This is a genomic window from Mesorhizobium sp. WSM4822, assembly GCF_055811155.1.
Map to the genome: position 1 here is coordinate 57,000 of NZ_JBVVQM010000007.1, position 54,313 is coordinate 111,312.

A 54,313-nucleotide genomic window follows, 5' to 3' on the forward strand; every position below is an offset into this window, starting at 1 on the left:
CACGGTCGAGGAGCGCTTTGGCGGCCTCTACCGCGCCTTCCAGTATGGCGCGCCGCCGCATGGCGGCATGGCCGCCGGTGTCGACCGCGTCGTCATGCTGCTGCTCGGCGCCAAGAACCTGCGTGAGATCACCATGTTCCCGATGAACCAGCAGGCCTACGATCTGTTGATGAACGCACCGTCGGAAGCGAGCCCGCAGCAGCTTCGCGACCTGGCGCTGCGCGTTGCCGTGCCCAAGAAGGACTGACGGCGGCCTTGCAACTGCCCTTTCTCCCCGTCTCTATACGGGGAGAAATGTCCGGCAGGACAATGAGGGGCAGCGCGGATGCGGGCGATTGGCGAACGGCCGTTGCAGCTGACGCCTTCCGACAGGCAATCGGTTCGGCATGAATTGCAATTTGTAGGCGTCGGCGCTGCCCCTCATCCGCCTGCCGGCACCTTCTCCCCGTATAGTGACGGGGAGAAGGGAACTACTTCGATCAGTCTTCGTTGGCCTTGACGGTGACGCCGAGCGTCTTCGGTAGGTCGAGCGGGTTGGACATGGCGCCCGCCATGATCAGTGCGAACGGCACGGATGCCGGCGGCTCGGCCGAGATTTCGAGGCTCTTCGGATCATCGAGGAATTTGCTGACCGCGGCCGTAACCTGCGCCGTCAGTTCCGGATTGTTGAGCTGCGCCATGCCGAACGGCACGATCGCCTTGGCCTGGTTGGCGATGTCCTTGCCGGACATGCCTTGCTGCTTGCCGACATAGTCCAGAACCTTGTTGGTCAGCGAATCGTCGTCGAAGCGGATCGAGGCGCTGTTGAACGAAAGCTGCTGCAATAGGCCGAGCATGGCCATGCCTTGCGCCGAATTGTCGGCGCCTTCAGGCTGTGCCGCCATCTTCTTCTGCATTTCCTGCAGCGACTTGATAAAGTCCAGCGTGTAGCCGCCGAGATTGAAGGTCATGCCGAGCGTGCCGGCATTCTCGACCGAGATGTCGTATTTCGACAGTTCCATCTTGCCGTCCGTGGGCTGCCAGGTGCCGGCCATTTCGAGATTGCCCGCGATGTTCTGGTAGCCGAGCGCGTTGATGACTTCCTTGGACTTGGGATCGTCCACCAGCGTCAGGTCGGCATTGAATTTTTCCGTGGTTGCGGTGAATTCCATCGCCTTGCCGTCCGCCGGCGGCGTGATTTCGATGGCAAGCCCGTCCATCGAGAAGGCGGTCTTGTCGGCGACCTTGACGGTCATGTTCGAGAGTTCGGCTGACTTGTACATCATCAGCGAGCCCAGCGGGCCGGTGGCGCCGTCGGCCGGAACTGTCATGTCATGGATGACGAAGGGGCTGAGGTCGAGGGTAACGCCGTCCTTGCTGTGTGTGAAGGCAGCCGTCGATACGGTGGCGATGTCATAGCCGCCATTTGCCTCGGTCACGCCTTCGAGTTTGACGTCGCCGATGGGAAGCGCTTCCTTCTCCGCCGCCGGTTTGATGGCAACGCCCTGCAGCACCATGCTGGTGTTGTCGCCGGTCACGCCGGTCCAGGTGATGTCGACACCTTGTGCGACAAGCGCTGCCTTCAGCCGGTCGGCCACTGCCGTATCCTGTGCGAGGGCCGCATTCAGCGGCAGCGTGAGCAAGAAGGTCGAAAAAGCCAGTGTCTTGAGAGTTGAGCGTTTGATTGTCATCGCAAGGTCCCTGAGAGTGTCCTGAAATTGTTTTTTCAATTATTTGCGCCATCACCATTCCGTGACGAACTGGACCGGAAAAAGGCGTGTCCCGGCACATTGGTCAAAAATCGCGGTGAAAGGCAAACCCGATCCCACCGTCTTTGCGCAAACCGGTGAATTTGTCATGAAGAGCCGATAGCCGGATATCGTCGCGCTTGGCCATAGAACCCGCATGTAACAGGCTGATGTTGGCAGACATCTCCCGGGGTGCGGTTTCATGTTGCAGAAAGGCCGGTATCTCCGTCGGGCTCTTGCCGCGAATCACCCGCTCGGCTAGTCCGAGCCCATGGGAAAAAGGCTTTTGCCGCCTGAAAATGGCGGTGGCGATCATATCGAGCCGGTCGATCTGAAGAAGGCGCTGGAAGAGCGCTATCTGGCCTATGCGCTGTCGACCATCATGCACCGGGCACTGCCCGATGTGCGCGACGGACTGAAGCCGGTCCATCGCCGCATCATGCACGCCATGCGCCTGCTGCGGCTCAACCCCGACCAGGGCTTTGCCAAATGCGCCCGCATCGTCGGCGAGGTGATGGGCAAGTTCCACCCGCATGGGGACCAGTCGATCTATGACGCGCTGGTGCGGTTGGCGCAGGATTTTTCGATGCGCTATCCCTTGGTCGACGGGCAGGGCAATTTCGGCAACATCGACGGTGATAACGCCGCCGCCATGCGCTACACTGAAGCGCGCATGACCGATGTGGCGACCGAACTCTTGTCCGGCATCACCGAGGATGCCGTCGATTATCGGCCGACCTACAATGAAGAAGACGAGGAGCCGGTGGTTTTGCCCGGCGCCTTTCCGAATCTGCTGGCCAACGGCTCGTCCGGCATCGCGGTGGGCATGGCGACATCGATCCCGCCCCACAACGCCGCCGAGCTTTGCGATGCCGCACTTCACCTGATCGAAAACCGGGACGCGCCGGTGGCGAAGCTGATGGAGTTTGTCCAGGGGCCGGATTTCCCGACCGGCGGCATCATCGTCGACAGCCGCGCCTCGATCCTCGAAGCCTATCAAACCGGCCGCGGTGGCTTTCGCGTGCGCTCGAAGTGGTTCCAGGAGGACCAGGGCAGGGGCACCTGGAGCATCGTCGTCACCGAAATACCCTACGGCGTGCAGAAGGCGCGGCTGATCGAGAAGATCGCCGAACTGCTGATGGCGCGCAAGCTGCCGCTGCTCGAGGACATCAGGGACGAAAGCGCCGAGGACGTCCGCGTCGTGCTGGTGCCGAAGAGCCGTTCGGTCGATCCCGGCATTCTGATGGAATCGCTGTTCAAGCTGACCGAACTCGAAAGCCGCTTCCCGCTCAACATGAATGTGCTGTCGCGCGGCAAGGTGCCCAACGTGCTGTCGCTGAAGGGCGTGCTGCAGGAGTGGCTCGAGCACCGCCGCGAGGTTTTGATCCGCCGCTCGAAACATCGGCTTGGCGAGATCGAAAGACGGCTTGAGATACTTGCCGGCTACCTGATCGCCTACCTCAACATCGACGAGGTGATCAGGATAATCCGCGAGGAGGATGAGCCAAAGCAGGTGATGATGGCCCGCTGGTCGCTCACCGACAACCAGGCCGAGGCCATCCTCAATATGCGCCTGCGCGCGCTGCGCAAGCTCGAAGAATTCGAGATCCGCAAGGAATTCGACGGCCTGAGCGCGGAGAAGAAGCAGATCGAGGCACTGCTTGCTTCAAACGAGAAGCAGTGGGCGACGATCAAATGCGAAGTCACCAATATCCGCGACAAGTTCGGTCCGGAGACCGAACTCGGCAAGCGTCGCACCCAGTTCGCCGACGCGCCCGAGCATGATCTGACCGACATCGCCCACGCCATGATCGAGCGCGAGCCGGTCACCGTCGTCGTGTCGGAAAAGGGCTGGCTGCGGGCGATGAAGGGGCATCTGGCCGATCTCTCGACGCTGACCTTCAAGGAGGGCGACAGCCTCAAGCTCGCCTTCCATGCCCAGACCACCGACAAGGTGCTGGTCTTCACCACCGGCGGCAAATTCTACACCATCGGCGCCGACCGGCTGCCTGGCGGGCGAGGCCATGGCGAGCCGATCCGCATCATCGTCGATATGGACAATGATCAGGACATCGTCACCGCCTTCGTCCACGACCCGAAGCGCAAGCTGCTGCTGGCCTCGCACGACGCCAACGGTTTCATCGTGCCGGAGGAGGAGGTCGTCGCCAACACCCGCAAGGGCAAGCAGGTGATGAACGTCAAGGCGCCGGACGAAGCCAAGCGCTGCATCCCGATCACCGGCGACCATCTCGCCATCGTCGGCGAGAATCGCAAGATGCTGGTGTTCGCGCTCGCCGAGATTCCGGAGATGGGCCGCGGCAAGGGCGTGCGACTGCAGAAATACAAGGATGGCGGCCTTCTCGATCTCAAGCCGTTCACGCTGGAGACCGGCCTCTCCTGGCAGGATTCGGCCGACCGCACCTTCACAAGGTCGCGCGAGGAACTGGCCGAGTGGATCGGTGCCCGCGCGTCGGCCGGACGGATGGTGCCAAAGGGATTCCCGAGGACGGGGAAATTTGGGTAGCGCTGCTAATCTCCCCCCTTGAGGGGGAGATGTCGCCAAAGGCGACAGAGGGGGTCGGCACGACTGGAGGCGACTTCCTTCGCCGGCAGAGAATGCTAGCGCTTCACGCGCGGCGACCCCCTCTGGCCTGCCGGCCATCTCCCCCTCGAGGGGGGAGATCCCCAATGATTTGGACTATCGTCACGATTGCTGCACTATATCAGTGCATAGACAGGAGGGGTGTTTGGGAGAGCCAGGCGTTTGAAGGAAGCAAAAATCCAGAAACCGGAACGGCAGCAACGCCTGTTCGGCCTGTCGACGCCGCTCAGGTCCGCCGTCATCCCGCCGCTGTCGGCGGCGCGCTGGCTGCTGGTGCTGATCGTCGCCGCCGGCGTTTATTTCTTCCACGGCTTCCTGTTTCCGGTGCTGGCGGCGCTCGTCATCGCTTTCGCAAGCTGGCCGCTTTACCGCCGCCTGCTTGTCGCGGTCAGTGGCAACCGCACCATCGCCGCGACCTTAGCCATCCTCTTCATCTTAGCCTTCCTGGTGATCCCGATCGCGCTCGCCGGCACCTATGCGATCAACGAGGTCCGCGAATGGGTCGCCTGGGCGATCGAGACCAACCGTCATGGCGCGGTGACACCGCACTGGATCGCCACCATGCCTGTCGTGGGCGAGTGGCTGAACCAGCAGTGGACGACCAATTTCGGCCATCCCGGCGGCATTGGTGAACTGATCCAGCTGGTCAGCGGCGCTAACATCGGCAGCATCTATCGCGGTGTGCTGGCCGCCGGCGGCAGCGCTTTCGGCTTGCTCCTGACATTGTTGTTCATGATGATCGCGTTGTTCTTCGCCTATCGCGACGGCGAGCATTTTGCCGGCCAGGTCGACCGTCTCGGCGAACGCATCCTGCCGACCAGATGGGAACGGATTTCGCGCGTCGTGCCCGCGACGATCTCGTCGACCGTGACCGGCATGACCGTGATCGCCATCGGCGAAGGCCTGGTGCTGGGCATCGCCTACTGGCTGGCCGGCGTGCCGTCGCCGGTCACGCTTGGCGCCTTGACCGGCGTCATGGCGCTGATCCCTGGCGGTGCGCCACTGTCGTTCACGCTGGTCTCGATCTATCTGGCCGCCAGCGGCTCGCCGATGGCCGGGCTGGCACTGTTCCTCTGGGGTGCGGTCGAACTGTTCATCGTCGACAAGACACTGCGCCCGAAGCTCGTCGGCGGGCCGATAAAACTGCCCTTCCTGCCGACCTTTTTCGGCCTGATCGGCGGCGTCAAGACCATGGGATTTCTCGGCCTGTTTATCGGCCCGGTGCTGATGGCCCTGCTGGTCGCGATCTGGCGCGAATGGCTTCGCGAGGTGGAAATGGCCGATGAAATCGTCCCGGGCTCGCCAGCCGAAATTGAAGCCGGTCCGCAAATCGAGGTCCTGCCGGAACCCGACGTGGCGAAGAAGGCCAGCGCCTGATCTCAACGCGCCTTAGACCGGATGTCGCACCGCAAGGTCGCCACGCCGCTTGCGTCCCTCGTGAAGCTGCCACAGCGAATGCGCGATCAGCGTGACGATCAGGATCGCGCCGCCGATCAGGCTGTTGCGCGTCGGTGTTTCGGCAAAGATCATCCACACCCAGACCGGCGCCAGCACGGTTTCGAGCAGGTAGAACATCGCCACTTCAGGGCCCGAAATGTATTTCGGCCCGGCGGCAAGGCAGAAGAACGCTATCGGCATGACGACGGCGCCGTTGAGGATGATCCACCAGGGCGCCTCCACCTGAAAGCCGGTGTTGGAGACCATGAACGCCGCCAGCCCGAAGGGCAGGACGACGCCGATCAGTGAGGTAAAGCCCATATCCTTGCCGCTGGCGCGCGAGATGGTGATGGCGCAGGCGATCAGAAAGGCCGAACACAACGCCATCAGGTCGCCGAACAGATGTCCGGTGCCGACGGAATCGCCGACGATGATGACGACGCCGCCAATCATCATGGCCAATGCCGCAAAGGTCAGCGGCCGCGGCCGCTCCTTCAGGAACACCCATGAAAGCAGCGCGGCGAACATGGTTGTGAAGGCCAGGATGAACACCAGGTTGGCGGTCGAGGTGTTGTAGACGGCTGTGATGAACGCAATCGCGCCGAGCCCGTAGATCGCGGCAACGATCAGGCCCGACCAGCCAGGTATCAGCTGCGGCGCATCCTTGCTGAACGAGCGCCAGATGGTCCACATGATCAGTGCCGCGGCCAAGGTGCAGCCGGTGCGCAGCAGCAAGATTGTCCACGCCTCGCCGTGGGCGAGCCGGATCAGCGGGATGTCCACGGTCAGCGTCAGCCCGCCAAATGCGGTGAGCAGAAGTCCTTTGGTGTGAGTATCGTGAGACGACATGCAGCGACTTTCACAATGAATTCGGGAGAGGATGGCGGACCGGCGCAATCGCACGCTCTCCGCCAACCAGCGGAAAGACCAGCATCGTCTCGATTGAAAATGTTTAAGCCCGGACTTGGGAAAGAGTAATCAGCGCGCGACCGCTTCGTTGGTGTAGCGCTCCCAGCCCTTCGGGCCGAGATGCTCCTGCGGCATGAAGCGCATCTTATAATTCATCTTGCGCGAGCCGTTGACCCAGTAGCCGAGATAGACATGGGGCAGGCCCATCGCCCTGGCGCGGGCGATGTGGTCGAGGATCATGAACGTGCCGAGCGACCGTTCCTCGAAATCGGGATTGAAGTAGGAATAGACCATCGACAAGCCGTCGGCCATCTTGTCGGTGAGCGCCACCGCGATCAGCTCGCCCTGTCCCTTGCCGGTGATGAACGTGTCTGGTCCACGCCGCCGATACTCGATCACCTTGGTGTCGACATGGGTATCCTCGACCATCATCGCATAGTCGAGCACCGTCATATCGGACATGCCGCCACGGCGGTGGCGGGCATCGAGATAGCTGCGGAACAGGGAATATTGTTCGGTCGAAGGCTCGGCATTGTGCATGTGACCGACGAGGTCGGAATTGTGCTGCAGCACGCGCTTCATGTTGCGGCTGGCGACGAATTCCTGGGCGAGGATGCGTACCGAAACGCAGGCGCGGCAGGTCTCGCAGGCCGGCCTGTAGGCGATGTTCTGCGAACGCCGGAAGCCGCCTTGCGTCAAGAGGTCGTTCATCTCCGCCGCCTTGTCGCCAACCAGGTGCGTGAACACCTTGCGCTCGAACTGGCCGTCCAGATAGGGGCACGGCGACGGCGCGGTCAGAAAGAACTGCGGCGACTGGGTCGGATGCTGCGTCATCGAGCCTTGGAAACACTCCTTCGAATCGCTCTACCTTTGGCGCGGACAGCGAAAAATTCAACAGGATTATGTGGGCGTGGTCGACTCGACGCCTTCACATTTGTGCTCAATCGGTTGCGACTGCTCTTCAGAGGGCCGTTTCAGCGGTCGGTGCGGCTGACGACCGTGCCAAGCAAAAGATCGTGCAAGGTGCGCTTGCGGTCGGAAAACAGCGTTACCAGCAGGACGAGCGGCGACAGGATGACATTGCCGGCCCAGAACAGCACCGAATGGACGACCGCGGTGAGGCCGTCGATCGGCCTCCCGTCGAGCCGGTCGAGGCGGATGCCCACCATCTTCATGCCCGTGGTGGCCTGGTCGGTGCTGCCCAGCGTGTTCCAGATGTAGAGGATGGCCACAGTCGGCAACAGGATACCGAACAGCATCCAGCCAAGCCCGAGGGTCAAAAGCCCGAGGAAGAACACCAGAATGGCAAACGGAATGGTAAGCAGCGCGACGATGACATAGTCGATCACGAAAGCCAGAATGCGCTTCGTGCGCACGCCGTCATAGGCCCTGACATCGTCGAGCCTGCTGGTGATGATTTCGCCGTCGAGAACGCGCGCGTTCATGTCATTTCCTCGTAACAAGGTCCGACATAAGGGTGCGGACCGCTCAGCCATGAAATGGTGAAGGCCTGTGGCGGAATCAAGATCGGGCTTCTTGCGGTGCGCCGGCCTTCAAGGCGCCAGGCGCAATCTGAACCGGTTGAATTTGCGGCGCGGATAGCATTAGCTTGCTGCGGCGCAGCAAAAGCGCACATGGCAGGGGACGGGGCAATATGGACTACGACATGCTGGTCATCGGCAGCGGCCCTTCCGGTCGCCGGGCCGCGGTGCAGTCGGCCAAGCTCGGCAAATCGGTGCTGGTGGTCGATCGCGGCCGGCGTCTGGGCGGTGTCTCGGTGCATACCGGCACCATCCCGTCGAAAACGCTGCGCGAAACGGTGCTCAACCTTTCGGGTTGGCGTGAGCGCGGCTTCTACGGGCGCGGCTACCGGGTCAAGCAGGATATCTCGGTCGGCGATCTGGTCGAGCGCCTGCACAAGACGCTCGACCATGAGGTCGAGGTGCTGCAGCACCAGTTCATGCGCAACACGGTCAAGAGCGCCCGGGCTGCGGTGAAATTCCTTGGCCCCAACAAGGTCAGCCTGACCACCGACACCGGCGATTACAGCGAGGTCGGTTTTGCTAATGCGCTGATCGCGGTCGGCACCAGGCCGCACCGGCCGCGCGATGTGCCTTTCGACAAGACCCGAATCTTCGACAGCGACGAGATGCTGGAACTCGACCGCTTGCCGCGCACGCTGACGGTGATCGGCGCCGGCGTCATCGGGGTCGAATATGCAACGATCTTTTCCGCGCTCGACGTGCCGGTAACCTTGGTCGAGCCGCGGAACTCCATCCTAGATTTCGTCGACCGCGAGATCGTCGACGATTTCATCCACCAGATGCGCGATCGCGGCATGACCATCCGGCTGGGCAGCGCGGTGAAGGAAATCCGCTCCAAGCCGGACGCCGCCGAAGTGGAACTGGCCGATGGCCGCACCATTCGTTCAGAGGTCGTGCTCTACGCCGCCGGCCGCACCGGCAATGTCGGCAACCTGGGCCTGGATGTCGTCGGCATCGATGCCGACTCCAGAGGGCGTATCAAGGTCGACCCGCATACGTTCCAGACCAGCGTGCCCAACATCTACGCCGCCGGCGACGTCATCGGCTTTCCGAGCCTGGCCTCGACTTCGATGGAGCAGGGCAGAGTGGCGGCCTGCCATGCCTTCGGCGTGCCGTTGCCGCCGCCACCGGAGACCTTTCCCTATGGCATCTACGCGGTGCCGGAAATCTCGACGGTCGGCCAGTCCGAGGAACAGGTGCGTGAGAGCGGTGCGGCCTATGAGATCGGCGTGGCGCGTTTTCGCGAAACCTCGCGCGGCCACATCATGGGCGTCAACACCGGTTTCCTGAAACTGTTGTTCTCGGTCGAAACGCGCCGTCTGCTCGGCGCGCACATCATCGGCGAGGGCGCCACCGAGCTCATCCACATCGGCCAGGCGGTGATCAATCTCGGCGGCACCGTCGACTTCTTCGTCAACAACACCTTCAACTATCCGACGCTCGCCGAAGCCTACAAGATCGCCGGACTGGATGCCTGGAACCGGATGGGACGAGGGTAGGCAGGCTGGTCATGCCGGCGAGCCTGTCAGCCTGCCGTCGCCAACGCCGCCGATCCCGACAGCCATTGCCTGACGATTGCCGCGTCGGCGCTGCCGAATTCGTGACCTGATGGGACAATCCGGGCGTCGATCTCGGCGCCATGCTGGCTGAGCAATGTCACCAGAGCAGGGGTGAAGGGCGCATAGGTGAGGTCGGCGGCGCCGGCGATCATCAGCACCCGCGCCTTTGACAGATCCGTCGCCGGCACGTGATCGAGCACCGGCATCGGCCGCAGCAGTGCGGCGCGCTCTATAAGACCCGGATACAGCAGCATCAGGCTCGAAACCAGATTGGCGCCGTTCGAATAGCCGAGGAACGTCGCGCGTGAGAGATCGAGATGGTGGCGTGTGGCCGCGTCGGCGACGAAGCCCGCAAAGGCATCGGTCTCGGTGCGGATGCTGTGCTGTTCGAAGCGCGTCGGCGTGATGCGCGCGAACCAGCGGAAACCATCCTCCTGGACAATGCGGCCACGCACCGCGATCAGCTTGGCCCGCGGTGCGATCTCTCGTGCCAGCGGCACCAATGTCGTCTCGTCGACACCCGATCCATGCAGCAGGAAGAGACATTCGCCGGTTGAATCCACCGGGCTGTAAAGCCGGTAGCTGAAGGCCAGATCACGCCGCAGCGCACCATCTTGTGAGGTCTCTTCGATCATCGCGCATCCTCTTGATTATATGAGGTTTCGCTCAATTTGCCGGCTTCAAAACGCAATATTTTCAAGCTCCGCGAAAGTTGATTGAACCGGGCGCATTACAGTCCGTTTCTCCGCCGATAACATTCCTTCGGGAGGAATCGAAGCGGTGCGCCGGGGGTCGCATTGCCCGGCATGAACAACCAGCTTTGAGGCCTTTTTGTCGATGACCACCCAGATTTCCCCGGACCGCGATGCGCGTGTCCCAGACCGCGAGTCGCGCGTGTCGGAGCGCGATGCGCGTGTCCCGGATCGCACTGAGCGCGACACGCGCATAGACGTGCTCCGTGCTCTCGCTTTGCTGACCATCTATGTCGACCATGTGCCAGGTACCGCCTTCGAGTATCTGACCTACAAGAATTTCGGCTTTTCCGATGCGGCTGAAGTCTTCGTGCTGATCTCCGGCATTTCGGTCGCGCTCGCCTATGGCAGGAAATTCCAACCTGGAAACCGGTTGCTGGCAACCCTGAAGATTTTGCGCCGCGCCGGTGTGCTTTATGCCACCCACATCGTCACCACCATGGTGGTGATGGCCATCTTCTGCGCCGCGGCGGTGTTTGCCAGACGGCCGGAGCTTCTGACGATGATCAACATCGAGCCGTTGATCAAGAATACGCCGCAGGTGCTGATCGGCATCGTGACGCTCGGCCACCAACTCGGCTACAACAACATACTGCCCGTCTATGCGGTGCTGCTCTTGCTGACGCCGGTGTTCCTGCTCATTGTCAGCTATCGGCCGGTCTTGGCACTGGTCGCCTCCGGCGCCCTGTGGCTGGTCGCGGGGGTTTATCAAATTGCTCCGCCCAACTATCCCGAGCCCGGCTTCTGGTTTCTTAACCCGCTGTCGTGGCAGTTCCTTTTCAACATCGGCCTGGCAGGTGCATTGCATGTGCGTCGCGGCGGTACCATCCCGGTCAATCGCTGGCTGGTTGGCGCGGCCTTGGCCTACACCGCTGTGGCACTGGTCTGGGTGCACAGCCCGCTTTGGGGGCATATCTCCTGGTTTGGCCTGCCTCCGGTGCTGACCGGCTTCGACAAGACGTTCCTGTCGCTGCCGAGGCTGCTGCATATATTGGCGGTGAGCTACCTGATCGTGGCCTTCCCGGCGGTCTCGAACCTGTTTCGCACCGGACGCGATCATCCGCTTGCCATATTGGGCAAACGATCGCTGCCGGTTTTCATTGCCGGCACGGTGCTTGCAATGGCGGCGCAAGTGCTGAAGCTGATCAATCCGGGCGGATTTGCCTATGACAGCCTGTTGATATCGGCCGGCATCGTCATGCAGTTCGCGCTCGCCTACTATCTCGAATGGCTATCGGGCCTTGCCTGGTCCGGCAAAAGCAGGCCGGCTCACAACGCCGCACCGCCCGTCCATGCTGCATCCTTCGCGATGCCGGCCATGGCGACAAGAATGGGCCGTTGAGCTCAGGCGGGCGAGGGGCCGGATGAGGCTCGCACCACGAGTTGGACCGGCAGCGATTGCCGGCTGAACGAACCGTCATTTTCAAGGATCGCCTTGACGGCAAGGCGGCCCATCTCGGCGATCGGCTGGACGATCGTGGTCAGCGGCGGCTTGGAAACCGCCCCCTCCGGAACACCGTCGAAGCCGACGACCGAAACATCGCCCGGCACCGCAATGTCGTGCTGCCGCAGCCAGTCCAGCGCATGGAGCGCCATCCTGTCGGACATCGCCAGAATGGCTGTCGGCGTCTCGGCACCGGCGAAAATATGGTCGAGGCCGGCCCAAACGCTCTTCTCGTCATTGACGGTTTCGTAGATAGGCACCCGCGAGACGTCGACGCCGACCCGGGAGAGTTCAGCGAAATAGCCACGCAAGCGGTCGCGCGTAGCGGAGTAGAGGGCCATTTCCACCTGCTCCCTTGTGGTAGGGCCGAAGCCTGCGTCGGCACAGGGCAGGGTAAGCACGGCAAAGCGGCGATGTCCGAGTTCGGTCAGGTGGCGGGCTGCCAGGCCAGCCCCGGCAATGTTGTCGACGCCGATCGCTGCAACGGCGTCGTCGTCGTCCGAATCGAGATCGAGCGCGACAAAAGGGAGTTTGCGTTCACGCGCCAGTTCGACCAGCCTTGAACCGCCATCGACGCAAAAGACGATGAAACCGTCGACCAGCGCACTTTGGATGTTCCAGGCAAGCTGTTCGTTGTTGGCTGCGGAGACCAGCGAAATCCCCGCACCGGTCGCGTCGCAGGCCTGCGAGATGCTGGCCATCATCACCCGGGCAAAGGGGTCGTCGAAGAAATAGGAGAGGGGTTCCGCGGTCGCGACACCGATGGCATTGACCTTGCCGGCGCGCAGCAGCCGGCCCTTGGGATCTGGTCCGCCATATCCCATGGCCTCGGCTGCCGCCTTGACCCGCTCGCGGACCTCCTCGCGCACGATGTCCGGCCGGGCGAACACGTTGGACGCGGTGCCGTGCGACACGCCGGCCGCCTTGGCAATGTCCGCCAGACGGACCGGTCTTGTCTTTGCAGAGGTCAATGGCGCCATCTTCGTCTCCTGAATTCCTTCCATCTAACACTTTCGTTGGATCGGTTCAAATTTTGACTTGATCACAGTCTCGGCAAGGCGTATGTTTGAATCGATCCAAGCAAACGGCGGTTCTCTAAATTGGATCGGTTCAACATATTTAGGGGAGTTGTGCCATGCATCCCGTCAATTTTCTGTTCGAAGATATTTACCGCAACGACTGGAGCATCTCGTCGAACACCACGACGCAGAAGCGCCGTGGCAAAGCCAGCCCATGGGTTCGCGAGTTGCGGTTCCTTGTGGAGCGCAAGCGGAGCTGATCGGGGTCGGTTTTTCGCGCCTGTCGATTGGATCGATTCAAGGACTAAAGGAGCGCACATCATGCATCCCGTCAGCTATCTGTTCGAAGACATCTACCGCAACTATTGGGGCATCGCGCCGGCCTCCAAGAGGCCGGAACGGCATTGGTTGGCGAAGCTGCGGCGACGCAATCGCGAATTGCTCATCAAGCCCGAGCGCCGGCAGGACTAGCAGCCCACGCTTTTACATTTGGCGCGGGCAGGCGTCAGGAACGCATGCGCACCAGCGCCGAGGCGGCGATCGCCAGCCAGCCGGTAATGAGTAGCGTGCCGCCGATCGGCGCCGACAGCGGGAACAGCCGCGACCCGATGAAATCGCGGGCCAGCAGATCGCCGCAGAACAGCAGAAGCCCAACCAGCAGGATCAGGCTGCCGATGCGCAGCATCCGGTTCGCCCCAAGCAATCCGGCGGCGAGGAAGACCGGCGCATGCATCAGCAGGAAGGATGCGGCGGTGCCGACGAAGGCGCCGCCCAGATGCGCCGCCGCGGCCGACAGCGCCACGCCGGCGGCGCCGCACAGGCCGCCGGCCAGGACGAGGATACGGCCGCTGTTGTCGGAAGGTCGTTCGGCCGTGCTCATGTCCATGGCTCCGTGATATCAGGGGATGCCCAATCCCGTCAGGACTTGCCGGCTTTGGCGAGCATGTCCTGCTCGCGGCGCGACTGTGCGAGCCAGTTATACACCGCGCCCCCGGCCATCAAGACGGATGTGCCCAGAAACACCGAGCGCATGCCGAAATGGCCACCGGCAAAGCCGCCCAGCAGGGGGCCGGCGACCTGCCCGACATACTGGGCGGAAATCGACAGCCCGAGCACATTGCCGCCGACCCCATCGGGAACATTGTGGCGGATCACGCTGGTGATGCAGGGCAAGAGCCCGCCCAGCGCCAGGCCCATCAGGAAACGCAGGCCGATGAGTTGCCAGCTTTGCGTGACGAAGGCCTGCGGGATCAGCAGCAGTGCCGAGACGGCAAGCGCGCCGATGATGACGTTCCAGTGGCCGACGCGGTCGGCGAGTTTGCCGAGGCGCGAAGCCGACAGGATGGCGCCAAGGGCCGCCGCCGACATGACGACGCCTGATATCAGCGTGACGCGGCTCTGATCCTCGATGAGTTGCTGCACATAGACGGTGATGATCGGCTCGATCGACATGGTTGCGAAGCTCAACAGCATGCCGGTCGCCAGCATGGCGACGACAGGCCGCTTGTCGGGGATTTGTGCCCAGCCGCCTTTCTGCTTCTGCTTCGACGCGGCGTCTGCTGTTTTCGGCCGGGGATTCTCCTTGATCAGAAACGTGGTCGCCAGGAACGCCAGGAAGATGACGCCGCCGGAGAGGAGAAAGGTGGCGCGGATGCCGATCAGCGGCGGCAGGGCGCCGCCCACCAGTGGGCCGACCAGAGCCCCACCCGTGATGCCGGCCGACAGCAGGCCCAGCGCCCAGCCGGAGCGTTCCTTCGGCGTCTGCATGGCAACGAGGATGGTCGATCCCGAGGAATAGCCACCGGCAAACCCGATCAGCAGCCGCAGCAGCACCAGTTGCCAGACCGTCTGTACCATGCCGGTCAGCGACATGCATATGGCCATGCCGAAGCTGGCGCGAACCAGCATCACCTTGCGGCCGTAGCGGTCGCCGAGACGTCCCCAGAGCGGCGCCACCAGCGCCGCCGCGAAGAACGTCGCGCCATAGGCAATCCCCGACCATTGCACGATCGCCGCGTGGCCCTCGGCGCCGAGCTGCTCGATATAGAGCGGCAGGAACGGCAAAAGCAGCGTCATGGCGACAAGCGTCGAAAACGATCCGGCAACGCACACGAACAGATTGCGCCGCCAGTGGATGTTGTAGGTGCTGTCGGTCGCCGGGGGCGTGTTCTGCTGCTGCATGTCATATGTCCTGTCCCAGCAACTCTTATCGATGCTTGCTGCGGATACCAATTTGGGATACCAAGATGGTGCCCCTGATGGACGCAAGCTTGACCGCTGTCAATGCGACCGTCTCAAACGTGATCGGAAAAGGCGGCCGGCAAGACGATCGCCAGCAACGATCAGAAAATGGAAACGACAATGTCGCAGATGCAGAGCGTCGAAAAACAGCTTCGGCAAATGATCCTGGGCCTCGAGATCGGTCCCGGCGAGAAGCTGACGGAGCGCTGGATCGAGAGCCGCTTCGGCGCGTCGCGAACCCCGGTCAGGGCAGCACTTCTGCGGCTTGAGACCGAGGGCCTGGTCGGCAGGGACGGACGTGGCTGGACGGTGTCGCCGATCAATCTGGCTGAACTCGAGCAGATCGCCGTCTACAGGGAGGCAGTCGAGGTTGCGGCACTTCGCCTGACATGCGGCCTGGCGGACCGGAGCGCCGTCGATGTCATCGAGGCGATGCTCGAGTCCTGCGACAACGACACGCCGCGCGAGGAATGGCATCGCGTCGGCATGGATTTTCACATCGAACTGGCGCGTCTGTCGGGCAATGAATTCCTGTTCCGGGCGGTGCGCGATGCCATGACGCGCCTGTCGCGGGCGCGTTGGCTGGAGGTCCGCGACGAAGCGGCCCTCAGCCGCGCCTGGGCTGAACATCGCGCCATACTGGCGTCGGCACGCCTTGGCGACGCCGATGAAGCCGCGCGCCTGCTGTCAGACCACATCGTCGGCAGCCGCGACCGGCTGGTGAAGTCGCTCGCCAACGATCGGCGCGGTCTTCGCGCCAGAGGCTTTGCCGTCGTTGCTGCTTAAAGGTGGATGAAGGGGCGCAAAGCGGCGTCTGGACGTATGCGCACTTTCGCCTCGCTTCGCAGACGCCGATGGCGTAAGGAGCGGCCATGGAAAACAACCGATTTGAAACACCTGTGACTGTGAAGTCAGTCGCGGCGGGAAGCACTCAGCTCTTGCGCACGGCGCGTGAGGCTTCCGACTACCTCCTCAACAGCTGGCCCGGCAAGCGCAGCCCCAAGCATCGCGCGGCCCTGCAGGCCTGCCATGACGCACTCGCCGGCGACAAACCGGCGATGAACGCCAGGCGCGCCTTCATCGCGGCAGCACGCGAAGTGGACGTGTTCGTCAGCGACAAGGCGCCCGCCTGACACAAGCCGACATTTGGGGCGGCAATCTGGATTGAGGCACGGCCCGCATCTGCGGGCCGTTTGCCGTCACTTTGCCGTTTCGGTTTCGGCTTCAGTCTCGTCTTCGGGCTTCGAACGTTCCCGCGCTGCAACCTTGGCTGCCAGCTTCTCGGCCTTTTTGGCCGCCTTCTGGCGGTCGCGTTCCTTGCGTTCCTGATCGTAGTTTGGTGGTCGCGCCATATCGGCTCCTTTTCACTGCCTTGCGGCTCTGGTCCTGCCTAGGAGCATTAGCCGTCAAACACAACAGCTGAAGCGATAGTGCGTCGATGATGGCCAGGCTTGCAAGATGTGCGTCGCAATGAAGAGGCCAGGTCCATTATTGCGGCGGCCGATACCTATCGCCATCGATTTGCCGGTCAGATGCCGCTTCGGTCAATCACCAGATCGGCGGCACCAAAACGGTCCTTTGCCGTCAGTTGCTGGTGCCAGTAGGGATAGAGCAAGGGCGGCCGGCTGACCGCGTCGAGGCGCTCGCGCTCCTCGCCGGAGAGCATCAGGCTTGCCGCCGCGATGTTGTCCCGGAACTGCGTTTCCGTCCTGCCGCCGATCACCAGCGAACTGACGGCCGGCCGGCCAAGCAGCCAGGCCAGCGCCACCTGCGCTGCCGACACGCCGCGCTGCGCGCCGATCTCGACAAGCACGTCGACGATCCGCCACAGCCGGTCCTCGTCGCGGATGGGCGGTTCGGACCAGCCCGCGAGTTGGCGGGCGGTGGGGCTGTCGCGGCGGTATTTGCCGGACAGCAATCCGCCGGCAAGCGGGCTCCAGACCAGGACGCCCAACCCCTGGTCGACGGAAATCGGCAGCAACTCGTACTCCGCCTCGCGCGCTTCCAGCGTGTAATGGATCTGCTGCGTGACGAAGCGCGGCTGATGATGGCTGTCGCTGATGCCGAGCGCCTTCATCACCTGCCAGCCGGAATAGTTGGAGCAGCCGACATAGCGGATCTTGCCCTGGGCAACCAGCGTGTCGAGCGCGGAGATGGTTTCCTCCAGCGGTGTCACGCCATCCCATTCGTGCAGGAAATAGATGTCGATGACGTCTGTCCTGAGCCGCTTCAGGCTCTTCTCGCATTCTCGGATCAGGTGATGGCGTGACAGGCCTTCATCGTTCGGGCCTTTGCCGATCCGCATCCGTGCCTTGGAGGCGATCAGCACGTCGCCCTTGCGCTTGCCGCCGAGCGCTTCGCCGATGATTTCTTCGGAAATGCCATTCGAATAGACGTTGGCGGTGTCGATGACATTAATGCCGGCGTCGATGCAGAGATCGATCATCCGGCGCGCCTCGTCGAGATCGGTCTTGCCGACAGCCGAAAACGCGCCGGCGCCGCCGAACGTCATGGTCCCCATGGTCAGCGTCGAAACTTTCAGGCCGGAACGGCCGAGGGTGCGGTATTCCATGTCGATCCTCGCGATTGCGTTGAGAAAGGGGGGTGCCCGAATGTGGCCGCTATTTGTAGGACAATTTGCGCGACTTGTCGCCATGCCAGGACGCCGGATCGATCATGCCTGGCGGGATTGGCAGCGGCGGCGATCACGCTCAGGCTGCAATAAAACCGTCATTGCAGGCCTATATTGAAGTCGGCTCAGGGGTTGCCGTTCCGGGCTGTAAGCCGGAGTTTGTGGCGCCGGACCTGAATCGACAGAGCTTGCAAGTGGAGCAGCCGATAATGACCGAGCTAAAACAGAATTCTCCGGCCCGGGATTGGCTTGAAGCCGAACTCGCCGACACGCTCGACGAAGACTATGAGCTCGAAATGTCGGAGCCGGCGCTGTCGATGGAGATCGCCAAGATCTACAAGAACTCGCATCCGCCTTCGATCGATCGCATGCAATATTTTCGCGACCTGATCACCCTGCAGTCCGAATTGATCAAGCTGCAGTCCTGGGTCGCCTACCACAAGAAGAAGCTGGTGGTGATCTTCGAGGGACGCGATTCGGCCGGCAAGGGCGGTGTCATCAAGCGCATCACCCAGCGGCTTAACCCGCGCATCTGCCGTGTCGTGGCACTGCCGGCACCGACCGAGCGCGAAAAGTCGCAATGGTATTTCCAGCGCTATGTCCCGCATCTGCCGGCCGGCGGCGAGATCGTGCTGTTCGACCGCTCATGGTACAACCGCTCGGGCGTCGAGCGGGTGATGGGCTTTGCCCAGCCCGATCAGGTCGAAGAATTCTTCCACGACGTGCCGGAATTCGAGCGCATGCTGGTCCGCTCGGGCATCACTGTGGTCAAATACTGGTTCTCGATCACCGACGAGGAACAGCAGATGCGCTTCCTGATGCGCATCCACGATCCAATGAAGCAGTGGAAACTGTCGCCGATGGATCTGCAGTCGCGTGTGCGCTGGGAGCAGTACACCAAGGCCAAGGAAGAGACCTTCGCCCGCACCAACATCCCGGAAGCGCCCTGGTTCATCGTCGAGGGCAACGACAAGAAGCGTGCGCGGCTGAACTGCATCGACCATCTGCTCAAGCAGCTGCCTTACGAGGAAGTGCCGCACGAGGAGATCACTTTGCCGGAGCGCGTCTTCAACCCCGAATACGAACGCCAGGTACTGCCGCGCGAGCTCTACGTGCCGGAGAAGTATTGATGGATCGCTCCCTTCTCCCCGTCACTATACGGGGAGAAGGTGCCGGCAGGCGGATGAGGGGCGGCGCCTGCGTTGGTTGAGTCAAAAAATTCTCCATGCTGGCAGAAGACTATTCTGCCGTTATATTGCCCTCGATAGCGTTTTCGGCGCCATACTTCGGCTGGCTGGCGTCGCCCCTCATTGCCCTGCCGGGCATTTCTCCCCGTATAGTGACGGGGAGAAAGATCTGTAACTACGCCCGCTTGATGGTGACGTGCGTGGCAAGCGGCGTCGCCACCTGCTCGCTGCAGATATAGCCCAGCTTGAGCATATCGAGGCCGGCGAAAAGGTTCTCGCCCGAGCCGAGCAGCACCGGCGCGATCGCCAGATGCATCTCGTCGATCAGTTTTTCCTGCAGATATTGCCGGATGGTGGCGACGCCGCCGCCGACCCGCACGTCCTTGCCGCCAGCGGTAGCCTTAGCCTGTTCAAGAGCTGAATGGATACCGTCAGTGACGAAGTGGAAAGTCGTGCCGCCCTCCATCATGATCGGTTCCCGCTTGTGATGGGTGAGCACGAAAACCGGCACATGATAGGGCGGGTTGTCGCCCCACCAGCCCTTCCAGCTGTCGTCAGGCCACTCGCCGCGGATTGGCCCGAACATGTTGCGGCCGAGGATCCAGGCGCCGACATTCTCGAAGCTGCGCGCCGCGAACGCCTCGTTGACGTCGGTGGTGCCGCCATCTTGTCCGAGCACCATCTCGCGGAAGGTGCGGGTGTCGACAAACCACTTGTGCAAGGATTCCCCACCGACGCCGAGAGGATTTTGCAGATCCTGATCGGGACCGGCGCCATAGCCGTCGAGCGACAGGGTGAAAGCGTTGACGCGAAGTTTGGACATGCGAGCCTCCTCGATAACAGATTGTGTTTTGCAAGCAGTTGTTTTGTAACAAACCGATTGTGAATTGCAACCGGTATTTTCAAGCTCAAACGAAGCTCAGGCAACGGTCAAGCGGCCCTCGCTATGGATTCCCCGGCCAGGAGCCGGAAATTGGTATGGATGTCGAAGCGGATTGGCCGACATTGCTCGCCGCGATCGGCCGTTGTCGCGAAGAGAAATTACCCCTTCAGCATCTCCGCCACTTCGGGTGCGAAATAGGTCAGGATGCCGTCGCACCCGGCGCGCTTGAAGGCGAGCAGCGATTCCAGCATTGCCTTCTCGCCGTCGATCCAGCCATTGGCGCCTGCCGCCTTGATCATCGAATATTCGCCCGACACCTGGTAGGCGAAGGTCGGCATCTGGAACTCGTCCTTCAGCCGCCGGATGATGTCGAGATAGGGCAGGCCGGGCTTGACCATCAGCATGTCGGCGCCCTCGGCGATGTCCTGTTCGGCCTCTCTCACCGCCTCGTCGGAATTGGCATGGTCGATGTAATAGGTCTTCTTGTCGCCCTTGAGCAGACCGGCGGTGCCCACCGCCTCGCGATAGGGACCGTAGAAGGCCGAGGCGAATTTGGTCGCATAGGACATGATCGCCACATCCTGAAAACCATTGGCGTCGAGCGCGTCGCGGATGGCGCCGATGCGGCCGTCCATCATGTCGGATGGCGCGATGATGTCGGCGCCGGCGGCCGCCTGGATGACGGCAGCGGCGGTCACCTGTTCCACCGTCTCGTCATTGACGATGATGCCGTCGCGCAGGATGCCGTCATGGCCGTGGCTGGTGAATGGGTCGAGCGCGGCGTCGGTGATGATGCCGATCTGCGGCACTGCATCCTTGATCGCACGGGTGGCGCGGTTGATGACATTGTCGGGATCGAGGATATGCGAGCCGGTCTGGTCGCGCAGCGAGATGTCCACATTGGGGAAGGTGGCGAGTGCCGGAATGCCGAGTTTCGCCGCGCGCTCGGCCTCCTTGACGGCGAGATCGATGGACAGGCGGAAGACGCCGGGCATGGCGGCGATCGGCTCGCGGACACCCTTGCCCTCGACGACGAAGATCGGCCAGATCAGGTCGTCGACTGTGAGCCGGTTCTCCTGCACGAGACGGCGCGACCAGTCGGCCTTGCGCATGCGGCGCAGACGGCGGCTGCCGGTGATCTCGTCGACGCCGCGCGCGCCGGCGGGCTTTGCGGGGGTGAATTTGTTCATCGCTAAATACTCTCGTTCGGGCAGGCTTTTACCACGAGCTCCCGCTGCTGACCAATGCGGCACGATTGTGCCAGCGATCCGGTCGAAGTCTATTCGGGTTGCCCATTGCCTGACAGAATCTGTGCCGCGCCTCTGATGGCGACACGGAAAGCCTCGTCGAAATTGACGCCGCGCACCTGCCAGCGGTAGGTCTCGTCGCCCGCCTTGAGCTGCCAATAGGCGATCCAGCCCAGTTCCTTGTCGCTCCAGACGAGACTGCCGGAAAGCGCCTGGTTGGCGCCGGCCTTCTTCGCCAGTGTGTCGAGCTTCGTCATCTCGGCATTGCGAAGCGCCTGATCGTCCAATCCGGTCTGCGACAGCTGCGCTGCCGTGGGAAAAGCCACCTGCATGGCCAGCGATCCGGCTGCATTGCCGAACGATTCGCGCATCGGCATGCCACGGTCGTCATCGGCATCGAGCGCGTAATGCATTGTTCCGCGCTCGGTCGTCAAAAAAACCGCCAGCCGCGGCCGCTCGGTCAGCCACGGCCTGCTGCCGAGCGAGGCCAGCACCGGGTCGATTTCAGCCGGCTTGTACTGGCAGTAGAGATTGTGGGGCCGATCGTACGTGCCCTGGTCGTCATGGTTGGGAATGCCTTGCATGCGGTCGCGGTAGCGAAAGCTGGCGACGAAGCTGCCGGCCTTGTCGCGCGGTGCCGCCATCTCCGGTTTCGCCGGCAGGCGCTGATCGCCGGAAACCCGGACCAGAACCGCGTCGAGACAGCGCTTGAAGCCGGCTTGGCGGTTTTTCTCGTATTTGCCGTTGACGGTGGTCTGCGAACTGTAGAGGTCTTCCAAAGTCGTTGCTCTGACCGGGTGAACAGTCAAGCAGATGCTCAGCCCGATTGCCACCGGCGCAAGGCGCGAAAATCGAGTCATAAACAACCGTCCCGTTCGAAGACCCGCCAGAGCTGCGCTGCAATGAACTCTATGCAGTTTTTTAGTATTGCAGCTCGATTTTTAGCACTGGCTCCTGGTCCGGGCCAGAGCTTGCACCGGTGTGCTCGCCATTGACGCACCCATGCGCCACGCTTTAGCACTTCAGTCCCGGCGGCCGGGGGAGGGATTCTTCACGATGGATTTTGGCGGAGGCGACGAGATCCGCTTCGAACATCTGGGCCGGGCCGGCGTCGTCACCTTGACGCGGCCGCAGGCGCTCAATGCCTTGACGCACCGCATGATCGGAGCGCTCGACGCTGCCCTTTCCGCCTGGGAGGACGATCAGGGCATCGACGTCATCGTCGTCAAGGCAGAGGGCAGGGCCTTTTCGGCCGGCGGCGATATCCTGCATGTCTATGAGACAGGCCGCGCGGGAAAACCGCCGGTCGAGTTCTTCGCCGATGAATATCGCCTCAATGCCCGCATCAACAGTTTTAGGAAACCTTATGTCGCCCTGATTGACGGTATCGTCATGGGTGGCGGCGTCGGTATCTCCTTCCATGGCTCGCACCGGGTGATGACCGAGAATGCCCAATTTGCCATGCCGGAGGTCGGCATCGGCTTTTTTCCGGATGTTGGCGCCAGCCACCTGCTGCCTGATCTCGGCGGCTCCTTCGGCATGTATCTGGCGCTGACCGGCAATCGCATCCGCTATGGCGATGCGCTGTGGTCGGGGCTGGCCACCCACACCATCAAGGCCGAGGACCAGGCTGGCTTTCTCGACCGCCTGGCGCTGACCGGCGATCCGGAATCGGTGCTGCGCGGCTTCTTCGTGCAGGCAAGGCGCGAAACCGACAGGCCGACGCTGGAGGCGATTGTTCGCCATTTTTCGCAACCGTCCCTGAACCGCGTCATCGACAGCCTCGAGCGTGCGGCCGCCGCCGACGAGTTCGCGGCAAAGACACTGGCGACGATCCGCACCCGCTCGCCGACCAGCCTGCGCGTCGCCTGGCGGCAGATCAGCGCCGGACTGACGCTGTCCATGGAAGCCTGCATGAAGATGGAGTTCCGCATCCTCAACCGGATGCTCGCCGGCCATGATTTCTACGAAGGCATCCGCGCCGCCATCATCGACAAGGGCTCGAAGCCGCAATGGCGGCCGGCAAGCCTCGCTGCGGTCAGCGAAGCGGATGTCGACGCCTATTTTGCTCCGCTCGGCGAACGGGAACTCTTGATATGAGCGAGGTGACCTCGAGGCGCGTCGTGCTACAGCCCTCCGGGGTGGAGGTGATCTTCGCCTGGTTCCAGCGCGTCATATCGGGCTACTGCCTGCTGTTCGGCATTCTCTACTGGATCAGGTTGATCGGCTTTTATCCGGGTACGCTGTGGCGGTTCGACCTGATGCCCGTGCACTGGCAGGTCGCGGCGGTGGTGCTCGCCGTGTTCTTTCCCTTTGCCGCTGCCGGCCTGTGGATGCTGGCGTCCTGGGGGCCGGTGATCTGGTTCATTTGCGCGGTGACCGAGACGGTCATGTATGCCGGCTTTCCCGAGCTATTCGGCCACCGCTTGCTGATTGTCGCCTCGCATGCGGCGGTGGCGCTGCTCTACATCGTCTTCCGTGTCGTCATCTACCTGCAGAAGCGCCCGGTCCGCCACTAAGCCGTTGAACCCATTGGCGGCCCCGCTGTCGCCTCGAATGAGCCCCGCAATCGTTGCCGAAATCTTTAGGTTAATTATCCTTGCTCGGGTGACCGTTCGTTAAGCCTCTTCCGAAACCCCTTACCGGTAAGCTCTTGTTAGCCCTAGCGTTTAAGTCGAATTTTATGAGTATTCGATAGTGTCGCGATCAAGGTGAAAAACAAAAAATCACCAGGGCGACAAACGAGAGGCAAAGACAATGATCAATTCGCGTCCGGCGGCGAAGACCGCCAACGTATCCGACGATCGCCGCGAGGCTATCCGTTCCCTGTACATGGAATCGCTGCAGCTTGTTGAGCGGCTGCACCGCCGCCTGCTTGATGTGATCAAGGACGAATTCGACCGCAACGGCCGTTCCGACATCAATGCCATCCAGGCGCTGCTGCTGTTCAACATCGGCAATTCCGAACTGACCGCCGGCGAGTTGCGCTCGCGTGGCTATTATCTCGGCTCGAACGTCTCCTACAATCTGAAGAAGCTGGTCGATCTCGGCTTCATCAATCACCAGCGCTCGCGCATCGACCGCCGTTCGGTCCGTGTCTCGCTGACGCCGAAGGGCAACGAGGTGGCGGAAGTCGTTGCCGGCCTCTACGAGCGTCATGTCGGCTCGATCGAGCAGGTCGGCGGCATCAACACCGACGAGTTCAAGCAGATGAACCGTGCTTTGCAGCGGCTCGACCGCTTCTGGAACGACACCATCGCCTACCGGATGTAAGGCGCCGCATCGGATCCGGCCCGCGCCACAGAAACGCGGCCGAAATATCGACCTTCAGTCAGGGCCGGTGCCGAGAGGCATCGGCCTTTTCTTTTGAGTTTTGTGGAGGCAACGAGTCTGGAAATGCCCAAATCACACATTCAATCTGCGACTCACTGAAAAGCTAATTCCTTTGCCAGCAGGGCTGGGCGGAGGCGCGCCATTGGCTCCTGGGAGGGCGGGATGGCAAAACCACTTGTCACGACTAAAAGGGTATCTCGTCGTCCAAAGACCGATCAATCTTTCCCTTCGGCCCTTCGATCTGCTTCTTTGGGGGTTCGATACGCTTCTGCGGCGACGGCAATTTGAACGGCTCGGGCTCCTCGCCTTTCACTCTGGCGATGATCCCTTTAATTCGGTCCAGAAGCTCGTTGACCGGATTTAGCGTCTTGCCGAGAGCGTCTCCCAGATGTGCTACCTCCAGCCCCGCCAGCATAAGGTTCTGAAATTGGGTTCTGGCACGGTCAACATCGGCAGCTAACGCATTCAATTTATCGAAGAGCGAGTTGCGCTTCTTTTCGTCGATATCTGCTTTGGTCAAAATTTCTCTGATACCGTTGATGAGATGGTGGATGCGTTCCTTGTCCTCGATCGCAAGGCTGACGGAATACGTCTTTATGACCCGCTGCTTTCGAATATGTGTTTGCATCACGTAGCTTTTGACGAAGTACGAAAACAGCCGGTACTGAGCGTAGGCATCGTCGTAGGTGGGAAGCTCCCACGATGAGAAGGCTTCAATCTCAAAACCTCTCGCTGCAGCGAGAACATTGTTAATGTAGTCGATGTGGTAGTGGCGCGTATCCTCGCGGTCTTCAGCGTCGTGCAGCTGTTGAGCTAGCTCGCCGTTGAATCGTTCAACGAGTTGCGTAAACGCAATTTCGTCGTCTTCATCAAGGCCACTTAGGTTCATTGATCCCCCCTGTGCCGCAGAAAATATAGATACAGTGTCGATGGATACAATCGTTCAATAGTGCTCTACGCAAGAATTTGTTCTCTATTCATACCAAACGTCCTTTTCCCCGTTTGGCTGGTCGTTGTTTCGGCTATGGCTTCAGCGGGCAGAATTTTGCGCGAAAATAGGCAAGCGCCTGCTCAGTCTGCCCCGGCTCGTCGGCCGATTGTTTTGGGTTCGCACGTAAGGTCGCGGATCACGACGGTACGCTATGACTTAGCAACCTTAGAGGCCAAGCCCAAGGCGCGTGAAATCGTCTTCACTACATCGTCTTCGGCCGCAATAGTGATTGGAAATCCAGATTTATCGAGCACTTGACTACGCAGTTCGATAACAAGTTTTCCATCGACATTCTTCAGATCGAACAGGTCGGCTTTACCCTCGACCGCGCCTTCAGCGAGGCCATTTAGGTCGATGTTTACATCCCCTTCCCGCACGCGAGCGAAGGCTGGCGCAGCTACCGCTAGCAATATGTCACGGAGCGCCTCAGCTTCGTTGATCTCTTCTGTCGCCGCAGCTTTCCGAAGACAGCGGATCACATCGTCGAATTGCGTTTCGATATACAAAACTCCCACCCCAGCAAAGGCTGCAAGCGCGGCTGCGGCTTCCGCTGGTTTCGCAGAGACAGTACTCGGATCTGCGTGAAAATAGTAATCTTCAATGGTACCCCTTCTGAGGATAAAGCAGCCTTCCTCCTCCAAAAGGGCAAGAAGAGCCGAAGTTCGTTTCCTCAAATCGAACCAAATGCCACCGAGAGCTTTGACAACAGAGTCATTGCGCGACATCAATGAAACGAATGCAGCGCGACGCTTCGCCTCCTTCTCATCCTTCCCTTTGTCCCGCCTCAACCAATAGGTAGTCTGCTCAGCGAGAGGCTGGATCAACGCCCATTCCGAATCCACGGCCTTACAAAAATCGTTGTAAATGGCGCTTCCTAGGTTCGTTGCACCTGAAGCTCCTAGTTCGACAGCACGACTATTAGCTGTTGCGGTGTTCAGAAACAGGTTGATCACATCGACTCCGTCCGCGAACGCATCGGCGTCTGCCATCAGCAACGGGCTTTTCCCTAGAAGTCTCATCAGCTTTATAACAGCCGGAAATTCGCCTTTCCCGATAACTGGCAGCAGCTGGGAGCCACCCGCCTCGACATGGATACCCAGCAAGCTACAAAGGCCGGCAGAAACGATTGTGTCGGAAGGTCCTTCTACAAGAAGCGGGGTGCGAGAGAAGAAGGACAGCTTATGCTCTTGCCCCATTCTGGCTATGAGCTCGGCTACCTTATTGCTCCTTAGTACTTCGGAATCGGGCGTGATCTGAATCGGTTGCTTTTCGACGTCCTCACAGAGAACAATGCTCGACAGGTCCGCAGGGGCCTCTACCCTCAGAAACTCAGTCGAGTGCGTGCAAATGACGATGATCTTTTTGTTGCTTCCGTTCTCTGGTATGCCGGCTACGGATAGCATTTCGCGAAGCAAGAATGCTTGAAGTTGTGGGTGCAGTGACACCTCGGGCTCGTCAATCAAGAGGGCGCCAACCTCTTCATCATAAATCGCCGCCAAAAGCCCGGCCAGATGAACCAGTCCCGACGCTTCCCTGGCTGAGGAGTACGCTTTTTTACCAATGGCTGTGCTTACAAAATTGATCTTCAGGCTACCCCCAGGCCAACCTATCCTAATGTCTCGTCTAAACAGTTTTCTGAGCCGTTCGCCTATTTTGATCAGAATGTCGGGTCGCACAGCGAGAGTTTGAAATCCGCCCTCTAAGGTTTCTATCTGGTGACGACGCAGCGTATCTTCCAAGGTGCCGTGCGTGGCTTGGTCGTATCTTGGGGAGCCACTGCGATGGCCGTCGAAATCGGAACGAAATTGTTCCATCATCCCGATGCGCCCGGCCGATATGAATCGAACCCTCTTGCCGGATACATGCGAGCCCAGCGGACCAGGCATCGCACGCAACAGGTGTGTTTTACCCGAGCCGTTGGGTCCAATGATTGCTGTGAAGCCGTTGTGAAGCGTGACAGAACGCTCGAAGGATTGCTCGCCAACGCCAATGGTAGTTTTAATGATTATCGGAAATTGTACCACAGAAATCCCCCTAACTACTTCGACCATTACACGTCCTAATTTAGTGCTGCAATGCCGCGGGCCGGTGCCGAAAGCACCGGCCTTTTCTTTTCCTGCCCAAAGCCCCGGCGCCCGGTCGGCACGATCCTGCCAGGTTTGCTTTCGCTGCAGCAGTGCCTAATGTCACGGCTTGGGAGGTGCGTGATGGGTGAGGAAAAACGCTGGAAGATTTGCTCGGTTGCCGCAGTGCTTTTGTTGGTCTCGCAAACGGCTTTTGCCGAGGAATGGTGGAAGGATTCTTTCGCCGGGGAAGGCAGCGAGCCCTGTGACAACAATGACTCGATCGTGACGTTAACCGACAACGCAATGGAGATGTGGGAGGTCCGCTGCACGTTGGACAAGGTTCAGAAGATCAACCGCCTGGATGTCGTCATCCTGGACATGACGTGTACGGACGGTGAGAGCACAGACAAAAGACGGGAGCTGCTGCTCAAACTGGAGGACAACAAAGTCCTGCGCTATCCCCAGCATCAAGTGTTGCAACGATGTTCGGAATTGAAGGCAAAGCCAGGTCCGGACGCAAACGTTGAACCCCCACGCTGAGAGATCGTAAGATAGGCAGCGCGTCTCGTGGAGCGGCCGAACCGCCGCCTGCTTGACGCGACCAAGGACGCCGATCGATACCGAAAAAGCACGGGCCTTTTCATTTCGCTGCGTCGCCCGATGCAAATCGCGGGCCAAGGCCACGTTGCCGCCATATTCCAATGGAACCGAGAGTGGCAGTGATGCTGTGGTGAAGACCATGCGTTCACCCGCAACCCGTATCGCGCCTGGCTCTGTCACACCAAGGTGATACGGACCATGGTTGGCTAATTGTTAAGATTGCCAATTTTAGAGTGCGGGCGAGATCGCCCGGTGATCAACGCAGCAAGTGATCGAACTGCTACAAATGTCTGGAACGTCCATGAGAACCAGCCGTCGTTTTTTCCTCTCCGGAGCCTCCGCCCTCGCAGCCGCAGTGGTCGCCGGCGGCGCCAATGCGCAGGATGTGATCGGTGACATCCTGAAATCCTCAGCGCGCGGCAATTGGGACGACCAGTTCGATGCTCGCGCCAGCGAGGGCGGCAAGGTGGCCTCGACGCTGCCGATCTTCAGCCCGCAGACCGTCGCCTTCACGGAGCAGGCGGTCGGGCAATACCAGAACATTGTCGGGCAGGGTGGCTGGGTCGACGTTCCCGCGACCAAGAAACTGCAGCTCGGCGTCGATGATCCCGATGTGGTGCCATTGCGTAAGCGCCTGATGGTTGCGGGCGACCTGTCGCAGAGCGCCGGCATTTCGACGGCCTTCGATTCCTATGTCGACTCGGCGGTCAAGCGTTTCCAGCTGCGCCATGGCCTGCCTGCCGATGGTGCGCTCGGCAAATACACCTATGCGGCGATGAACGTTTCGGCGCAGATCCGGCTCGGCCAGCTGCAGACCAATCTGCAGCGGCTGCGCGAGAAGGCCGGCACGCTGGGCAGCCGTTACGTGCTGGTCGACATTCCGGCAGCGCAGGTCGAAGCGGTCGAGAACGACCGCGTCGTGCTTCGCCACACCGCGATCGTCGGCAAGATCGACCGGCAGACGCCGATCGTCAATTCCAAGATTAACGAGATCATCGTCAATCCATACTGGAACGCGCCCGTCTCGATCGTGCGCAAGGACATCATTCCGCTGATGCGGAAGGATCCCGATTATCTCAAGAACAGCCACATCCGCCTGTTCGCGCCCGATGGCAGCGAAGTCGATCCCATGAATGTGGACTGGTCGACCGACGACGCCGCCAAGTACCGGTTCCGCCAGGATCCCGGCTCGGAAAACGCCATGGCCTCGGTGAAGATCAATTTTCCGAGCCCTGACGGCGTCTACATGCACGACACGCCGCAGCAGAGCCTGTTCGGCAAGATGTTGCGTTTCGATTCCTCGGGCTGCGTGCGCGTGCAGAATGTGCGCGACCTCGTCACCTGGATCCTGCGCGACACGCCCGGCTGGGATCGCCAGCATTTCGAGGCGGCGATCAAGACGGGTGAAAACACGCCGATCCAGGTCACCAATCCGGTGCCGGTCCACTTCCTCTATCTCTCGGCCTGGTCGACCGGTCCGGGCGTGGTGCAGTTCCGCGACGACGTCTACGCGCTTGATGGCAACAACGAACTGCAGATCACGTCCGCGCTGTAAACATTTGATTCCTACCTAAAAAGGCCGCCTCTCAGGGCGGCCTTTTTCATTGATTGGGTGCCGCGGCGTTTTTCACGGGACGGGCGGCTGGACGGATCGGCCGGCTTTGCGCATGGTCGGCGGAAAGCCTGGAACCGGACCATGGAAGTCGCCGTCTTCATTCTGGTCGTGCTCGTCTTCGTGGCGCTTTCCGGCGCTCTGGTTCGCCTGGTACGGGTGCCGTTGCCGGTGCTGCAGATTGCGATCGGTGCCGCGCTTGCGTGGCCGGTGCGTGGCATCCATGTCGAGATCAATCCGGAACTGTTTCTGCTGGTGTTCATTCCGCCGCTGCTGTTCGGCGATGCCTATGGCGCACCGAAGCGTGAACTGATGGCGCTGCGCGGACCGATCCTGGATCTGGCCATAGGGCTGGTCTTCTTCACCATCGTCGGCTTCGGCTACGCCTTGCATTGGCTGGTGCCGAGCATCCCTCTGGTGGTCGCTTTTGCGCTTGCCGCGGTGCTGTCGCCGACCGACGCGGTGGCGGTTTCCTCGATCGTCGACAGGAATGTCGTCCCCGCCCGGCTGATGCACATTCTGGAAGGCGAGTCGCTGCTCAACGATGCGTCGGGGCTGGTCATGTTCCGCTTTGCCGTGGCGGCGGTGCTGACCGGCAGCTTTTCCCTTGCCGCGGCTTCGCTCAGTTTTCTCTATGCCGTGGCGATCGGCATCCTGATCGGCGTGGCGGCGCTGTTCGTTGCCGCCAAGCTGCTGCAATTGCTCAACCGGATCGGCGGCGTGCCGGCCGAAGCGCAGGTGCTGGTGATGGTCCTGCTGCCCTTCATAGCCTATCTCGGCGCCGAGCATGTCGGAGCTTCCGGCATCCTGGCGGCTGTCACCGCCGGCCTGCTCACCGGCGGCTCCGGCGTGTTTCGCTTCCTCGGCGTCTCGGCGCGCATGCAGACGATGTCGCTGTGGACGACGCTTTCCTTCGTTTTCAACGGCGCTCTCTTCATCGTGCTCGGCCTGCAGCTTCCCGACATCATCCGCCATGTGCCGCCGGAACTCATGAGCCTGCACCCGATCATCCAGCCGATCGCGACCGTCATCGCGCTGACGCTGTGCCTGATCGCGTTGCGGTTCCTATGGATTTGGGTGGGCGATATCGCGGCCGGCATCGCCGCGCGTTTGGGCAAGCGCAAGGCGGAGCCGTTCGGGCTGCGCGTGCGGCTCGCCGGTTCGGTGGCCGGCGTGCGTGGCGCCATTACGCTGGCCGGCATCCTGTCACTGCCGCTCGCCATGCCGGACGGCTCGCCGTTTCCGGCGCGCGACCTGGTCATTTTCCTGGCCGCCGGCGTCATCATCTGCTCGCTGGTCATCGCCAGCCTCGCTCTGCCGACGATCGCCAGGGGGCTGGTCGAGCCCGGTGAGGATGCCGGCGCCGCCGAGGAGCGCCTGGCGCGCGTGGGCGCCGCCAAGGCGGCAATCGCGCGCATCGAGAGCATTGCCGGAGCCGCCGATGATGAGGGAGGCGAGGTGCCCGGCGCCAGGCTTGCCGCTGCTGATAACATTGTCGCCGGCTACCGGCGCCGCATCGCCGCCTCGGACGAAGCCGATGAGGCCCGCGCTGAGGCGCGCGAAGCCGGAAGGCTGGAACTCGAATTGAGATCTGCCGGCATCGAAGCCGAGCGCGAGGCCGTGCGCGCCATGTTTCGCAGCGGCGAGATCAACGACCATACGTCGCAGGCGCTGTTTGCCGAAATCACGCTTACCGAGGCACTGCTGAAAGGCCGGAAGGCTCGGAAATAACGACCCGCGGGCCTGGCTGGCGCAATCCGGCCAGCAAATTTCGCGCCGCAAACGTGGCGGGGTGAAAACAACTGTGTTAATGGCGCGGCAAATGCAAGTCGCCCAAAAGTGTGCAGCGGTTTTGGGACAACGACTTGCATAAATCGAAAATTGCCCCCGAACCCCGAGGATTTCAGGCCATGGCAACAGCAGCGGCAGTGTCGAACAAATTCGAATCCTTCTTCGAAACCACGCTAGCCGACGCCGATCCGGAGATTTTCGGCGCCATCCGCAACGAACTCGGCCGCCAGCGCCACGAGATCGAACTGATCGCCTCGGAAAACATTGTTTCCCGCGCCGTGCTTGAGGCGCAGGGCTCGATCATGACCAACAAATATGCCGAGGGCTATCCCGGCAAGCGCTATTATGGCGGCTGCCAGTTCGTCGACGTGGCCGAGGAACTGGCCATCGAGCGCGCCAAGAAGCTGTTCGGCTGCAACTTCGCAAACGTCCAGCCGAATTCCGGCAGCCAGATGAACCAGGCGGTGTTCCTGGCGCTTTTGCAGCCGGGCGACACGTTCATGGGCCTCGACCTCAATTCCGGCGGCCATCTGACCCATGGTTCGCCGGTCAACATGAGCGGTAAATGGTTCAAGGTCGTCTCCTATGGCGTGCGCCAGGACGACCATCTGCTCGACATGGATGCCATCGAGAAGACCGCGCATGAGACCAAGCCGAAGCTGATCCTGGCCGGCGGCACCGCCTATTCGCGCGTCTGGGACTGGAAGCGGTTTCGCGAGATCGCCGATGCGGTCGGCGCCTATCTGATGGTCGACATGGCGCACATCGCCGGCCTGGTCGCCGGCGGCGTGCATCCGTCGCCGCTGCCGCACGCCCATGTCGTGACCACTACGACGCACAAGTCGCTGCGCGGCCCGCGCGGCGGCATGATCCTGTGCAATGACGAGGACATCGCCAAGAAGATGAATTCGGCGGTGTTCCCCGGCCTGCAGGGCGGTCCGCTGATGCATGTCATCGCTGCCAAGGCTGTCGCTTTCGGCGAAGCGCTGAAGCCAAGCTTCAAGGTCTATGCCGAGAGCGTTGCCGCCAACGCCAAGGCGTTGGCCTCCAGCCTCAAGGAGACTGGTCTCGACATCGTCTCCGGCGGCACCGACAACCATCTCATGCTGGTCGACCTCAGGCCCAAGAACGCCACCGGCAAGCGCGCCGAGGCGGCGCTCGGCCGCGCCAACATCACCTGCAACAAGAACGGCATCCCGTTCGACCCGGAAAAGCCTTTCGTCACCTCGGGCGTGCGTCTCGGCACCCCGGCCGGCACCACGCGCGGCTTTGGCCAGGCCGAATTCCGCGAGATCGGCAAGCTGATCGCCGAAGTGCTGGACGGTCTCAAGGTTGCGAATTCCGACGAGGGCAATGCCGCTGTCGAAGCTGCGGTCAAGGCCAAGGTCGTGGCGCTGACCGACCGCTTCCCGCTCTATCCCTATCTCGGCTGACGCGATAGGAAGTCTTACCGCCTGCTGCAACGACAAGCGTCGTTTCAGCAGGCCGGGGCGACCGGCAGGAGCCTTGATGATGCGACCATTTCGTTTCGCCGACCTTGGTGCCGTTGGCGCTCTGGCCGCTTTGATCGCCGCGCCTTTCCCCGGCATCGCCTTGGCGCAAACCGCCTCTGCTCAACCCGCGCCCGCGCAACCCGCACCTCAGGCCGAGTCGGCGGCGCCCGCCCAGGTGGCACCCAAGCTCGAAACTTTCGGCAGATGGTCGACCCTGGCCGACGAGGTAGACACCGGTGAGGATCTGCGCAAGACCTGCGCTGCCTCGACCGCCTTTATCGGCGCGGGCGGCGTGCCCGGTACCTTGACGCTCGTCATCACGAACGGCGATGCACTGCCGCCGGATGCCTACCCGTCCATAACCATCGCCGTCGACAACAAGGGTCTGCCGGCCGGCAAGTCGATTGCCGCCACCTTCGGCGACGACAAGGGCCGTGTCGCCGCCAAACTCCATTCCGATGGCGCCGTCAACGGCCGGCTCAGTTGGACCGTGGACAATCAGGCCAAGATCAGCCTGGCGCTCTTGCGCGCCATGCGCCGGGCATCGGTGCTTGATGTCTCCTTTGGCGACGCGCCTGTTGGAAGCATATCCATGGACGGCTTCACCAAGGCCTATCGCAGTCTCGGCGCATCGTGCGGGTTCCCAACCGCCGACGTCGCCCCCTGACGACATCGGTACGCTGCCCGCTGCTGGTGAGGCTGGCAATCCTGTCTGCACCTCGCTATCTCTGCGGGGGCGAGCGGTCGACACTTTGCCATCGTTGCAAAAAGCTCTAAGCCTTTCGCTTCACCAGATTCGCCAACCAAAGGCTTCTCCATGCGCTGTCCCTATTGCCAGTCGGAAGATACGCAAGTGAAGGACTCGCGCCCCGCCGAGGATGGCGCGGCAATCCGCAGGCGGCGCGTCTGCCCCGATTGCGGCGGTCGCTTCACCACCTTCGAGCGCGTGCAGTTGCGCGACCTCGTCGTGGTCAAGAAATCGGGCCGCAAAGTGCCCTTCGACCGCGACAAGCTGCTGCGTTCGGTGGAGATCGCCGTGCGCAAACGCAATGTCGATCCCGAGCGCATCGACCGCGCGGTGACCGGCATCGTGCGCCAGCTCGAAAGTTCCGGCGAGACTGAGGTTGCTTCGGGAGAAGTCGGCCGGCTGGTCATGGAAGCGCTGAAATCGCTCGACGATGTCGCCTATGTGCGTTTCGCCTCGGTCTACCGCAATTTTCGCGAGGCCAAGGATTTCCACGAACTGCTGGGCGAGCTCAAGGGCGACGAAATCAAGGGTGAAGAGGAAGCCAGCTGAGCATGACTGCAAGCGAACAGGCCGCCCTTGATCGCCGCTTCATGGCGGCGGCACTCAGACTGTCGCGAAAAAATGCCGGGCGCACCGCGACCAACCCGTCCGTCGGCACGCTGATCGTACGCGATGACGGCAACGGTCCGATGATCGTCGGCACCGGCGTCACCGCTGTCGGCGGCCGCCCGCATGCCGAGACCGAGGCCCTGGCCGAGGCCGGCGAGCTCGCGCGCGGCGCCACCGCTTACGTCACGCTGGAACCTTGCGCCCATCACGGCCGCACGCCGCCTTGCGCCAACGCGCTGGTCAATGCCGGTGTCGCGCGCGTCGTCGGTGCGGCCAGCGATCCCGATTCGCGCGTGTCCGGCAAGGGCTACGCGATCCTGCGTGCCGCCGGTGTCGAGGTGGTCGAGAAGGTGTTGGCCGAGCAAGCCGCCGAGCAGATGGCCGGCTATTTGATTCGTTCGTTGAGAAAACGCCCGGAAGTGATTCTCAAGCTTGCGCTTTCCAGCGACGGCAAGATCGGCAGGGAAGGCGGTGGGCAGGTGTCGATCACCGGAGATATCGCGCGCCGCGAAGTGTATCTGATGCGGGCCGAGGCGGATGGCATACTGGTTGGTATCGGCACGGCCCTTGAGGACGATCCGGCCCTGACGGTGCGTTTGCCGGGGCTGGAGAACCGTTCGCCTGCCCGCATCGTGCTCGACCGCCAGATCCGGTTGCCGGAGGCCTCGAAGCTGGTTTCGGGCGTGGACCGGGTGCCGCTCTATGTCGCCGCCTGCCTGGAGGCCGATCCGCTGCGGCGCGCAGCACTCGAACGCGCCGGCGTCCGCTTCATCGGCACGGAAACGCACGAGGGCGGCGTAGCCTTGCCGGAACTACTCGAGGATCTGGCCGCGCTCGGCATGGCCAGCGTGCTGGTCGAGGGCGGCGCCAGGGTGGCGAGCGCCTTCCTGGCCGATGGGCTGGTCGACCGCATTGTGCTGTTCCAGGGGCCGGAAGCGATCGGCGACGACGGCATTGCATCGCCTGTTGACGCTGACCATATCCCGGCAGGTTTTCGCAAGCTGCGCGAGATGCGCTTTGGCGAAGACAGTTACGCCGAGTGGACAAGAGATTTTTAGGATCAACACCGATGTTCACCGGAATTGTCACCGATATCGGCACTGTCGCTTCCGTCAAGCCGCTCAGGGAAGGGGTGGGGCTGCGCATCGACACAGCCTATGACCCGCAGACCATCGCCATCGGCGCCTCGATCTCCTGCGGCGGCGTCTGCCTGACGGTGACGGCCTTGCCCGACAGCGGCTCGAATGCGCGCTGGTTCGAGGTCGAGGCCTGGGAAGAGGCGCTCAGGCTGACGACGGCCTCGGGCTGGAAATCCGGCACCAAGGTCAATCTGGAGCGGGCGCTGAAGATCGGCGACGAACTCGGCGGCCACATCGTTTCGGGCCATGTCGACGGCATGGCCGAAATCGTCGAGCGCAAGGATGAGGGCGACGCGGTGCGCTTCACGCTGGAGGCGCCGCGCGACCTGGCGAAGTTCATTGCGCCCAAGGGATCGGTCGCGCTCGACGGCACCTCGCTCACCGTCAACAAGGTCGAAGGCACCCGCTTCGACGTGCTGCTGATCCACCACTCGCTGACCGTGACCACCTGGGGCGAGCGCAAGGTCGGCGACCGCGTCAATCTCGAGATCGACACCATGGCCCGCTACGCGGCGCGGCTGGTGGAGGCGACGAAAGAGGGGCTTTGATGGTCAGGAATAGACGGATCTCGGCTGTACCGGAAGAGGAATACCGGCGACGGACGCTCGAGGCCTTGGCCGATGTGGACGCTGGTCGTGTGATTGATCATCAGGCCGTGCTGGCTTGGGTTGAGAGCCTCGACGGCCATCTCAAAAACGAGGTTGGTGAACCTGAATAGGTCGGCAAACCGGGCGTGCGCAACATCTTCGCTTGCGATGAACCCGGCTTCGGCCTAAGTCACCGGCAACTCCCCGGAGACTTTTATGGCTGGTACATCCCAACACGGCAAAGCCTTCATTCGTCCGAAGGCGAAGGCGCATCTGCTCATTGTCGAAGCGCGCTTTCACGACGACCTTGCCGACGCGCTGCTCGACGGCGCGACAAGCGCGCTCGATGAAGCGGGCGCGACTTATGATGTCGTCACCGTTCCAGGTTCGCTCGAGATCCCCGCGGTGATCACCTTTGCACTGGACGGCGCGACGGAAGGCGGCACACATTATGATGGCTTTGTCGCGCTCGGCACCGTCGTCCGCGGCGACACCTATCATTTCGACATTGTCGCCAATGAATCCAGCCGCGCGCTCATGGATTTGAGCGTGCAGGACTCTGTCTGCATCGGCAATGGCATCCTCACCACCGAGAATGACGCCCAGGCCTGGACTCGCGCCAAGCGCTCGGAAGGCGACAAGGGAGGCTTTGCCGCGCGTGCGGCGCTGACCATGATTGCCCTCAAGGAACAATTGGGAGCGCGATCGTGAGCGAACCCGCTTCGCCCGGCCAGCCCACGGTGCGCCACGCCAACAAGCGCGGCGCTGCCCGTCTGGCCGCCGTGCAGGCGCTCTATCAGATGGATGTCGCCGGCAGCGGTGTCTTCGAGATCACCGCCGAATATGAGGCCTTTCGTCTCGGCAAGGAAGTCGACGGCGCGCTCTATCGCGAGGCCGATGCGCAATGGTTTCGCGCCATCCTGGCGGGTGTCGTCGAGAACCAGAAGACCATCGATCCGATCATCCGCCAGGCGCTGACCGAGGACTGGCCGCTGTCGCGGCTGGATTCGACGCTGCGCGCCATCCTGCGCGCCGGCGTCTACGAACTGATGAAGCGCGAGGATGTCCCCGTCGCCGTCATCGTCTCCGAATATGTCGACATCGCCAAGGCATTCTACGAGGAAGACGAGCCGAAGCTGGTCAATGCCGTGCTCGACCGTGTGTCTCGCCGGGTGCGTGGCGAGGGGCGCGGCAAGGACGCATCATGACGGCGATCGCCCTCGAGACCGGTCAGGAGGCGCGCCGCACCGCGCTGATCCTCGCCGCCTCGCAGGCGATCATCGGCTCGGCGGCCCCCATCGCCATCTCCGTGGGCGCGCTGGCCGGGCAATATCTGCTTGGTCCCGACAAGTCATTGGCGACAGCGCCGATCACCGGCTTCAACATCGGCGTGGCGCTCGGCGCGCTGCCTGCAGCGGCCATCATCCGCAGCATGGGCCAGCGAAGCGGCTTCATGACCGGCACGATCGTCACGGCGCTTGGTGGCCTGATCGCCTCCTTGGCGCTTTTTCAGGGCGGCTTCTGGCTGTTTGCCTTCGGCTTGCTCACGATCGGTGTCGGCGGCGCCTTCGTCCAGCAGTTCCGCTTTGCCGCCGCCGACAACGCACCGCCTGAATTCAAGGCGCGCGCCATCTCCTTCGTGCTGGCCGGCGGCGTCGTCACCGCCATCCTCGGGCCGCAGATCGTCATCTTCACCCGCGAATTGCTTGCGCCGGTCATGTTTGCCGGTTCGTTCATCTCCATCCTGCCGCTGGCCGCCGTCGGCGCCATCATCCTGTCGTTCCTGCGGCTGCCGCCGAAAGCATCCGGCAAGGTGGAGATCGCCGACAGCGACGCCAGACCACTGGCTGAAATCATCACGCAGCCGCGTTTCGTCGCCGCGCTTTTCTGCGCGGTCGGCAGCTATGCGCTGATGAGCTTCGTCATGACGGGCGCACCGCTGGCCATGGTCGGTTGCGGCCTTTCGGAAAACGACGCGACGCTCGGCATCTCCTGGCACGTCATGGCGATGTTCGCGCCAAGCTTCTTCACCGGCTCGCTGATCCATCGCTTCGGCGCCGAACGCATTGTGGCCACAGGCCTGATCCTGCTCATCGGCTGCGCCATTGTCGCTCTGTCGGGCCTGGCGCTGTGGCAGTTCTGGACGTCGCTGATCCTGCTGGGCCTTGGCTGGAACTTCGGCTTCATTGGCGCGACCGCGATGGTTGCCGCCACCTACCGGCCGTCGGAAAAGGGCAAAGTGCAAGGCTTCCACGACTTCGTCCTGTTCGGCTCCGTCGCCTGCGCCTCGCTGATGTCGGGCATGGTCTACAACGCCTGGGGCTGGGAGATGCTGAACTGGATAGTCTTTCCGGTTACCGTCCTGTGCTTCGTGGCGCTCGGCGCGCTCAAGCTGACGAGCTTGCGCAAAGCCGAAGCCTGATCCATCCGCCGTTTCACCTGACACGGCGCTGTCAGCACGATGTCGGCCGAATTTACCGCTTCGGAACAAAAATATTGCGTCTGTACCTATTGTTATGAAACCGTGTACCCCGACTGGCCGTTGAAGCCATGCTCATATGCGGTCACCGCGTTTCGGTTCATAGCAAGGGGTTTCACAATGTTTTCAGTCAAGTTTCTGGCCGGCGCGGCATTGGCGCTCGGCATCACGGTGGCTTCCGCCAATGCCCAGGTGGTTGTCTCTTCGAAGATCGACACAGAGGGCGGCGTGCTGGGTAACATCATCCAGCTCGTGCTCAACGCCAACAACATCAAGACATCGGACCGTATCCAGCTCGGTGGCACGCCGGTGGTGCGCAAGGCGATCACCGCCGGCGAGATCGACATCTATCCCGAATACACCGGCAACGCCGCTTTCTTCTTCGAAAAGGCCGACGACCCGGTCTGGAAAGACGCCGCCAAGGCCTATGAAACGGCCAAGAAGCTCGACTACGACGCCAACAAGATCGTCTGGCTGTCGCCGTCGCCCGCAAACAACACCTGGGCGATCGCGCTTCGCAAGGAAGTCGCCGAGACCAACAAGCTCGCCACGCTTACCGACTTCGGCAAATATGTCGCGGGCGGCGGTCAGGTGGTGCTGGCGGCTTCCGCCGAGTTCGTCAATTCGGCGGCCGCACTTCCGGCTTTCCAGACCACCTATGGCTTCACGCTGAAGCCTGAGCAATTGATCACCCTCTCGGGCGGCGACACGGCGGCAACCATCGCAGCGGCCGCCAACCAGACCAATGGCGCCAATGCGGCCATGGTCTACGGCACCGATGGCGGCATCGCACCGTCCGGGCTCGTCGTGCTCGACGACGACAAGGGCGTGCAGCCGGTCTACCAGCCGGCGCCGATCATCCGCGAAGCGGTGCTGAAGGAGCATCCCGAGATCGAGACGCTGCTGAAGCCGGTTTTCGCCAAGCTCGACCTCGTCACCCTGCAGGAACTGAACGGTCGCGTTCAGGTCGGCGGCGAGCCGGTCAAGGGCGTCGCCGAGGACTTCCTGAAGAAGAACGGCTTCCTGAAGTAGGACGATTCCGGCGCGCCGCTTTCGTGGCGCGCCGGATCGACTGACGGGGCAGGGCGTGAACATCCGCTTCGACAAGCTCGGCGTGGTCATCGCCGCGATATCAGCCTATGCGGCCTTCGCCGCCCCCTTTGCCACGTTCCGTGCCAACCGCATCGTCCCCGGCCAGGCGCGCTCGATTCTCGAGGCGCTGCCGGCAACGACCGGAACGCTGCTGCTCGCCATCATTGTCGCCGCAGCACTCATTGCGCTGTTCAAGACACCACTTGTGCTGCGCCTTGCCGCCAGCGTGATGGCGCTTGCCGCGCTCGCGCTGCTGATCGGTGTCGCCGGAACATTTCTCACGCCGGCGGGCAACACCTTCGCCAGAGTTTCGCCAGCCTCCGGTTTCTGGATTCTGATCTTTGCCTTCACGCTTTTGCTCGCCGACGTGCTGACAAGGCTGAACCTGTCGCCATTGGCGCGGGTTGGCGTGCTTGTGGTCGCGGCTTTGGCGATCGGGCTGCTGTTGATTTCGGGAAGCTGGGACAATCTGTCGATCCTGAAGGAATATTTCAACCGCGCCGACAGTTTCTGGGCAGAGGGCTCCAAGCATGTAACGCTGGCGCTAGGATCGCTTCTTGCGGCGGTGGTCGTCGGCCTGCCACTCGGCATTCTCTGCCATCGCGTCGAAAGTCTGCGCGCCGGCGTTCTCAACGTGCTCAACATCATCCAGACCATTCCCTCGATCGCGCTGTTCGGCCTTTTGATCGCGCCGCTCGGCTGGGTTGCCACGCATGTGCCGGGAGCTGCCGCGCTCGGCATTCGCGGCATCGGCACCGCACCGGCTTTTGTGGCGCTGTTTCTTTACTCGCTGCTGCCGGTAGTGGCCAACACCGTGGTCGGTCTGGCCGGCGTGCCGCGCGCGGCCAACGACGCGGCGCGCGGCATGGGCATGACCGACAGGCAGCGCCTGTTCGGCGTCGAGTTTCCGCTGGCTTTTCCTGTCATCCTCACCGGCATCCGCATCGTCTTGGTGCAGAACATCGGCCTCGCCACCATTGCCGCGCTGATCGGCGGCGGCGGTTTCGGCGTGTTCGTCTTCCAGGGTGTGGGCCAGACGGCGATGGACCTTGTGCTGCTTGGCGCGGTGCCAACGGTCGCGCTCGCCTTTGCCGCCGCCATCATCCTCGATGCGGTGATCGAAATGACCGCCACCAGGCGCAGGGTTGAAACGGCATGATCGAGATCGAAGGCATCACCAAGCGCTATGACGCGACGACCGTGGTCGATGACGTCTCGATGGTCATCGAGCCGCGCACCATCGCCGTCATTGTCGGCACGTCCGGTTCCGGCAAGACGACACTGCTGCGCATGATCAACCGGCTGGTCGAGCCGACCTCGGGCATCATCAAGCTCGACGGCGCCGACAATCGTTCGCTGCCCGGCTACGAGCTGCGCCGCAGCATCGGCTACGCTATCCAGGGGCACGGCCTGTTTCCGCATCGCACGGTGGCACAGAACATTGCCACCGTGCCGGTGCTGCTTGGCTGGGACAAGGACCGTATCAAGGCCCGGGTTGACGAGCTGATGACGCTCTATCAGCTCGATCCCGAAGCCTTCGGGCCTCGCTACCCGCACGAACTGTCCGGCGGCCAGCAGCAGCGCGTCGGTGTTGCCCGCGCACTCGCCGCCGAGCCCAACGTGCTGTTGATGGACGAACCGTTCGGCGCCCTCGACCCCATCATCCGCACCAAGGCGCAGGAAGATCTGCTGGCCATCCAGAAGCGCTTCGGCACCACCATCATCCTCGTCACCCACGACATGGAAGAGGCCGTGCATATGGGCGACAAGATCGCGGTCATGGATGCCGGCAAGCTGGTGCAATACGCCAAGCCGGCCGAGATCCTGGCAAAGCCGGCAAGCGCCTTCGTCGAGACCCTGGTTGGCGCCAGCGAAAGGCCGTTCCGGTTGCTGTCGCTCGGCCGGGTCCGCGATGCCGTGGAGAAGGGCTCCGCCGAAGGTGAGGCGATCCCCGGCGATGCGAGCCAGCGCGACGCGCTGGCCGAATTGTTGTGGTCGGGCCGGCCGGCGCTGCCGGTCAAAGGCGCCGACGGCAAGCCGCTTGGCCGCGTGACCGTCGAAGGGCTGGTGAAGCGTGCGGCGAGGCCGGCATGAAGGCCTGGCTTCCATCGCTGCTCAGGCTAGCATTGGTGGTGCTGCTTGTCGCCTTCGTCACCAATCCCGGGTGGTTCGTGCCGCTGCTGAAGCCGCTGACCGAAAACAACGCGCCGGTGATCTACAACCAGGGCAGCCTGCTGACGCTGACCCTGCTGCACTTACGCACGGTTCTGATCGCCACCGTGGCGGCAACCATCGTTGCGGTGGCGCTTGCCATCCTGGTCACCAGGCCGGCCGGCGCCGAATTCCTGCCGCTATCGCGCAGCCTCGTCAACATCGGTCAGACCTTTCCGCCGGTGGCGGTGCTGGCGCTTGCCGTACCGGCTGTCGGCTTCGGCGAGAAGCCGACACTGATCGCCCTGTTTCTCTATGGCCTGCTGCCGATTTTCGAGAATGCACTGACCGGCCTGACGACGCTGCCGGCCAATGTCGTCGAGGCGGCGCGCGGCGCCGGCATGACCGGTTGGCAAAGGCTCACCAAGGTCGAGCTGCCGCTCAGCGCCCCGATCATTCTCGGCGGCATCAGGCTGTCGGTGGTGATCAGTCTTGCCACCGCGACCATCGGTTCGACCGTGGCAGCCAAAACGCTGGGCGAAGTGATCATCGCCGGGCTGTTGTCCAACAATCTCGCCTTCATCCTGCAGGGCGGCCTGATCGTGGCAGCGCTTGCCGTGCTGATCTATGACGGTCTGTCGGCGATCGAGCGCTACACGGCGCGCCGCATGGGCAGAGAGGCCGAATAGTCGACAGTATCTCAGATATCGCGCTCGTTCATTTCAGCCAGCGCTAGGAGATGTCGTAGAAGTCCGGTTTTGAGCGGTTTATTGGCATGGATAGGGATTGAAAGCCGAACAATGCTTCCCTGCTTGCCATAGATGTGGTGGCTTCCGGCGATGCGCAAAAGCTTCCAGCCTTGCCGTTCGACGGCACGCGCAAATTCCTTGCCGGAAATGGACTTCAAACAGCGATTTCCACGATCCGCCCAGGCTCCGACGTGAATGACAGCGGCTCTACTGAGAGGCAGCCTTCGATCGCTTCACGCAAATTCTGGACAAGTTCTTCCATGGTTTCGCCCTGGGTCGCGCAGCCCGGAATTGCCGGCACCTCTGCCCAGAACCCGCCTTCGTCGGCTTCGTGGATAATAGCTTTGAAATTCATGGGCTAGCTCCGGTTCCATCCTGAAGATAGGCTACCCTACAGGTCTTTGCAAAGAAGCATAGGCGCCGGCGGACGCGTTCACGCTCCACGTGGCTAGCGGATCGGGTGGGAGGAGCTGACAGCTCAGTGCCGCAGCGTCATTTCAATCGATCTAATCAGGCGACATCATTGCCAAGCACGCCGCCGTCTAACCATTTAGGCGAAAGCCGGGCAAAAACCGAACAATATCTTGACGTTCGCAGCCCTGTTTCGCATACACCGATGCGAAGAGGCGGATTCCGTGCGCGGAATCCGGTCTTTGTCTCAACGGCCCAGGGAGGGGTTCTTTTGGGCCATCAATCGAGGAAAATCCGGCAATGACAATTATTTCCGCCGTCATCGCCTGCGGCCTGCTTTCAATCCTTTACGCCATCTGGGCGACACGTTCGGTCCTTGCGGCCGATCAAGGCAATGCACGCATGCAGGAAATCTCCGCGGCTATCCGCGAGGGCGCACAGGCCTATCTGGCGCGTCAGTACACCACCATCGCCATCGTTGGCGTCGTCGTCCTCGTGCTCGCCTGGTGGCTGCTGTCCATCACCGCCGCGATCGGCTTCCTGATCGGTGCAGTGCTTTCGGGCGCCGCCGGCTTCATCGGCATGCATGTCTCCGTTCGCGCCAACGTTCGTACGGCGCAGGCCGCATCGAACAGCCTTGCTGCCGGCCTCGATATCGCGTTCAAATCGGGCGCCATCACCGGCATGCTGGTTGCTGGCCTGGCCTTGCTCGGCGTGTCGATCTACTACCTCATCCTGACCCACTTCATGGGCCTCCAGCCCAATGACCGCATCGTCATCGACTCGCTGGTCTCGCTCGGCTTCGGCGCATCGCTGATCTCGATCTTCGCCCGTCTCGGCGGCGGTATCTTCACCAAGGGCGCTGACGTCGGCGGCGATCTCGTCGGCAAGGTCGAAGCCGGTATTCCCGAAGACGATCCGCGCAACCCGGCCACGATCGCCGACAATGTCGGCGACAATGTCGGCGACTGCGCCGGCATGGCCGCTGACCTGTTCGAAACCTATGCGGTGACCGTCGTCGCCACCATGGTTCTGGCTGCCATCTTCTTTGGCGGCACCGCCGTTCTGGGTGCGGCCATGCTTTATCCGCTCGCCATCTGCGGCGCCTGCATCCTCACCTCGATCGTCGGCACCTTCTTCGTCAAGCTCGGTTCCAACGGCTCGATCATGGGCGCGCTCTACAAGGGCCTGATCGTCACCGGCCTGCTGTCCATCGTCGGCCTCGGCGTCGCCACACAGGTGACGCTCGGCTGGGGCGAGATCGGCACAGTCGCCGGCATGGTCATCACCGGCAAGAACCTGTTCATATGCGGCCTGATCGGCCTCGTGGTGACCGGTCTCATCGTCGTCATCACCGAGTACTACACCGGCACCAACAAGCGCCCGGTCAACTCCATCGCTCAGGCGTCGGTCACCGGTCACGGCACCAACGTCATCCAGGGCCTTGCGGTCTCGCTGGAATCGACGGCGCTGCCGGCGATCGTCATCGTCGGCGGCATCATCTCGACCTATCAGCTTGCCGGCCTCTTCGGTACGGCGATCGCGGTCACGACGATGCTCGGTCTTGCCGGCATGATCGTTGCGCTCGACGCCTTCGGCCCGGTCACCGACAATGCCGGCGGCATTGCCGAAATGGCCGGCCTGCCCAAGGAAGTGCGCCAGTCCACCGACGCGCTCGACGCGGTCGGCAACACCACCAAGGCGGTGACCAAGGGCTACGCCATCGGTTCGGCCGGTCTCGGCGCACTGGTGCTGTTTGCCGCCTACTCGAACGACCTGAAGTTCTTTGCCGCCAATGGCGACAAATATCCCTACTTCCAGGGCATGGGCGAGATCTCCTTCGATCTCTCCAACCCCTACGTCGTCGCCGGCCTGATCTTCGGCGGCTTGATCCCATATCTGTTCGGCGGCATCGCCATGACGGCCGTCGGCCGCGCGGCGGGCGCCATCGTTGAGGAAGTGCGCAAGCAGTTCCGCGAGGATCCGGGCATCATGGCCGGCACCTCGAAGCCGAACTACGCACGCGCGGTCGACCTTCTGACCAAGGCGGCGATCCGCGAGATGATCATCCCGTCGCTGCTGCCGGTGCTGGCACCGCTCGTCGTCTATTTCGGCGTGCTGTTGATCTCGGGCTCGAAGGCGTCCGCCTTTGCAGCGCTGGGTGCCTCGTTGCTCGGCGTCATCGTCAATGGCCTGTTCGTCGCCATCTCGATGACCTCTGGCGGCGGTGCCTGGGACAACGCCAAGAAGTCCTTCGAAGACGGCTTTGTCGACAAGGACGGCGTCAAGCATCTCAAGGGTTCCGAGGCGCACAAGGCTTCGGTGACCGGCGACACGGTCGGCGATCCCTACAAGGACACCGCTGGTCCCGCCGTCAACCCTGCGATCAAGATCACCAACATCGTCGCGCTCTTGCTGCTGGCAGTACTCGCGCACGGCTGATCAAGGCTTCACTCGAAAATGAACCCGCGGGAGCGATCCCGCGGGTTTTTGTTGAGGCAAAGCCAAACGATCCTTCAGCGCTCGCTTTCGCCCGGTCTTCGCAATGCGTGCGCTGGCACCTTATGCCGGACCCAGCGTCGTGTTTTCAGTGGTGGCCACTGCAGCATGCCAGTGGCCGTGCCCTGACTGGTGACCCATAACAAAAACCCGCAGGATCGCTCCCGCGGGTTTTTGGTCGCCTGAGATGACGAGGCTTCGGGGAATGGAAGCCGAAGGGAATTAGACGCCGCCGCCGGGAATGCCGGGCGCCAGCTTGCTGGCACCGTTGATGACCTGGCTGAGGAAGTTCTGGTCCTTGCCGCCGGTCGGTGTGGTGCGCGAGATGAAGTCGAACATCTTGCCATCCTTCTTCCCGTAATTGGCGATCTGGGTGACACGGCCATCGGCGCCGAAATAGACAGCCAGCACATGCTGGTCAATGAGCCGTGGCTTGTCGAAGGCGACGTAGCGCTTGCGCGTCTGCGAAATGTAATAGAATGCCTCGTTGTCGAAGGTCGCGGTCGTCGACGGCGTGCCGAGCGCCAGAAGCACCTGCTCGCGGCTCGAACCGACCGGCACCAGGTCGATTGCCTGCTGGTCTATGACGTAACCTTGCGTCAGCGTCTCGCTCGGGCTGAGATCGCCCATCATCTTGGAGGTGTGGCAGGCGGACAGTGCCGAAACGATCATCAGCAGCGAGATCGCGCCGGCGGGCCTGGACGAGAAGGTCGACTTGAAATTCAGCGCGCGCAACAACAACTCCATTAGCTGGCCGCAACTTGCGCTGGGCCGCGAAACCGGTAAACCAGCTTGCTTGCCGATGCAACAAGCCCACTTCAACAAACGGTCCCCAGGAGACCATCCCCAATGTTCCAGCGCTTTTTTGGCCGCGAACGCTACGCCAACCGCGCTATCACCGAGGCGCTTTACGCACAAATCGTGGCGGCGGCGCGGCAGACTGTGTTTTATTCCCACTGGAATGTGCCAGATACGCCGCTTGGCCGTTTCGAGATGCTGTCGCTGCACATGTTCCTGTTCCAGCACAGGTTGCGCGGGGAGAGCGGTGCGGCGCAGGAGGTCGCCCAGGTGCTGATCGACGAGTTCTTCCTCGACGTCGACCATTCGTTGCGGGAATTGGGCATTGGCGACGTTGGCGTGCCCAAACGCATGAAAAAGTTGGCAAAGATGTTTTATGGCCGAACCGCTGCCTATGACGATGCCCTGGAAAGAAACGACCATGAAGGGCTGACCGCGGCTCTTGCCCGCAATGTCCGGCCCGACGCGGGCGCTTGGGCGGAAGCATCGCTGCTGGCCAACTATGTTACCGACGCGCGCAGTCATCTGGCCGCGCAGACATCCGAATCGATTGTCTCCGGCACGCTGACCTTTCCCGCCGCCAAGGAGGTTGAACAATGAAGCATGTTGACCCGCAAAGCCCGGTCTCCTTCCGCGCCAACATTACGCGCCTGCCGCAGAAGGGCCTGCCGCTGGTTATCGAGGCCGATGCCGCACAGCGTGCGGCACTGGCCGAGGAGCACGGGCTGATTTCGGTCGAATCCTATCGCGCCGAGCTTCTGGTGGCGTCGTGGAAGCGCAATGGCGTGAAGATCAGCGGCCGCGTCGAGGCCGACATCACTCAGGCCTGCATCGTCACGCTCGAGCCTGTCGAAGCGCATATCGACGAACCGGTCGAAGCGCTGCTGCTGCCCGAGGATTCCAAGCTCGGACGGCAGGGCTTCGATGGCGGCGGCGAGATCCTGCTCGACGCGGAAGGCCCTGACAGTCCAGAGACATTTTCCGGTGACACGATCGATGTCGGGGCACTCGCCGAACAGTATTTCGGGCTCGCCATCGACCCCTATCCGCGTAAGCAGGGCGCATCGCTCAATGCCGGCAGCGAGACCGAACCGGCGGAGAATGAATTTCAGCAAAAACTGCGATCCTTGCTGGGAAAATCCTGAAAAGCTCGCCCGCGACGGAAAAGTCGGTTGTGCGGCAGCCCAAAACCGTTATTTTCGCCGAACCTTCGCGGTCGCTCAAGCGACCTGCCGCCTAACCGTGAGATAAATACCGCGTGATCAGGATTTCCATCGATGCCATGGGCGGCGATCACGGACCAGCCGTGGTCATACCAGCGCTCATGACGGTCGCGACCCGTCGTCCCGACATCCGCTTCGTCATCTTCGGGCGTGAGGAAGTCGTGCGCCCCGAACTTGCCAAATTTCCCAAGCTCGCCGAGATCAGCGAATTCTTCCATTGCGAAGTTGCGGTCAGGATGGACGACAAGCCGAGCCAGGCGCTGCGCCACGGCCGCTGGAAGTCATCGATGTGGAAGGCCGTCGAAGCGGTCAAGGCCGGCACGGCCGACGCCTGCATTTCCGCCGGCAACACCGGCGCGCTGATGGCGATGTCGAAATTTTGCCTGCGCACCATGGCCACCATCGATCGCCCGGCGATCGCAGCCCTTTGGCCGACATTGCGCGGCGAAAGCGTGGTGCTGGACGTCGGCGCGACCATTGGGGCCGATGCGCAACAGCTCATTGATTTTGCCATTCTCGGCACCGGCATGGCGCGCTCGGTCTTCGGCATAGCCCGGCCCAGCGTCGGCCTGCTCAATGTCGGCGTCGAGGAGATCAAGGGCCAGGAAGAGGTCAAGGAGGCCGGGCGCATGCTGCGCGAAGCCAACATGGCCTCGATGAACTATCACGGTTTCGTCGAGGGTGACGATATCGGCAAGGGCGTGGTCGACGTCGTCGTCACCGAAGGCTTTGCCGGCAACATCGCGCTGAAGACGGCGGAAGGCACGGTGCGCCAGATCGGTGGCTATCTGCGCGCGGCGATGAGCCGGACTCTGATGGCCAGGATCGGCTATATCTTCGCCAAGGGCGCCTTCGATCGCCTGCGCGAAAAGATGGATGTCGGCCGCTCCAACGGCGGCGTTTTCCTGGGGTTGAGCGGCATCGTCGTCAAAAGCCATGGCGGTGCTGATTCTGACGGGTTCGCCGCCGCGATCGAACTCGGCTATGACATGGTCCACAACAACCTCCTCGACCGCATCGAGGCCGATCTGGATCTGTTTCATGCGCGCAACCCGCGTACCCTGTCATCTAGGAAATCCGACGTCGTCACCGACGCAAAGGAATAGGAAAGAACTTTGATCAGATCAGTCGTGCGCGGCACGGGCGCCGCGCTGCCCCGCCGAATCATGAAGAATGCCGATTTCGAAGGCATGGTCGAGACCTCCGACGAGTGGATCGCCCAGCGTACCGGTATTCGCCAGCGCCATATCGCTGGTGACGACGAGACCACGGCTTCGCTGGGGGAAGCAGCGGCACGTGCCGCACTTGCCAATGCCGGCCTCACGCCCGCCGACATCGATCTGATCGTGCTGGCGACCTCGACGCCCAACAACACATTCCCGGCCACTGCCGTCGAGATCCAAAACCGGCTCGGCATGCATCACGGCTTTGCCTTCGACCTGCAGGCGGTCTGTTCGGGCTTCGTCTATGCCGTGACCACCGCCGATCTCTACATCCGCGGCGGCCTGGCCAAGCGTGTCCTGGTGATCGGTTCGGAAACATTCTCGCGCATCCTCGACTGGAGCGACCGCTCGACCTGTGTGCTGTTCGGCGATGGCGCCGGTGCCATGATCCTGGAAGCGGGCGAGGGGACGGGCACGATCGCCGACCATGGCGTCCTGGCGGCCAGCCTGCGCTCCGACGGCACGCACAAGGACAAGCTTTTCGTCGACGGCGGGCCGTCGACCACGGGTACGGTCGGCCACCTCCGGATGGAGGGCCGCGAAGTCTTCAAGCATGCGGTCGGCATGATCACCGACGTCATCGAGGCGACGTTCGCGCAAGCGGGTATCTCAGCCGATGATCTCGACTGGTTCGTGCCCCACCAGGCCAATAAACGAATTATTGACGCTTCCGCCAAGAAGCTCGGGATAGCTGAGCAAAAGGTGGTGGTTACGGTCGATTTGCACGGTAACACCTCGGCTGCTTCCGTGCCGTTGGCGCTGTCGGTGGCCGTCGCCGACGGCCGCATCAAGAAGGGCGATCTCGTCCTCCTGGAAGCGATGGGTGGCGGCTTCACCTGGGGCGCTGTCCTGGTTCGCTGGTAAGTGCCGAACGGTCCAGTTTCGGTCCTTGACCTTGACGGATCAATTACTTAGGCTCTGCCGTTGTTGTGCCGAATTTTATGTTTTGAGCTGATGGGACGGTCGCATGGGGGGAAAGACACTTACGCGCGCCGACCTTGCCGAGGCAGTTTACCGGAAGGTCGGCCTGTCGCGCACTGAATCGGCCGAACTCGTCGAAGCGGTGCTGGATGAAATCTGCGAAGCCATCGTGCGCGGCGAAACGGTGAAGCTGTCGTCCTTCGCGACATTCCACGTCCGCTCCAAGAACGAACGCATCGGCCGCAATCCCAAGACCGGCGAGGAAGTGCCGATCCTGCCGCGTCGGGTGATGACCTTCAAGTCGTCGAATGTGCTGAAGAGCCGTATCTTGCGCTCCCATCAGAGCGGCAAGGCCAAAAGCGGCAAGTAGTCCTACTGCGCGGTTGAAAACCGTCGCCGCCATGACGCCGGGCTTGAATATTGCTTCATAAACCGCTGAAATAAGCCCCGATTCGGCAGGTAGGCCGGATCATCGTCCAGCGTGAGGATTCGCCCATGGACAAGAGCCCCGACGCCTTTCGTACCATCAGCGAGGTCGCCGAAGATCTCGATCTGCCGCAGCATGTGCTGCGCTTCTGGGAAACGCGTTTCAACCAGATCAAGCCGATGAAGCGCGGCGGCGGCCGTCGTTACTACCGGCCGCAGGATGTCGAGCTGATCAAGGGCATCCGCCACATGCTCTACGACCAGGGCTACACCATCAAGGGCGTGCAGAAGCTGTTGCGCGAGAACGGCAACCATTTCCTGGTTGCCATCGGCAATGGCGACATGGCCGCCGTAGAGGCGATCTCGCAGCGAAAGCAGGCCGATCAGGTGCCGCTGACGCCTGCGGCCCAGCCGCGCGGCATGGACGACGAACTGGTTGGCCAGCCCCGCGTCAAACCCAGCCGCCGCTTTTTCGGCCTGGGCAAGAGCGACGAGGAGGGTCCGGTGCAGCCGGATGCGTCGAAACTCTCGCGCGACAACAGGGCCTTGCTGCAGGAGGCGCTGTTCGACCTCCTGGAATGCAAGCGCCTGCTTGACCAGGTGCGCTGACCGCGGCCCGACGCGGCATCGATAGTTCGAAAGCCGGAACCCGTCTTCCGGTGAGGCGTTACGCTTCCTTCTGCAAGTGAAGGAAACATACCAATGGCATCATTTTCGACCCTCTCCGACATCGATCTCGACAGGCAGGTCGCTGCTCTTACCAAGGAACTGGCCAGCTTGAAGAGGGCCGTGGCAAGGCGAGGCGGCGCGTATTACGAGGACGGTCGCGATGCCGCGCTGGACACCTATTCCGATCTTGCCGGGCGCCTGCGCGACGCCATGCCGGCAATCCGTAAACAGGGCAGGGTGATCGAGAGGTCGGCCCGCGACCATCCGGCGGCTGCCGCGGCGGTGGGCCTTGTGGTGCTCGGTCTTGTCGCCAGTCTGCTGTTCAGCCGGCGCTGAATTCTAGAACCCAAATCCCAGGGATACGAGCATGAGAAGTGACGGCTCGCCTCAAGGTGATCCGTCATTTTCCTTGCGGTCGGCTATGTCTGTTGTCGCTGGAGGCGCCTGACACCTCTGTGCAGCCGGCGCAGGAAATGCGGATTGGTCGAGCCGCCAGAGCCGCTCGATTTCGCTGGCGAACGCCGGATTGGTCGTGGTGCCATACCAGCGCCGGGGATAGACGACGAGGTCGCGCGTGGATTTGCGTGAATTGTCGATCCAGTCCGCGATCGAGCCTCGCGGGGCGGAGTAGCCGGCCTTGGACAGGAAGCCAAGGCCGGTCTTCTCGGTGGCAGTCTGCGGTGCTTAGGCCTTGTTTCCGATCACATGGTGGTGGTGGCGGTGATGATGGTGGTGGCGGACATGGTGGCGGTGATGATGGTGGTGACGATGATGCTTGGCCATCGGGGCCGCATCTGCGCTCGTCGCGCCGATGACGGGCACCGTGAAAGCCAATGCAACTGCAAGCCCGAGGGCCGAGAGGAGGGACTTCTTCATGGATGGTTTCCTTTTGTTTCGCGGGCGCATATGGATCGGGGCGATAGCCCGGCCGCCGCGAATGGAATTACGCGCCTGAATTTTTTCGTCAGTATTTCCCGATTGTAGAATTTTGTTTCTGGACTGTTTCTGCCCAATCCAGCCTCCCGCCACCATGCACGGCAAGATCGAGAGAGACGGCCATTGGGCCGCCTGTTCGACTACATCGGTGGCACGACGCCGTTGGTTCCGACCACGACGCGGCTGGCGCTCAGCGCGCCGTCGCTGCCCCGCTCAGCGGTGACGAAGACCGTCGCACCCGGCTTGAGGTCGGTAGGCGTCGCCGGCGCGAAGGTCACGACGGGCGTGGTGTCGGGGATCGAGATCTTCTTGGTCTGGCCATTGTCATAGGTCAGGGTGACGGATCGCCCGCTTATATCGGTAACGTCGGCGACGGTGCCGTTGGTCATCCGGCTGTTTGGCTGCAGGTCCCAGGGACGGTCGCCCTCGCCAGTGCCTTTCAGCGCGGCCGGAAAGACCACCACCTCCAGGGCGCCGCTGCCGCCATCCGCTTTCGAAACAGAGGCAATGCCGAGGAAATCGCCCTGCTTGATGTCCTTTGCCGAGGCGTTGGCGACGCCCGAGATCTTCCAGCCAGCCTTGAGCTTGATCGCATCGGTATCGCCCTGGCGCGTTTTCACGGTGAGCAGCGTGGGCTCGAAACTGACCACCGTGCCGCGCACACGCAGCGCGTCTGCGGCCTGGGCGGCGCCCGCGCCGGCGACGGAAAGGCTGGAAATCGTGCCGAGCACGACCATGACTGTCTTCAGGTTCATTGCAAAAAATCCTTCCGGGAACGAGCCGGCTGGAACCGGATGGTTTCACGCCAGCGATCCGGAGATAACGAACGAGCGCGGCGAAACTGCCGGCAAAAGGCTGATCGGACCTTCAAAACAACTTGATCGCGACGTGTGCGCGAGAGGGCCGCGCCAGGCACCTGGTTCACGATCCCGTGACGGCCCTTTTGGCTCTTGGCAAATCGCCGGCGAGAGGGCATCTTCCCGACCGTCTCAGGCAACACTCCTCATTTGATCAAACTCTTTCAGTCATGGAGTTGCCAATGCCCCATAATGCGAAAAGCGAACCCCTCTCCGAACCGGCAACCAACGGGAGCGGGCCAGATTACAACACCCTCAGAGCGATGCGGGAGACCCGCGGTTACAGCGTGGAAGAGCTCTCCCTGACATGCGGCCTGGCGGTGAACGAGATTGAGGATATCGAAAGCGGCAGAGTGACCGACCCGTCGAAGCTGCGTCGTATTGTGTCCGCGCTTCACCTTCCCCAGGAGGCTCTGATCACCCCGGCTGCGCCGACGCCGGCGGCGCAAGGTCGATCGCTGGCTTAGATCCGCACCACGGATTCCAGAGAACCCGCCAAGGCTCCTTGGCGGGTTTCTTTGTACCTGCCGCAGCGTCTGCTTCAGCCTGGGGCTTGCCGATTTGTATGCCGCACGTGCTTATACGCGCGGCGGCCCCCGGCTGCCGAACCGCAATCTGCCGTCCATCAAGCTTTTTGAGCCATGGGTTTTCGATATGAGCCTGGAATCCGTTCGTGCCTTCTTCACCACCCACGCGCCCGATATCGACGTCGTTGTCACGGAAGCGAGCTCGGCGACGGTGATGTTGGCGGCCGAGGCGCATGGCGTGCTGCCGGCCCAGATCGCCAAGACGATCTGCCTGCGCGTCGGCGACCGCACCATGCTGGTGGTGACCAGCGGCATCGCCAGACTGGACAACCGCAAATTCAAGGACCAGTTCGGCGGCAAGCCGCGCATGCTCGATGCCGCCGAGGTTGTCGAAGCGACCAGCCACCCGGTCGGCGGCGTCTGCCCGTTCGGCCTGCCGGCGCCGCTGCCGGTCTATTGCGACGTATCGCTGCGCGAGTTTGAAGAGGTGGTGCCTGCGGCAGGCGCCACCAATGCGGCGGTGCGGATCGCGCCGCAGCGGATGGTTGAGCTTACCGGCGCTGAGTGGGTGGATGTGTGCCAGAGGTAGCATTAGCACCAAGCCGGAGCTCAAGCGCACAGGACATGGTGCCCCGATCCGAGATTTGGCCGGGTTGACCGGGGCATCTGGAGGGGCGGACTTCGGGGGAAAGTCCTGCTTTCAATTGGTCGGAGTGGCCGGATTCGAACCGACGACCCCTTGACCCCCAGTCAAGTGCGCTACCGGGCTGCGCTACACTCCGGACCGGTCGCGATGTATCGTGATAACCCCGTGCGGGTCAACCGAATTCCGCGACTTTTGTCCCGCTGCGATTGTGGGTGCGGATGAGCGCTGCAAGGCAGGCCGCAACAGCAGTTGATGGCGGTATTCCAGCGCGATGGCGCCCCAGATCAGGCCGAGCAGCAGATAGACGTGGCGCCAGTGGTCGATGTCGATGAAGGTGCCGAGCCCGATATTGCCGATGAAGGCGACATAGGCACACAGGAGATAGGGCTGCCACGGCCGGTCGCGCAGCAGGATGCGGAAGCCGGCTGCTATCGTCCACAAGACGAGCGCCAGGAACGACACGAAGCCGAGCCAGCCATAATCCATCAGCATCTTCAGCCAGATGTCGTGGGTGTCTTCACCGAAGATCGTGCCGAAGACCAGCGGGCCGATGC

General features: G+C 62.1%; 59 protein-coding genes and 1 tRNA gene (2 of these 60 only partly in view). 38 read left to right on the top strand and 22 right to left on the bottom strand.

The genetic code is table 11. The features are described from left to right. Positions 1-247 carry the 3' end of an aspartate--tRNA ligase gene (aspS, locus tag AC0L3E_RS17175; RefSeq protein WP_473605349.1) on the top strand. 1,640 nt of this gene lie to the left of the window's left edge, so only the last 247 of its 1,887 coding nucleotides appear in the window; its start codon lies off the left edge, out of view; it ends in the stop codon at positions 245-247. A gap of 232 nt (positions 248-479) precedes the next feature. On the opposite strand, the gene AC0L3E_RS17180 is transcribed toward aspS, so the two are convergent. Both AC0L3E_RS17180 and AC0L3E_RS17185 read right to left on the bottom strand, forming a co-directional pair. Then, on the bottom strand, positions 480-1,670 hold the full coding sequence (locus AC0L3E_RS17180) for a hypothetical protein (protein WP_473605239.1): 1,191 nt from the start codon (positions 1,668-1,670) through the stop codon (positions 480-482). Between the two features lie 103 nt (positions 1,671-1,773). Next, a complete protein-coding gene (locus AC0L3E_RS17185; RefSeq protein ID WP_473605240.1) occupies positions 1,774-2,043 on the bottom strand; it encodes a hypothetical protein in 270 nt (89 codons plus the stop codon). Between AC0L3E_RS17185 and parC the strand changes: the two genes are divergently transcribed. Continuing rightward, entirely contained in the window at positions 1,999-4,251 is a 2,253-nt protein-coding gene (gene parC, locus AC0L3E_RS17190) for a DNA topoisomerase IV subunit A (RefSeq protein ID WP_473605241.1), read from the top strand. The genes AC0L3E_RS17185 and parC overlap by 45 nt on opposite strands. Positions 4,252-4,491: 240 nt before the next feature. Further along, positions 4,492-5,706, top strand: coding sequence for an AI-2E family transporter (locus tag AC0L3E_RS17195; protein ID WP_292334810.1), 1,215 nt, complete (start codon positions 4,492-4,494; stop codon positions 5,704-5,706). A gap of 12 nt (positions 5,707-5,718) precedes the next feature. Here the strand turns inward: AC0L3E_RS17195 and AC0L3E_RS17200 are convergent, their stop codons facing one another. The 3 genes from AC0L3E_RS17200 to AC0L3E_RS17210 form a co-directional block, all read right to left on the bottom strand. After that, the gene (locus tag AC0L3E_RS17200) at positions 5,719-6,615 is read right to left on the bottom strand and encodes a DMT family transporter (protein ID WP_473605242.1); all 897 of its coding nucleotides are present in this window, start codon (positions 6,613-6,615) and stop codon (positions 5,719-5,721) included. A 129-nt stretch (positions 6,616-6,744) separates the two neighbouring features. Further along, the gene (locus tag AC0L3E_RS17205; RefSeq protein ID WP_023810205.1) at positions 6,745-7,509 is read right to left on the bottom strand and encodes an arginyltransferase; all 765 of its coding nucleotides are present in this window, start codon (positions 7,507-7,509) and stop codon (positions 6,745-6,747) included. Positions 7,510-7,649: 140 nt separating this feature from the next. Continuing rightward, entirely contained in the window at positions 7,650-8,120 is a 471-nt protein-coding gene (locus AC0L3E_RS17210) for an RDD family protein (RefSeq protein WP_127322646.1), read from the bottom strand. A 209-nt stretch (positions 8,121-8,329) separates the two neighbouring features. Here AC0L3E_RS17210 and sthA point away from each other — a divergent pair, with 209 nt between their 5' ends. Then, positions 8,330-9,718 carry a Si-specific NAD(P)(+) transhydrogenase gene (sthA, locus tag AC0L3E_RS17215; protein WP_127267508.1) on the top strand — a complete coding sequence of 463 codons (1,389 nt, stop codon included), beginning with the start codon at positions 8,330-8,332 and terminating at the stop codon, positions 9,716-9,718. Positions 9,719-9,744: 26 nt separating this feature from the next. Here the strand turns inward: sthA and AC0L3E_RS17220 are convergent, their stop codons facing one another. Continuing rightward, a complete protein-coding gene (locus tag AC0L3E_RS17220) occupies positions 9,745-10,413 on the bottom strand; it encodes an alpha/beta hydrolase (RefSeq protein ID WP_128309724.1) in 669 nt (222 codons plus the stop codon). Positions 10,414-10,615: 202 nt separating this feature from the next. On the opposite strand from AC0L3E_RS17220, the gene AC0L3E_RS17225 reads away from it, so the two are divergent. Then, the gene (locus tag AC0L3E_RS17225) at positions 10,616-11,872 is read left to right on the top strand and encodes an OpgC family protein (protein WP_473605243.1); all 1,257 of its coding nucleotides are present in this window, start codon (positions 10,616-10,618) and stop codon (positions 11,870-11,872) included. 2 nt (positions 11,873-11,874) lie between these two features. Here the strand turns inward: AC0L3E_RS17225 and AC0L3E_RS17230 are convergent, their stop codons facing one another. Further along, positions 11,875-12,954 carry a LacI family DNA-binding transcriptional regulator gene (locus AC0L3E_RS17230; RefSeq protein WP_127329911.1) on the bottom strand — a complete coding sequence of 360 codons (1,080 nt, stop codon included), beginning with the start codon at positions 12,952-12,954 and terminating at the stop codon, positions 11,875-11,877. Between the two features lie 155 nt (positions 12,955-13,109). Between AC0L3E_RS17230 and AC0L3E_RS17235 the strand changes: the two genes are divergently transcribed. Further along, positions 13,110-13,253, top strand: coding sequence for a hypothetical protein (locus AC0L3E_RS17235; protein WP_126068772.1), 144 nt, complete (start codon positions 13,110-13,112; stop codon positions 13,251-13,253). A gap of 61 nt (positions 13,254-13,314) precedes the next feature. Then, complete coding sequence (locus tag AC0L3E_RS17240; protein WP_127321981.1) at positions 13,315-13,464, top strand: hypothetical protein; 150 nt, start codon at positions 13,315-13,317, stop codon at positions 13,462-13,464. Between the two features lie 34 nt (positions 13,465-13,498). On the opposite strand, the gene AC0L3E_RS17245 is transcribed toward AC0L3E_RS17240, so the two are convergent. Both AC0L3E_RS17245 and AC0L3E_RS17250 read right to left on the bottom strand, forming a co-directional pair. Next, the gene (locus tag AC0L3E_RS17245; protein ID WP_127272732.1) at positions 13,499-13,873 is read right to left on the bottom strand and encodes a DUF423 domain-containing protein; all 375 of its coding nucleotides are present in this window, start codon (positions 13,871-13,873) and stop codon (positions 13,499-13,501) included. 38 nt (positions 13,874-13,911) lie between these two features. Continuing rightward, positions 13,912-15,174, bottom strand: coding sequence for a multidrug efflux MFS transporter (locus AC0L3E_RS17250; RefSeq protein WP_127272733.1), 1,263 nt, complete (start codon positions 15,172-15,174; stop codon positions 13,912-13,914). A 180-nt stretch (positions 15,175-15,354) separates the two neighbouring features. On the opposite strand from AC0L3E_RS17250, the gene AC0L3E_RS17255 reads away from it, so the two are divergent. Together AC0L3E_RS17255 and AC0L3E_RS17260 are read left to right on the top strand one after the other, a co-directional pair. Further along, on the top strand, positions 15,355-16,020 hold the full coding sequence (locus AC0L3E_RS17255) for a GntR family transcriptional regulator (protein WP_473605244.1): 666 nt from the start codon (positions 15,355-15,357) through the stop codon (positions 16,018-16,020). Positions 16,021-16,106: 86 nt separating this feature from the next. Beyond that, a complete protein-coding gene (locus AC0L3E_RS17260; RefSeq protein WP_013532263.1) occupies positions 16,107-16,367 on the top strand; it encodes a DUF982 domain-containing protein in 261 nt (86 codons plus the stop codon). A gap of 66 nt (positions 16,368-16,433) precedes the next feature. Here the strand turns inward: AC0L3E_RS17260 and AC0L3E_RS17265 are convergent, their stop codons facing one another. Beyond that, a complete protein-coding gene (locus AC0L3E_RS17265) occupies positions 16,434-16,586 on the bottom strand; it encodes a hypothetical protein (protein ID WP_013532262.1) in 153 nt (50 codons plus the stop codon). A 176-nt stretch (positions 16,587-16,762) separates the two neighbouring features. Next, on the bottom strand, positions 16,763-17,806 hold the full coding sequence (locus tag AC0L3E_RS17270; protein WP_473605245.1) for an aldo/keto reductase: 1,044 nt from the start codon (positions 17,804-17,806) through the stop codon (positions 16,763-16,765). 269 nt (positions 17,807-18,075) lie between these two features. Between AC0L3E_RS17270 and ppk2 the strand changes: the two genes are divergently transcribed. Further along, positions 18,076-18,996 (top strand): polyphosphate kinase 2, encoded by a 921-nt coding sequence (gene ppk2, locus AC0L3E_RS17275; RefSeq protein ID WP_127270468.1) that lies wholly within the window; start codon positions 18,076-18,078, stop codon positions 18,994-18,996. A gap of 232 nt (positions 18,997-19,228) precedes the next feature. On the opposite strand, the gene AC0L3E_RS17280 is transcribed toward ppk2, so the two are convergent. From AC0L3E_RS17280 to AC0L3E_RS17290, 3 genes are all read right to left on the bottom strand, one after another. After that, positions 19,229-19,876 carry a dihydrofolate reductase family protein gene (locus tag AC0L3E_RS17280; protein ID WP_292334829.1) on the bottom strand — a complete coding sequence of 216 codons (648 nt, stop codon included), beginning with the start codon at positions 19,874-19,876 and terminating at the stop codon, positions 19,229-19,231. A 218-nt stretch (positions 19,877-20,094) separates the two neighbouring features. Then, positions 20,095-21,126: a porphobilinogen synthase gene (hemB, locus tag AC0L3E_RS17285; RefSeq protein ID WP_256748204.1), complete on the bottom strand. Its 1,032-nt coding sequence runs from the start codon at positions 21,124-21,126 to the stop codon at positions 20,095-20,097. An 89-nt stretch (positions 21,127-21,215) separates the two neighbouring features. Then, complete coding sequence (locus tag AC0L3E_RS17290; RefSeq protein WP_128309810.1) at positions 21,216-22,043, bottom strand: DUF2066 domain-containing protein; 828 nt, start codon at positions 22,041-22,043, stop codon at positions 21,216-21,218. Between the two features lie 196 nt (positions 22,044-22,239). On the opposite strand from AC0L3E_RS17290, the gene AC0L3E_RS17295 reads away from it, so the two are divergent. The 3 genes from AC0L3E_RS17295 to ldtR all read left to right on the top strand — a co-directional run bounded on the left by AC0L3E_RS17295 (position 22,240) and on the right by ldtR (position 24,456). Further along, entirely contained in the window at positions 22,240-23,283 is a 1,044-nt protein-coding gene (locus AC0L3E_RS17295) for an enoyl-CoA hydratase/isomerase family protein (protein ID WP_128309811.1), read from the top strand. Continuing rightward, positions 23,280-23,702 (top strand): DUF6163 family protein, encoded by a 423-nt coding sequence (locus tag AC0L3E_RS17300; protein WP_127272646.1) that lies wholly within the window; start codon positions 23,280-23,282, stop codon positions 23,700-23,702. The genes AC0L3E_RS17295 and AC0L3E_RS17300 overlap by 4 nt, the downstream gene beginning before the upstream one ends. A gap of 238 nt (positions 23,703-23,940) precedes the next feature. After that, the gene (gene ldtR, locus AC0L3E_RS17305; RefSeq protein WP_008875359.1) at positions 23,941-24,456 is read left to right on the top strand and encodes a transcriptional regulator LdtR; all 516 of its coding nucleotides are present in this window, start codon (positions 23,941-23,943) and stop codon (positions 24,454-24,456) included. Positions 24,457-24,700: 244 nt separating this feature from the next. On the opposite strand, the gene AC0L3E_RS17310 is transcribed toward ldtR, so the two are convergent. Together AC0L3E_RS17310 and AC0L3E_RS17315 are read right to left on the bottom strand one after the other, a co-directional pair. Continuing rightward, positions 24,701-25,405 carry a hypothetical protein gene (locus AC0L3E_RS17310; protein WP_128309697.1) on the bottom strand — a complete coding sequence of 235 codons (705 nt, stop codon included), beginning with the start codon at positions 25,403-25,405 and terminating at the stop codon, positions 24,701-24,703. Positions 25,406-25,656: 251 nt separating this feature from the next. Further along, entirely contained in the window at positions 25,657-27,558 is a 1,902-nt protein-coding gene (locus tag AC0L3E_RS17315) for an ATP-dependent nuclease (protein ID WP_473605246.1), read from the bottom strand. 156 nt (positions 27,559-27,714) lie between these two features. Here AC0L3E_RS17315 and AC0L3E_RS17320 point away from each other — a divergent pair, with 156 nt between their 5' ends. From AC0L3E_RS17320 to AC0L3E_RS17390, 15 genes are all read left to right on the top strand, one after another. Continuing rightward, positions 27,715-28,113, top strand: coding sequence for a hypothetical protein (locus AC0L3E_RS17320; RefSeq protein ID WP_245470283.1), 399 nt, complete (start codon positions 27,715-27,717; stop codon positions 28,111-28,113). A 361-nt stretch (positions 28,114-28,474) separates the two neighbouring features. Further along, positions 28,475-29,728, top strand: coding sequence for a L,D-transpeptidase family protein (locus AC0L3E_RS17325; protein ID WP_473605247.1), 1,254 nt, complete (start codon positions 28,475-28,477; stop codon positions 29,726-29,728). Between the two features lie 141 nt (positions 29,729-29,869). Beyond that, positions 29,870-31,516, top strand: a complete 1,647-nt coding sequence (locus AC0L3E_RS17330; RefSeq protein WP_128308816.1) for a Na+/H+ antiporter — start codon at positions 29,870-29,872, stop codon at positions 31,514-31,516. 179 nt (positions 31,517-31,695) lie between these two features. Then, positions 31,696-33,009, top strand: a complete 1,314-nt coding sequence (gene glyA / locus AC0L3E_RS17335; protein WP_013532252.1) for a serine hydroxymethyltransferase — start codon at positions 31,696-31,698, stop codon at positions 33,007-33,009. Between the two features lie 76 nt (positions 33,010-33,085). Next, the gene (locus AC0L3E_RS17340; RefSeq protein ID WP_128308815.1) at positions 33,086-33,736 is read left to right on the top strand and encodes a hypothetical protein; all 651 of its coding nucleotides are present in this window, start codon (positions 33,086-33,088) and stop codon (positions 33,734-33,736) included. Positions 33,737-33,886: 150 nt separating this feature from the next. Next, positions 33,887-34,366: a transcriptional regulator NrdR gene (gene nrdR / locus AC0L3E_RS17345; RefSeq protein WP_023810227.1), complete on the top strand. Its 480-nt coding sequence runs from the start codon at positions 33,887-33,889 to the stop codon at positions 34,364-34,366. Between the two features lie 2 nt (positions 34,367-34,368). After that, positions 34,369-35,484, top strand: coding sequence for a bifunctional diaminohydroxyphosphoribosylaminopyrimidine deaminase/5-amino-6-(5-phosphoribosylamino)uracil reductase RibD (gene ribD, locus AC0L3E_RS17350; RefSeq protein WP_473605248.1), 1,116 nt, complete (start codon positions 34,369-34,371; stop codon positions 35,482-35,484). Between the two features lie 11 nt (positions 35,485-35,495). Continuing rightward, the gene (locus AC0L3E_RS17355; RefSeq protein WP_292680555.1) at positions 35,496-36,113 is read left to right on the top strand and encodes a riboflavin synthase; all 618 of its coding nucleotides are present in this window, start codon (positions 35,496-35,498) and stop codon (positions 36,111-36,113) included. 255 nt (positions 36,114-36,368) lie between these two features. Continuing rightward, positions 36,369-36,863, top strand: a complete 495-nt coding sequence (gene ribH / locus AC0L3E_RS17360) for a 6,7-dimethyl-8-ribityllumazine synthase (RefSeq protein WP_013532245.1) — start codon at positions 36,369-36,371, stop codon at positions 36,861-36,863. Then, positions 36,860-37,360 carry a transcription antitermination factor NusB gene (gene nusB, locus AC0L3E_RS17365; protein WP_127322245.1) on the top strand — a complete coding sequence of 167 codons (501 nt, stop codon included), beginning with the start codon at positions 36,860-36,862 and terminating at the stop codon, positions 37,358-37,360. Before ribH ends, nusB begins: the two co-directional genes overlap by 4 nt. Next, complete coding sequence (locus AC0L3E_RS17370) at positions 37,357-38,574, top strand: MFS transporter (protein WP_292334848.1); 1,218 nt, start codon at positions 37,357-37,359, stop codon at positions 38,572-38,574. Before nusB ends, AC0L3E_RS17370 begins: the two co-directional genes overlap by 4 nt. Positions 38,575-38,751: 177 nt before the next feature. After that, positions 38,752-39,663: a glycine betaine ABC transporter substrate-binding protein OsmF gene (osmF, locus tag AC0L3E_RS17375; RefSeq protein WP_127322450.1), complete on the top strand. Its 912-nt coding sequence runs from the start codon at positions 38,752-38,754 to the stop codon at positions 39,661-39,663. Positions 39,664-39,718: 55 nt separating this feature from the next. Further along, a complete protein-coding gene (locus tag AC0L3E_RS17380) occupies positions 39,719-40,882 on the top strand; it encodes an ABC transporter permease (protein WP_473605250.1) in 1,164 nt (387 codons plus the stop codon). Continuing rightward, entirely contained in the window at positions 40,879-41,817 is a 939-nt protein-coding gene (locus AC0L3E_RS17385; RefSeq protein ID WP_127267858.1) for an ABC transporter ATP-binding protein, read from the top strand. The genes AC0L3E_RS17380 and AC0L3E_RS17385 overlap by 4 nt, the downstream gene beginning before the upstream one ends. Next, the gene (locus AC0L3E_RS17390) at positions 41,814-42,563 is read left to right on the top strand and encodes an ABC transporter permease (RefSeq protein WP_127329715.1); all 750 of its coding nucleotides are present in this window, start codon (positions 41,814-41,816) and stop codon (positions 42,561-42,563) included. Before AC0L3E_RS17385 ends, AC0L3E_RS17390 begins: the two co-directional genes overlap by 4 nt. Before the next feature lie 11 nt (positions 42,564-42,574). On the opposite strand, the gene AC0L3E_RS17395 is transcribed toward AC0L3E_RS17390, so the two are convergent. Both AC0L3E_RS17395 and AC0L3E_RS17400 read right to left on the bottom strand, forming a co-directional pair. Next, positions 42,575-42,781: a type II toxin-antitoxin system HicA family toxin gene (locus tag AC0L3E_RS17395; RefSeq protein ID WP_127396164.1), complete on the bottom strand. Its 207-nt coding sequence runs from the start codon at positions 42,779-42,781 to the stop codon at positions 42,575-42,577. Further along, on the bottom strand, positions 42,778-42,978 hold the full coding sequence (locus tag AC0L3E_RS17400) for a type II toxin-antitoxin system HicB family antitoxin (RefSeq protein ID WP_127329711.1): 201 nt from the start codon (positions 42,976-42,978) through the stop codon (positions 42,778-42,780). Before AC0L3E_RS17400 ends, AC0L3E_RS17395 begins: the two co-directional genes overlap by 4 nt. A 356-nt stretch (positions 42,979-43,334) precedes the next feature. Here AC0L3E_RS17400 and AC0L3E_RS17405 point away from each other — a divergent pair, with 356 nt between their 5' ends. Continuing rightward, positions 43,335-45,476: a sodium-translocating pyrophosphatase gene (locus AC0L3E_RS17405; RefSeq protein ID WP_127267856.1), complete on the top strand. Its 2,142-nt coding sequence runs from the start codon at positions 43,335-43,337 to the stop codon at positions 45,474-45,476. A 279-nt stretch (positions 45,477-45,755) separates the two neighbouring features. On the opposite strand, the gene AC0L3E_RS17410 is transcribed toward AC0L3E_RS17405, so the two are convergent. Then, positions 45,756-46,268, bottom strand: coding sequence for an outer membrane protein assembly factor BamE (locus AC0L3E_RS17410; protein WP_127267855.1), 513 nt, complete (start codon positions 46,266-46,268; stop codon positions 45,756-45,758). Between the two features lie 114 nt (positions 46,269-46,382). Here AC0L3E_RS17410 and AC0L3E_RS17415 point away from each other — a divergent pair, with 114 nt between their 5' ends. The 7 genes from AC0L3E_RS17415 (at position 46,383) to AC0L3E_RS17445 (ending at position 51,129) form a co-directional block, all read left to right on the top strand. After that, complete coding sequence (locus tag AC0L3E_RS17415) at positions 46,383-46,931, top strand: ubiquinol-cytochrome C chaperone family protein (RefSeq protein WP_128308921.1); 549 nt, start codon at positions 46,383-46,385, stop codon at positions 46,929-46,931. Beyond that, positions 46,928-47,476: a YceD family protein gene (locus tag AC0L3E_RS17420; RefSeq protein ID WP_027162417.1), complete on the top strand. Its 549-nt coding sequence runs from the start codon at positions 46,928-46,930 to the stop codon at positions 47,474-47,476. Before AC0L3E_RS17415 ends, AC0L3E_RS17420 begins: the two co-directional genes overlap by 4 nt. A 113-nt stretch (positions 47,477-47,589) precedes the next feature. Continuing rightward, positions 47,590-48,660 (top strand): phosphate acyltransferase PlsX, encoded by a 1,071-nt coding sequence (gene plsX, locus AC0L3E_RS17425; RefSeq protein WP_473605251.1) that lies wholly within the window; start codon positions 47,590-47,592, stop codon positions 48,658-48,660. A 9-nt stretch (positions 48,661-48,669) separates the two neighbouring features. Next, a complete protein-coding gene (locus AC0L3E_RS17430; RefSeq protein ID WP_127382002.1) occupies positions 48,670-49,641 on the top strand; it encodes a beta-ketoacyl-ACP synthase III in 972 nt (323 codons plus the stop codon). A gap of 103 nt (positions 49,642-49,744) precedes the next feature. Beyond that, on the top strand, positions 49,745-50,068 hold the full coding sequence (locus AC0L3E_RS17435) for an integration host factor subunit alpha (protein WP_013532231.1): 324 nt from the start codon (positions 49,745-49,747) through the stop codon (positions 50,066-50,068). A gap of 125 nt (positions 50,069-50,193) precedes the next feature. After that, the gene (locus AC0L3E_RS17440; RefSeq protein ID WP_127270980.1) at positions 50,194-50,733 is read left to right on the top strand and encodes a MerR family transcriptional regulator; all 540 of its coding nucleotides are present in this window, start codon (positions 50,194-50,196) and stop codon (positions 50,731-50,733) included. A 93-nt stretch (positions 50,734-50,826) separates the two neighbouring features. After that, the gene (locus tag AC0L3E_RS17445; protein ID WP_127270978.1) at positions 50,827-51,129 is read left to right on the top strand and encodes a hypothetical protein; all 303 of its coding nucleotides are present in this window, start codon (positions 50,827-50,829) and stop codon (positions 51,127-51,129) included. Between the two features lie 740 nt (positions 51,130-51,869). Here the strand turns inward: AC0L3E_RS17445 and AC0L3E_RS17450 are convergent. Then, entirely contained in the window at positions 51,870-52,484 is a 615-nt protein-coding gene (locus AC0L3E_RS17450; protein ID WP_127272079.1) for a hypothetical protein, read from the bottom strand. 284 nt (positions 52,485-52,768) lie between these two features. On the opposite strand from AC0L3E_RS17450, the gene AC0L3E_RS17455 reads away from it, so the two are divergent. After that, positions 52,769-53,053: a helix-turn-helix domain-containing protein gene (locus AC0L3E_RS17455; RefSeq protein WP_473605252.1), complete on the top strand. Its 285-nt coding sequence runs from the start codon at positions 52,769-52,771 to the stop codon at positions 53,051-53,053. A gap of 187 nt (positions 53,054-53,240) precedes the next feature. Further along, positions 53,241-53,702: a YbaK/EbsC family protein gene (locus tag AC0L3E_RS17460; RefSeq protein WP_473605253.1), complete on the top strand. Its 462-nt coding sequence runs from the start codon at positions 53,241-53,243 to the stop codon at positions 53,700-53,702. Between the two features lie 116 nt (positions 53,703-53,818). Here the strand turns inward: AC0L3E_RS17460 and AC0L3E_RS17465 are convergent. Together AC0L3E_RS17465 and AC0L3E_RS17470 are read right to left on the bottom strand one after the other, a co-directional pair. Beyond that, positions 53,819-53,895: transfer RNA gene (locus AC0L3E_RS17465), tRNA-Pro, on the bottom strand. Beyond that, on the bottom strand, positions 53,886-54,313 hold the final stretch of the coding sequence (locus AC0L3E_RS17470; protein ID WP_245472765.1) for an O-antigen ligase family protein. It continues 907 nt past the right edge of the window; 428 of the gene's 1,335 nt are visible here — the last part of the coding sequence; the start codon falls outside the window, past its right edge — the gene reads right to left on this strand; it ends in the stop codon at positions 53,886-53,888. Before AC0L3E_RS17470 ends, AC0L3E_RS17465 begins: the two co-directional genes overlap by 10 nt.

What these genes read in the sequence shown, in the direction of transcription:
- AC0L3E_RS17180 (WP_473605239.1), bottom strand. Translation starts at nt 1,670, where the DNA reads ATGACAATCAAACGCTCAACTCTCAAGACACTGGCTTTTTCGACCTTC.
- parC (WP_473605241.1), top strand. Translation starts at nt 1,999, where the DNA reads ATGGGAAAAAGGCTTTTGCCGCCTGAAAATGGCGGTGGCGATCATATC.
- AC0L3E_RS17185 (WP_473605240.1), bottom strand. Translation starts at nt 2,043, where the DNA reads ATGATCGCCACCGCCATTTTCAGGCGGCAAAAGCCTTTTTCCCATGGG.
- AC0L3E_RS17200 (WP_473605242.1), bottom strand. Translation starts at nt 6,615, where the DNA reads ATGTCGTCTCACGATACTCACACCAAAGGACTTCTGCTCACCGCATTT.
- AC0L3E_RS17205 (WP_023810205.1), bottom strand. Translation starts at nt 7,509, where the DNA reads ATGACGCAGCATCCGACCCAGTCGCCGCAGTTCTTTCTGACCGCGCCG.
- AC0L3E_RS17210 (WP_127322646.1), bottom strand. Translation starts at nt 8,120, where the DNA reads ATGAACGCGCGCGTTCTCGACGGCGAAATCATCACCAGCAGGCTCGAC.
- sthA (WP_127267508.1), top strand. Translation starts at nt 8,330, where the DNA reads ATGGACTACGACATGCTGGTCATCGGCAGCGGCCCTTCCGGTCGCCGG.
- AC0L3E_RS17220 (WP_128309724.1), bottom strand. Translation starts at nt 10,413, where the DNA reads ATGATCGAAGAGACCTCACAAGATGGTGCGCTGCGGCGTGATCTGGCC.
- AC0L3E_RS17225 (WP_473605243.1), top strand. Translation starts at nt 10,616, where the DNA reads ATGACCACCCAGATTTCCCCGGACCGCGATGCGCGTGTCCCAGACCGC.
- AC0L3E_RS17230 (WP_127329911.1), bottom strand. Translation starts at nt 12,954, where the DNA reads ATGGCGCCATTGACCTCTGCAAAGACAAGACCGGTCCGTCTGGCGGAC.
- AC0L3E_RS17235 (WP_126068772.1), top strand. Translation starts at nt 13,110, where the DNA reads ATGCATCCCGTCAATTTTCTGTTCGAAGATATTTACCGCAACGACTGG.
- AC0L3E_RS17240 (WP_127321981.1), top strand. Translation starts at nt 13,315, where the DNA reads ATGCATCCCGTCAGCTATCTGTTCGAAGACATCTACCGCAACTATTGG.
- AC0L3E_RS17245 (WP_127272732.1), bottom strand. Translation starts at nt 13,873, where the DNA reads ATGAGCACGGCCGAACGACCTTCCGACAACAGCGGCCGTATCCTCGTC.
- AC0L3E_RS17250 (WP_127272733.1), bottom strand. Translation starts at nt 15,174, where the DNA reads ATGCAGCAGCAGAACACGCCCCCGGCGACCGACAGCACCTACAACATC.
- AC0L3E_RS17255 (WP_473605244.1), top strand. Translation starts at nt 15,355, where the DNA reads ATGTCGCAGATGCAGAGCGTCGAAAAACAGCTTCGGCAAATGATCCTG.
- AC0L3E_RS17260 (WP_013532263.1), top strand. Translation starts at nt 16,107, where the DNA reads ATGGAAAACAACCGATTTGAAACACCTGTGACTGTGAAGTCAGTCGCG.
- AC0L3E_RS17265 (WP_013532262.1), bottom strand. Translation starts at nt 16,586, where the DNA reads ATGGCGCGACCACCAAACTACGATCAGGAACGCAAGGAACGCGACCGC.
- AC0L3E_RS17270 (WP_473605245.1), bottom strand. Translation starts at nt 17,806, where the DNA reads ATGGAATACCGCACCCTCGGCCGTTCCGGCCTGAAAGTTTCGACGCTG.
- ppk2 (WP_127270468.1), top strand. Translation starts at nt 18,076, where the DNA reads ATGACCGAGCTAAAACAGAATTCTCCGGCCCGGGATTGGCTTGAAGCC.
- AC0L3E_RS17280 (WP_292334829.1), bottom strand. Translation starts at nt 19,876, where the DNA reads ATGTCCAAACTTCGCGTCAACGCTTTCACCCTGTCGCTCGACGGCTAT.
- hemB (WP_256748204.1), bottom strand. Translation starts at nt 21,126, where the DNA reads ATGAACAAATTCACCCCCGCAAAGCCCGCCGGCGCGCGCGGCGTCGAC.
- AC0L3E_RS17290 (WP_128309810.1), bottom strand. Translation starts at nt 22,043, where the DNA reads ATGACTCGATTTTCGCGCCTTGCGCCGGTGGCAATCGGGCTGAGCATC.
- AC0L3E_RS17295 (WP_128309811.1), top strand. Translation starts at nt 22,240, where the DNA reads ATGGATTTTGGCGGAGGCGACGAGATCCGCTTCGAACATCTGGGCCGG.
- AC0L3E_RS17300 (WP_127272646.1), top strand. Translation starts at nt 23,280, where the DNA reads ATGAGCGAGGTGACCTCGAGGCGCGTCGTGCTACAGCCCTCCGGGGTG.
- ldtR (WP_008875359.1), top strand. Translation starts at nt 23,941, where the DNA reads ATGATCAATTCGCGTCCGGCGGCGAAGACCGCCAACGTATCCGACGAT.
- AC0L3E_RS17310 (WP_128309697.1), bottom strand. Translation starts at nt 25,405, where the DNA reads ATGAACCTAAGTGGCCTTGATGAAGACGACGAAATTGCGTTTACGCAA.
- AC0L3E_RS17315 (WP_473605246.1), bottom strand. Translation starts at nt 27,558, where the DNA reads ATGGTCGAAGTAGTTAGGGGGATTTCTGTGGTACAATTTCCGATAATC.
- AC0L3E_RS17320 (WP_245470283.1), top strand. Translation starts at nt 27,715, where the DNA reads ATGGGTGAGGAAAAACGCTGGAAGATTTGCTCGGTTGCCGCAGTGCTT.
- AC0L3E_RS17325 (WP_473605247.1), top strand. Translation starts at nt 28,475, where the DNA reads ATGAGAACCAGCCGTCGTTTTTTCCTCTCCGGAGCCTCCGCCCTCGCA.
- AC0L3E_RS17330 (WP_128308816.1), top strand. Translation starts at nt 29,870, where the DNA reads ATGGAAGTCGCCGTCTTCATTCTGGTCGTGCTCGTCTTCGTGGCGCTT.
- glyA (WP_013532252.1), top strand. Translation starts at nt 31,696, where the DNA reads ATGGCAACAGCAGCGGCAGTGTCGAACAAATTCGAATCCTTCTTCGAA.
- AC0L3E_RS17340 (WP_128308815.1), top strand. Translation starts at nt 33,086, where the DNA reads ATGATGCGACCATTTCGTTTCGCCGACCTTGGTGCCGTTGGCGCTCTG.
- nrdR (WP_023810227.1), top strand. Translation starts at nt 33,887, where the DNA reads ATGCGCTGTCCCTATTGCCAGTCGGAAGATACGCAAGTGAAGGACTCG.
- ribD (WP_473605248.1), top strand. Translation starts at nt 34,369, where the DNA reads ATGACTGCAAGCGAACAGGCCGCCCTTGATCGCCGCTTCATGGCGGCG.
- AC0L3E_RS17355 (WP_292680555.1), top strand. Translation starts at nt 35,496, where the DNA reads ATGTTCACCGGAATTGTCACCGATATCGGCACTGTCGCTTCCGTCAAG.
- ribH (WP_013532245.1), top strand. Translation starts at nt 36,369, where the DNA reads ATGGCTGGTACATCCCAACACGGCAAAGCCTTCATTCGTCCGAAGGCG.
- AC0L3E_RS17370 (WP_292334848.1), top strand. Translation starts at nt 37,357, where the DNA reads ATGACGGCGATCGCCCTCGAGACCGGTCAGGAGGCGCGCCGCACCGCG.
- osmF (WP_127322450.1), top strand. Translation starts at nt 38,752, where the DNA reads ATGTTTTCAGTCAAGTTTCTGGCCGGCGCGGCATTGGCGCTCGGCATC.
- AC0L3E_RS17385 (WP_127267858.1), top strand. Translation starts at nt 40,879, where the DNA reads ATGATCGAGATCGAAGGCATCACCAAGCGCTATGACGCGACGACCGTG.
- AC0L3E_RS17390 (WP_127329715.1), top strand. Translation starts at nt 41,814, where the DNA reads ATGAAGGCCTGGCTTCCATCGCTGCTCAGGCTAGCATTGGTGGTGCTG.
- AC0L3E_RS17400 (WP_127329711.1), bottom strand. Translation starts at nt 42,978, where the DNA reads ATGAATTTCAAAGCTATTATCCACGAAGCCGACGAAGGCGGGTTCTGG.
- AC0L3E_RS17405 (WP_127267856.1), top strand. Translation starts at nt 43,335, where the DNA reads ATGACAATTATTTCCGCCGTCATCGCCTGCGGCCTGCTTTCAATCCTT.
- AC0L3E_RS17415 (WP_128308921.1), top strand. Translation starts at nt 46,383, where the DNA reads ATGTTCCAGCGCTTTTTTGGCCGCGAACGCTACGCCAACCGCGCTATC.
- AC0L3E_RS17420 (WP_027162417.1), top strand. Translation starts at nt 46,928, where the DNA reads ATGAAGCATGTTGACCCGCAAAGCCCGGTCTCCTTCCGCGCCAACATT.
- AC0L3E_RS17435 (WP_013532231.1), top strand. Translation starts at nt 49,745, where the DNA reads ATGGGGGGAAAGACACTTACGCGCGCCGACCTTGCCGAGGCAGTTTAC.
- AC0L3E_RS17440 (WP_127270980.1), top strand. Translation starts at nt 50,194, where the DNA reads ATGGACAAGAGCCCCGACGCCTTTCGTACCATCAGCGAGGTCGCCGAA.
- AC0L3E_RS17445 (WP_127270978.1), top strand. Translation starts at nt 50,827, where the DNA reads ATGGCATCATTTTCGACCCTCTCCGACATCGATCTCGACAGGCAGGTC.
- AC0L3E_RS17450 (WP_127272079.1), bottom strand. Translation starts at nt 52,484, where the DNA reads ATGAACCTGAAGACAGTCATGGTCGTGCTCGGCACGATTTCCAGCCTT.
- AC0L3E_RS17455 (WP_473605252.1), top strand. Translation starts at nt 52,769, where the DNA reads ATGCCCCATAATGCGAAAAGCGAACCCCTCTCCGAACCGGCAACCAAC.
- AC0L3E_RS17460 (WP_473605253.1), top strand. Translation starts at nt 53,241, where the DNA reads ATGAGCCTGGAATCCGTTCGTGCCTTCTTCACCACCCACGCGCCCGAT.